The 40,397-nt window shown below is 55.6% G+C and carries 33 protein-coding genes, 7 tRNA genes and 1 pseudogene; 22 read left to right on the top strand and 19 right to left on the bottom strand.

All coding sequences use genetic code 11. The features are described from left to right. The first annotated feature begins 110 nt into the window (after positions 1–110). The 4 genes from D5270_RS14770 (at position 111) to D5270_RS14785 (ending at position 967) form a co-directional block, all read left to right on the top strand. Positions 111–186, top strand: a tRNA-Lys gene (locus D5270_RS14770). A 3-nt stretch (positions 187–189) separates the two neighbouring features. Further along, a tRNA-Glu gene (locus D5270_RS14775) sits at positions 190–264 on the top strand. A 41-nt stretch (positions 265–305) separates the two neighbouring features. Then, a tRNA-Asn gene (locus tag D5270_RS14780) sits at positions 306–381 on the top strand. Positions 382–487: 106 nt separating this feature from the next. Then, positions 488–967, top strand: coding sequence for a GNAT family N-acetyltransferase (locus D5270_RS14785; RefSeq protein WP_166544815.1), 480 nt, complete (start codon positions 488–490; stop codon positions 965–967). 43 nt (positions 968–1,010) lie between these two features. Here the strand turns inward: D5270_RS14785 and D5270_RS14790 are convergent, their stop codons facing one another. Continuing rightward, positions 1,011–2,132 carry an aldo/keto reductase gene (locus D5270_RS14790; RefSeq protein ID WP_166544816.1) on the bottom strand — a complete coding sequence of 374 codons (1,122 nt, stop codon included), beginning with the start codon at positions 2,130–2,132 and terminating at the stop codon, positions 1,011–1,013. A 219-nt stretch (positions 2,133–2,351) separates the two neighbouring features. On the opposite strand from D5270_RS14790, the gene D5270_RS14795 reads away from it, so the two are divergent. After that, the gene (locus D5270_RS14795) at positions 2,352–3,128 is read left to right on the top strand and encodes a class I SAM-dependent methyltransferase (RefSeq protein ID WP_166544817.1); all 777 of its coding nucleotides are present in this window, start codon (positions 2,352–2,354) and stop codon (positions 3,126–3,128) included. A gap of 56 nt (positions 3,129–3,184) precedes the next feature. Here D5270_RS14795 and D5270_RS14800 read toward each other — a convergent pair whose 3' ends face one another. The 10 genes from D5270_RS14800 to D5270_RS14845 are packed head-to-tail and all read right to left on the bottom strand — an operon-like array spanning position 3,185 to position 14,898. Then, a complete protein-coding gene (locus tag D5270_RS14800) occupies positions 3,185–4,393 on the bottom strand; it encodes a DUF4129 domain-containing protein (protein WP_166544818.1) in 1,209 nt (402 codons plus the stop codon). A 9-nt stretch (positions 4,394–4,402) separates the two neighbouring features. Beyond that, on the bottom strand, positions 4,403–5,500 hold the full coding sequence (locus tag D5270_RS14805) for a DUF58 domain-containing protein (RefSeq protein WP_166544819.1): 1,098 nt from the start codon (positions 5,498–5,500) through the stop codon (positions 4,403–4,405). Between the two features lie 2 nt (positions 5,501–5,502). Beyond that, entirely contained in the window at positions 5,503–6,441 is a 939-nt protein-coding gene (locus D5270_RS14810; protein WP_166544820.1) for an AAA family ATPase, read from the bottom strand. A gap of 28 nt (positions 6,442–6,469) precedes the next feature. Further along, positions 6,470–8,716: a polysaccharide pyruvyl transferase family protein gene (locus tag D5270_RS14815; RefSeq protein WP_243150395.1), complete on the bottom strand. Its 2,247-nt coding sequence runs from the start codon at positions 8,714–8,716 to the stop codon at positions 6,470–6,472. Beyond that, a complete protein-coding gene (locus D5270_RS14820) occupies positions 8,713–9,156 on the bottom strand; it encodes a GNAT family N-acetyltransferase (protein WP_243150396.1) in 444 nt (147 codons plus the stop codon). The genes D5270_RS14815 and D5270_RS14820 overlap by 4 nt, the downstream gene beginning before the upstream one ends. Beyond that, complete coding sequence (locus tag D5270_RS14825; protein ID WP_166544821.1) at positions 9,143–10,126, bottom strand: RluA family pseudouridine synthase; 984 nt, start codon at positions 10,124–10,126, stop codon at positions 9,143–9,145. The genes D5270_RS14820 and D5270_RS14825 overlap by 14 nt, the downstream gene beginning before the upstream one ends. A 4-nt stretch (positions 10,127–10,130) precedes the next feature. After that, complete coding sequence (locus D5270_RS14830; RefSeq protein ID WP_243150397.1) at positions 10,131–10,586, bottom strand: threonine/serine exporter family protein; 456 nt, start codon at positions 10,584–10,586, stop codon at positions 10,131–10,133. Then, a complete protein-coding gene (locus D5270_RS14835; RefSeq protein ID WP_166544822.1) occupies positions 10,583–11,353 on the bottom strand; it encodes a threonine/serine exporter family protein in 771 nt (256 codons plus the stop codon). Before D5270_RS14835 ends, D5270_RS14830 begins: the two co-directional genes overlap by 4 nt. Positions 11,354–11,374: 21 nt before the next feature. Further along, complete coding sequence (locus D5270_RS14840) at positions 11,375–13,201, bottom strand: HD domain-containing protein (protein ID WP_166544823.1); 1,827 nt, start codon at positions 13,199–13,201, stop codon at positions 11,375–11,377. Then, positions 13,198–14,898 (bottom strand): hybrid sensor histidine kinase/response regulator, encoded by a 1,701-nt coding sequence (locus D5270_RS14845; RefSeq protein ID WP_166544824.1) that lies wholly within the window; start codon positions 14,896–14,898, stop codon positions 13,198–13,200. The genes D5270_RS14840 and D5270_RS14845 overlap by 4 nt, the downstream gene beginning before the upstream one ends. 118 nt (positions 14,899–15,016) lie before the next feature. Between D5270_RS14845 and D5270_RS14850 the strand changes: the two genes are divergently transcribed. The 7 genes from D5270_RS14850 to D5270_RS14880 all read left to right on the top strand — a co-directional run bounded on the left by D5270_RS14850 (position 15,017) and on the right by D5270_RS14880 (position 24,758). After that, on the top strand, positions 15,017–15,406 hold the full coding sequence (locus D5270_RS14850; protein ID WP_166544825.1) for a hypothetical protein: 390 nt from the start codon (positions 15,017–15,019) through the stop codon (positions 15,404–15,406). Between the two features lie 40 nt (positions 15,407–15,446). Beyond that, the gene (locus tag D5270_RS14855; RefSeq protein WP_161474533.1) at positions 15,447–17,723 is read left to right on the top strand and encodes an ABC transporter substrate-binding protein; all 2,277 of its coding nucleotides are present in this window, start codon (positions 15,447–15,449) and stop codon (positions 17,721–17,723) included. Positions 17,724–18,057: 334 nt separating this feature from the next. Then, positions 18,058–19,632, top strand: coding sequence for an ABC transporter permease (locus D5270_RS14860; RefSeq protein ID WP_166544826.1), 1,575 nt, complete (start codon positions 18,058–18,060; stop codon positions 19,630–19,632). Between the two features lie 15 nt (positions 19,633–19,647). Further along, positions 19,648–20,625, top strand: a complete 978-nt coding sequence (locus tag D5270_RS14865) for an ABC transporter permease (RefSeq protein ID WP_166544827.1) — start codon at positions 19,648–19,650, stop codon at positions 20,623–20,625. 12 nt (positions 20,626–20,637) lie between these two features. Continuing rightward, positions 20,638–22,380, top strand: coding sequence for an oligopeptide/dipeptide ABC transporter ATP-binding protein (locus D5270_RS17170; RefSeq protein WP_330587542.1), 1,743 nt, complete (start codon positions 20,638–20,640; stop codon positions 22,378–22,380). A 12-nt stretch (positions 22,381–22,392) separates the two neighbouring features. Then, on the top strand, positions 22,393–23,697 hold the full coding sequence (locus D5270_RS14875; RefSeq protein ID WP_166544828.1) for an ATP-binding cassette domain-containing protein: 1,305 nt from the start codon (positions 22,393–22,395) through the stop codon (positions 23,695–23,697). Further along, positions 23,697–24,758 carry a hypothetical protein gene (locus tag D5270_RS14880; RefSeq protein ID WP_166544829.1) on the top strand — a complete coding sequence of 354 codons (1,062 nt, stop codon included), beginning with the start codon at positions 23,697–23,699 and terminating at the stop codon, positions 24,756–24,758. The genes D5270_RS14875 and D5270_RS14880 overlap by 1 nt, the downstream gene beginning before the upstream one ends. Before the next feature lie 76 nt (positions 24,759–24,834). On the opposite strand, the gene D5270_RS14885 is transcribed toward D5270_RS14880, so the two are convergent. Beyond that, positions 24,835–26,664: an S-layer homology domain-containing protein gene (locus tag D5270_RS14885; protein WP_166544830.1), complete on the bottom strand. Its 1,830-nt coding sequence runs from the start codon at positions 26,662–26,664 to the stop codon at positions 24,835–24,837. A 222-nt stretch (positions 26,665–26,886) separates the two neighbouring features. Between D5270_RS14885 and D5270_RS14890 the strand changes: the two genes are divergently transcribed. From D5270_RS14890 to D5270_RS14900, 3 genes are all read left to right on the top strand, one after another. Next, the gene (locus D5270_RS14890) at positions 26,887–28,551 is read left to right on the top strand and encodes an S-layer homology domain-containing protein (RefSeq protein ID WP_166544831.1); all 1,665 of its coding nucleotides are present in this window, start codon (positions 26,887–26,889) and stop codon (positions 28,549–28,551) included. A gap of 78 nt (positions 28,552–28,629) precedes the next feature. Further along, the gene (locus D5270_RS14895; RefSeq protein ID WP_166544832.1) at positions 28,630–31,251 is read left to right on the top strand and encodes a valine--tRNA ligase; all 2,622 of its coding nucleotides are present in this window, start codon (positions 28,630–28,632) and stop codon (positions 31,249–31,251) included. 13 nt (positions 31,252–31,264) lie between these two features. Continuing rightward, on the top strand, positions 31,265–32,527 hold the full coding sequence (locus D5270_RS14900; protein WP_166544833.1) for an O-acetylhomoserine aminocarboxypropyltransferase/cysteine synthase family protein: 1,263 nt from the start codon (positions 31,265–31,267) through the stop codon (positions 32,525–32,527). Positions 32,528–32,543: 16 nt separating this feature from the next. Here D5270_RS14900 and D5270_RS14905 read toward each other — a convergent pair whose 3' ends face one another. Next, on the bottom strand, positions 32,544–33,479 hold the full coding sequence (locus D5270_RS14905) for a radical SAM protein (RefSeq protein ID WP_166544834.1): 936 nt from the start codon (positions 33,477–33,479) through the stop codon (positions 32,544–32,546). Between the two features lie 131 nt (positions 33,480–33,610). Here D5270_RS14905 and D5270_RS14910 point away from each other — a divergent pair, with 131 nt between their 5' ends. The 5 genes from D5270_RS14910 (at position 33,611) to D5270_RS14930 (ending at position 34,516) form a co-directional block, all read left to right on the top strand. Next, positions 33,611–33,946: a winged helix-turn-helix transcriptional regulator gene (locus D5270_RS14910; RefSeq protein WP_166544835.1), complete on the top strand. Its 336-nt coding sequence runs from the start codon at positions 33,611–33,613 to the stop codon at positions 33,944–33,946. 160 nt (positions 33,947–34,106) lie between these two features. Next, positions 34,107–34,180 (top strand) — tRNA-Gly (locus D5270_RS14915). A gap of 50 nt (positions 34,181–34,230) precedes the next feature. After that, a tRNA-Arg gene (locus D5270_RS14920) sits at positions 34,231–34,307 on the top strand. 4 nt (positions 34,308–34,311) lie between these two features. Then, positions 34,312–34,388 (top strand) — tRNA-His (locus tag D5270_RS14925). Between the two features lie 52 nt (positions 34,389–34,440). Further along, positions 34,441–34,516, top strand: a tRNA-Gln gene (locus D5270_RS14930). Positions 34,517–34,722: 206 nt separating this feature from the next. Here D5270_RS14930 and D5270_RS16960 read toward each other — a convergent pair. The 6 genes from D5270_RS16960 to D5270_RS14945 all read right to left on the bottom strand — a co-directional run bounded on the left by D5270_RS16960 (position 34,723) and on the right by D5270_RS14945 (position 38,480). Then, positions 34,723–34,977 carry an integrase core domain-containing protein gene (locus tag D5270_RS16960; protein ID WP_243150398.1) on the bottom strand — a complete coding sequence of 85 codons (255 nt, stop codon included), beginning with the start codon at positions 34,975–34,977 and terminating at the stop codon, positions 34,723–34,725. Next, complete coding sequence (locus tag D5270_RS16965) at positions 34,881–35,489, bottom strand: IS3 family transposase (protein WP_330587543.1); 609 nt, start codon at positions 35,487–35,489, stop codon at positions 34,881–34,883. The genes D5270_RS16960 and D5270_RS16965 overlap by 97 nt, the downstream gene beginning before the upstream one ends. Positions 35,490–35,493: 4 nt before the next feature. Further along, positions 35,494–35,802: a helix-turn-helix domain-containing protein gene (locus D5270_RS16970; RefSeq protein WP_243150399.1), complete on the bottom strand. Its 309-nt coding sequence runs from the start codon at positions 35,800–35,802 to the stop codon at positions 35,494–35,496. Positions 35,803–35,945: 143 nt separating this feature from the next. After that, positions 35,946–37,091, bottom strand: coding sequence for a reverse transcriptase/maturase family protein (locus tag D5270_RS14940; protein WP_330587544.1), 1,146 nt, complete (start codon positions 37,089–37,091; stop codon positions 35,946–35,948). Continuing rightward, positions 37,034–37,288: a hypothetical protein gene (locus D5270_RS16975; protein ID WP_243150401.1), complete on the bottom strand. Its 255-nt coding sequence runs from the start codon at positions 37,286–37,288 to the stop codon at positions 37,034–37,036. Before D5270_RS16975 ends, D5270_RS14940 begins: the two co-directional genes overlap by 58 nt. A gap of 550 nt (positions 37,289–37,838) precedes the next feature. Beyond that, positions 37,839–38,480 carry a Crp/Fnr family transcriptional regulator gene (locus D5270_RS14945; RefSeq protein ID WP_166544836.1) on the bottom strand — a complete coding sequence of 214 codons (642 nt, stop codon included), beginning with the start codon at positions 38,478–38,480 and terminating at the stop codon, positions 37,839–37,841. Between the two features lie 88 nt (positions 38,481–38,568). Between D5270_RS14945 and D5270_RS14950 the strand changes: the two genes are divergently transcribed. Continuing rightward, positions 38,569–39,249 (top strand): 4Fe-4S dicluster domain-containing protein, encoded by a 681-nt coding sequence (locus D5270_RS14950; protein ID WP_166544837.1) that lies wholly within the window; start codon positions 38,569–38,571, stop codon positions 39,247–39,249. Positions 39,250–39,277: 28 nt separating this feature from the next. Continuing rightward, positions 39,278–39,610: pseudogene (locus tag D5270_RS14955) on the top strand (cupin domain-containing protein). Positions 39,611–40,397: the final 787 nt, after the last annotated feature.

The raw sequence follows: 40,397 nt of genomic DNA on the forward strand, positions 1-40,397 counted from the left end.
GGGCTTGACCATATTGTTCCTTCCCTTTCTCGTCTTCTCCTTTTACGCTTTATCCAGTTTTTAGGGTACATACCGCTGATTTGCGGTTATCCCAGGACTTAGTTTTTTATGCACCATTAGCTCAGTTGGTAGAGCACCTGACTCTTAATCAGGGTGTCCCGGGTTCGAGTCCCTGATGGTGCACCATACGGCCCGTTGGTCAAGCGGCTAAGACGAAGGCCTCTCACGCCTTAAACGTGGGTTCGATTCCCGCACGGGTCACCATGAGTTCAGTAAGCAGTAAGCTTACAATGTAACTCATATTTTCCTCCTTAGCTCAGTCGGTAGAGCATGCGGCTGTTAACCGCAGGGTCGTTGGTTCGAGTCCAACAGGGGGAGCCAAAGCTGTCTGTAAATTTTTGCAGACAGTTTTATTTTTATGTTGGGGGTGTATTTATGTGTGGCATATCGACCAATCGCAGATAATAAAACGATTGGAGGAGCTTAAATGAATATCAAAATCAACAGGCTTGAGACCGGGGAATGCGCAGTCCTGCGTCAGTTCCTGTATCATGCAATCTTTGTCCCAAAGGACGGACGCCCGCCGGACCCGGCAGTTCTTGATACGCCGGAGCTTCAGGTCTACCTGGATGGCTTCGGCAGCTCGCCGGATGATATAGCTGTGGCACTTCGCCAGAACGGCGATATCATAGGCGCCGCCTGGGCGCGGGTCATGGACGATTACGGCCATCTGTACGACGGAGTGCCCTCCCTGGCGATATCCCTTCTTCCGGAGTACCGCGGGATGGGCCTTGGAAAGCGCCTGCTCTCCGGACTCCTGGACGAGCTTCGCAAAACCGGCCACTCCATGGTGACCTTGGCGGTGCAGAAGGAGAACTATGCGGCCTATGGGCTCTACACCAGATTGGGCTTTAAGACCGTCGGGGAGAACGATGAAGAATATCTCATGCTGAAAGATATCATATAAATAAAGAAAGGACGGCTCAATGAGCAGTCCTTAAATTTTACCCTCAGCCCAGCTTCTCAGCCGCGTCCTTCAGCAGCTCGATTATCTCCAGATGCTGGGGGCAGTGGCCCTGGCAGGCGCCGCACTGGATGCAGTCCCCGGCCTTGCCGCCGTCCTTTGTGGCGTTATTATACTGACCTTTTGCGCGGCCCTCGTCCCCATACAGCGTCAGCTGGTTCACAGCGCCGAATACGCCGGGGATATTTATCTTCTGGGGGCAGCCGTCCACGCAGTATTTGCAGGAGGTGCAGGGGATAGTGGGCAGGCTGTTCAGCACCTCCACCACCTGTGCCACAACCTTTTGCTCACCCTCGTCCAGGGGCTTGAAGTTCTCCATATAGCTTAGGTTGTCGTTCATCTGGGCCTCGTCACTCATGCCTGAGAGCACTGTTACAAGGCCGTCAAGAGAGGCACAGTACCGTACCGCCCAGGAGGCTACAGAGGCCTCGGGGTCTGCCTTCTTGAATATCTCCTGGACCTCAGGGGTCATGGTAGCCAGGGCACCGCCCTTTACCGGCTCCATGATGATAACAGCCTTGCCGTACTTCCTGGCTATCTCATAGCACTTGCGGGACTGTACGCCCTCGCTCTCCCAGTCGGCGTAGTTAATCTGGAGCTGAACAAACTCAGCCTCAGGGTGCTTGGAGAGGATGTCCTCCAGCACCTCTGCGGAGTCGTGGAAGGAGAAGCCTATATGCTTGGCCTTCCCCTGCTCCTTGAGCTCCTTCAAAAACTCCCAGGCCCCCAGGTCCTCAGACTTCTGGGCGCTCTCCTTGCCAAGGGCGTGGAGCAGGTAGAAGTCGTAGTAGCTGAGATGGGCCCTGTCAAGGGACTCCTGGAAAATGCGCTCCATATCGGCCCTGTCCTTCAAGTCCCAGATAGGCAGCTTTGTGGCGCACTGGAAGCTCTCCCGGGGGTAGCGGTCCACCACGGCCTCGCCCAGAGCAACCTCGGACTTGCCGCCGATGTACACATAGGCGGTGTCAAAGTATGTAAAGCCTTTGGACATGAAATTGTCCACCATCTTCTTGGTCTGCTCCATGTCAATTTCCTCGCCGTTCATGGGCAGACGCATGAGGCCAAAGCCCAGCTTTTTGATAGACTCGCCTAAATATTTCTCAGACATTTTTAACCTCCTGAAATTGCAATATTTTTATAATTATAACATATGAAGCCCGCTCCATGTCAAGGACAATTTTTCTTGACAACCGCTGTAAGATATGATATACTGTGGCAAATTTAAACGAAGGGACGGATTACCATGAAAAATACAATTTATCCTAACGGCAAAGAACCCGGGAGGGCGACTATACTTTAACCCTCCCCTAAAAACGGAGGAAAAGCTTTGTATAACGAAAAATCAGCTATTGCAAAATGGAACGCCGATATGTATGACCGGAATGAGACCGGGACCAGGGATGTTGAGTTTGCCCTGTCGGTTATCGGCGGCACACCCAGGAATATCCTAGAGATTGCCTGTGGAAGCGGGCGCTTTCTGGTCCCCCTGGCAAGAGCCGGGCACATAGTCACAGGCCTCGACTTTGACGAGTATATGCTGGAGAAAATCAGCCAAAAGGCAGCGGGGCTCAGCAATATCACCTGGCGCAGGGCCGACGCGGTAAAGGACGAGTGGGGGACCGGCTTCGACGTTGTCATGCTGGCGGGAAACTTCCTCTTTAACCTGATTTCTGATATGGACTACGAAAAGGCCCAGGAGCTGCTTATAAGAAAGGCCGCAGACTCCCTAAAGCCCGGGGGCAGCGTCTACATCGACTACAGCTATACTATGCACCCTGAGGCCTGGTTTGATAACCCCGGCGAAGTCTTTATATGGGAGGGCGCCGACAGCGGCGGCAATACAGGCCATATGCTGCTGCTTGGCAGCAGCTTTGACAGGGAGAGCGGTATGACCTATTTCACCCGCAGATTTGAGCTCACGCTTGCCGGCGGCACTGAAATTAAAGAGGACATACCGCAGTCCAAGCATTTCGCCACCCTTGAGCAGATACATAGCTGGCTCTCCGCCAGCGGCTTTACCATAGAGGAGGAATACGGCGGCTACAGCCGCGAGCCGGTCAGCGAGAGCACGGACAGGGCCATTATATGGGCGCGTAAAAACTGATATAATAAGAGAGTCCAGAAGCGTGAGCTTTTGGACTCTCTCTGTCTTTCCTATAGTCAGCGCAGCTCCTTTAAATCCTCCCCTGTGCACTGCTCCCCGCTGTATCTGGCCTTCTCATACAGCCTGTGCAGGGCGGGGACATCCACCCCCACAGCCCGCTCGGCCTCGGCGGGGCTCATCCACCTCTCAGGAGGCTCCCCGGCCTTTAGGAGGGTCCGGCGGTACTTCCGGCGTATAACAGCCTCAGGAGACCGGTCCCAGAGCCTTGGGCGTCGCAGGGCCTCTGTAAGCTCCCGGGCCTGCTCCCGCTCGTCATGGCCCAGGTACTGCACCACGTCCCGGCTGTCGGTAAAGCTCCTTTTAAAGTCCCTGAAAAGGTGGACTATAGCCAGGAACATCCCGGCTAAAAGCAGGGCGGTTATGAGCCCGAAGAAGATATAGCCCACAATGGGGGGTATCTGGAGGGAGCTGCTTTCTCCCCCGGTAAGCTCTGAGAGGTCGAGCTCAGGCTGGGCGGGCGGGGGAGTAGGGGACGTGAAGTCAATGCCCGGGTCGCCGCCGCTTTTAAACTCGGGCAGCTTCAGGCGCACAAAGCCGGTATTTCCTATGGCCATAGGCAGGAGCAGCACGGCGGCAAGGAACACCCCTGCTAAAAGGGCCGAGCCGGCGATACGCTGGATACGCTTTGCGGGCAGGCCGTACATATCCCTGTTCAGCGTGAGGTAACTGTCCAGCCGGTCCAGGCCGTTATACCCAAGGCACACCAGCAGGTACAGAACCGCCCCCAGCACGCACAGCCACTGCAGCCGCGGAAGCCCATCCGAGACCCCGGCGCTGAACAGGAACAGCAGCACAAACACGCAGAGCCCAAAGTAGCTGGGGGTATCAAACAGGGAGCGCACCGGCCCCTGCTCCTCCTCCGCAATCCGGGAGCGCACCCGGATAAGGCACATTACAAACATAATCAGGGCCCCTCCGGGGTGGCCCGTCAACAGCCAGGAGAGCCCGCAGAGGGCTATATCCGCCAGGAAGAACTGCCAAAGGGTACGCAGCCGCTTTATGGCAAGGAAGCTCAGCCCGGTGGGTACGGCAAAAAGCAGCCACCGGAAGAAGGCTTCATAGGGGGACATGAACTCCAGCTCCGCAAAGCCATAGAGCATGTCGAAGAACATGGCAAAAATTATTCCCATGAGCAGCCCCCAGTGGAGCCATCCCAGCGCCAGCAGCGCGGCGCTCCGGGGCTTTGAGATACGTATTTTTTTCATATTCGCCCCCTAAAACTCTATCCAGACATTTTCAGTGTTTTTGAAGGCCTCCAGCTTGCCGCGCTGGCCCTCGCTGGTCCCAAGGCCGCAGGGGATTACCCTTATGCCCCGGCCCTTGCCCACAAGCTCCGAGAAGGCACGGCCCAGGTCGTCCCGGGTGTTCCGGGACAGCAGCACCGTCAAATCGTCTCCGGGAGGAGGCGCGCAGCTGCATACAGGCCCCTGGCCAGTCTGCAGGCAGGCCAGCTTTTTCTTTAAGGTGAGCAAGCTCCCGGAGCCGGAGACCCCCTCCAGCAGCCAGGGCTCACCGGTCTGGGTGTCCGTGCCGTTGCTGTAGAGGCTCAGCTCAATGCCCTCGGCAAGCAGCCTTTCCGCAAGGGAGCAGGCCAGGCGCACCGCGCACTCGTTGAGGAAATCCCCACCGGGCTCCATGTCAATAAGGAGTATGACCCGCTGGGAGAGGGTGGATTCATGTATGTTGATAAGCAGTCTCCCCGCCCTCGCGGTAGCCTTCCAGTTAATGTACTTCATCGGGTCCCCCCTGGAATACTCACGGAGCCCCCCAAACTCAAAGGGGTCGTCGCAGACTCTCCTGCGGCTGAGGACCTCGCCCATTATCCGGGCATAGGGTATCTGTACCTGGTAGGCGGGGATAGTGCGGGGAAGCACGTAAAACTCCGTGTTCTGGGGCATATGGGAGACATATTTCCTTGTGAGGAACAGGTCCTGGGCGATAAGCCCGGCCTCGTTTATCCGGAAGTACCCCCGCCCGGCGCACTTAAAGGGGAGGGTGCGGGTTATTTTCTGGCGGGGCCCGGCGGTGAACACATCCCGGCGGTAGGATTGGTCGCTTAGGGAGGAGTTTTCCTCGCTGGAAAAATGGAGCCGCCTATCCATATGGAAGCTTATCTCTAAAACAGGCAGGGGCAGGAGCTTCCGGTTTACTATGACCTCGGACAGGCTGGAGGTCTCGTCCTCCACGGCGTACTCCTGGGTAAAGGACAGGCGGCAGCCTAGTCCCTTATCCCAGAAGCGGTCATATAAGAGGCGCAGGGCTGTAAACAGAAGCAGCAGTACCGCCGCGGCTATGAGGATGGGGATAAGCATGGCTATCTGTTCCCCCAGTCCTCGGTGGGGACGGTGACAGAGCTAAGAAGGTCCTCTGCCGCCTTCTTCTGCCCGGCGGTGCCAGTGACGCCGCTTACACTGAGCCTATGGGCGATTACCGGCTCCGCCACAGCCTTCACGTCCTCGGGTGACACAAATTCCCGGCCCTGTACCAGTGCATAGGACTGGGAGGCTCTCAGCAGGGCAAGGGTGCCCCGGGGGCTTACCCCCAGCTCCACGCCCTTCATGCCCCGGGAGGCCTGGGAGAGGGAGGCGATATAGGAAAGCATGGCCTTGTGCACAAATATTTCCCTGGCCTGCTTCTGGAGGGACAGGATATCCTCCTGGGTGCAGACCGGCTGGAGCTCCATAAGTGGCTCAGAGGACCTGAAGCGCTCAAGTATTGCGACCTCCTGCTCCTGGGAGGGCGGGGCCATAGAGATGCGCATTAAAAAGCGGTCCAGCTGGGCCTCGGGCAGGGGATAGGTGCCAAGGGTCTCCACCGGGTTTTGGGTGGCGATAACGAAGAAGGGCGGAGGCAGCTCCCGGGTAACCCCGTCCACGGTGACGGTGCCCTCAGCCATGCACTCAAGCAGGCTGGACTGTGTGCGCGGGGTGGCGCGGTTTATCTCGTCTGCAAGGAGGATATTGCAGAACACCGGGCCGGGGCTGAACACAAACTCGGACCTCTGCTGGTCGAAAAAGTTTAGGCCGGTTACGTCCGAGGGCAGCAGGTCCGGTGTGAACTGTACCCGCCCAAACCCGGCGCTTATAGACCGGGCCAGGGCCCTTGCCATCACCGTCTTGCCCATGCCGGGCACATCCTCCACAAGAACATGCCCCCCGGACAGCAGGGCCGTGAGCAGCAGGTCGGTCACCGCCTCCTGCCCTACCAGGACCTTTTCGATATTCTGTTTTATGGCTGTGATTGGGGTTTGCATTGTATTTTGCTCCTTTCAAGTGCGGTTACTATAAAAGCTCCTTCACGGCCTGGGCGTTCACCTTCTCCACCTCTATGAGCCTGAGGGTCTTCTCCCTGAGCTCCTGGCGCTTGGGCAGCAGCTCTACTGCGCCGTCTATGGCGGTCCGCAGCCATTCCTCGGTTACAGCGCTTAAATCAATCCACTCTCCGTAGTCAAGATACCGGATAAAGGACCCTATCTTCGGGTCGTAGCTGACCCCCACCAGCGGCGCCCCCGAGAGGGAGGAGAATATCAGGCCGTGCAGGCGCATGGAGACCACGACGCTCATGCGGCCCAAGAGGGAGATGAGCAGCTCCGGGCTCTGAATGCCGTCAAGAAGTATGCCGGGCTTCTTCATCTTGTCCATGACCACCCTTGCCGCCGCGCCGTCCTGGAGGGAGTTGATGGAGAGGAAGACCGGGGTGAGCCCCAGCCTGTCCCTGGCGTACTCAGCCGCCGCCGCCAGCACCGGGGCCTTCCCGGAAAAGCCCCACCAGGTGCGAAGCAAAAAGCAGATATATTTTCCCTCAGGGTCCAGCCCGTGGTCCGTGAGCAGCTTGTCCGCCTGGGAGACAGGGGCGGGCTTCAGCACCAGCGCGGGGTCGCTGCCAAGGCGTATACTGGGCCTGTTGACGCCGTAGCGCCCAAGCTCGGAAACGGAGTCCGGCTCCCTAAGGGTGATGGAGTCCACAGAGCTGTTCAGCACCCAGCTTGCAAGCTTTATATTCCTTTTGCCCTTCACAGGGCCAATGCCGCAGCCGTACATTGCCACCTTGCACCCGCAGCGCTTGGCGGCCCAGAGGGTGAACAGATAGTACCAGAGGCTCCTATGGCTTGTGGCGTTCTGTATAAGTGTGCCGCCGCCGTTGATATAGAGCCGCGCCCCGCGCATATGCCAGAGTATCTTCGGTATATTGAAGGTGTAGACGGCGTTGACCCTGTAGCGCTCCTTTATGCTGAGGGTGTTCTTCGCCAGCACCGTGATGGGCACATACTCGTCCAGCTCCCGCACAGAGTGGAGGATGGACTTGAGTATGGCGTCGTCCCCGGCGTTGCCGTGCCCGTAGGCCCCGCAGACCACTACGCCGTCCCGGCGCTCCTTCCGGGTTTTGCACCGGCGCTCCTTTCTGGCCTCGCGCTCCAATATCCGGTTGTATATCTCCAGCTGCCGCCGGACCATGCTTTCAATGGAGTATTCCTCCCGGGCCTTTTCATACAACCGGTCCCCAAGCGCACGGCGGCGCTCCGGGTCCCTGGCAAGGTCCAGAAGGTGCCGCGAGAGGGCCTTCTCGTCCCGGGGGGTAAAGAGTATGCCGGTCTCGCCGTCCTTTATCAGCGCCGGTATGCCGCCCACGTCTGTGGAGATAGTGGCCTTGTGCATTCTCGCGCCCTCTGTGAGGGAGTAGGGGAAGCCTTCGCTCAGGGAGGTGAGCAGGGCAATGTCGATGGCGTTAAAGAAGGAGTTTACGTCCTTCACCCAGCCCGCAAAGCACACCCTATCCGAGAGCCCCAGCTCCTCCGTGAGCTGGGTGAGCTTGTCCTTGTCCTCGCCGTCGCCTGCTATGGCGAGCTTGAGCCGGGGCTCCTGTTCACAGGCCAGCTTCATAGCCCTCAGAAGGGTGGGGATGTCCTTTACAGGGGAGAGCCTGGCGACTATCCCGGCAACCACATCTCCGGGCTTCACTTCCATGCCAATGGAGTGCAGGAATTCCTCCCTTGGGACGCAGTTAATAGGGGTAGTGAAGTCTATGCCGTTGTGTATATTCTCAATGCGGTCAACATGGAAGTTGCGCTGTATGAGCAAGTCCGTGATATTGTCGGAGACCCCGATATAATAGTTCATCCGTCTCAGAGCCACAAGATTGGTGGTGCCGTAGCTGAGCCTTGCCACAGGACGGCCCAGATAGTCCAGCCTGTAGTCGCTGTGGACGGTGGTGACCACAGGGGCCTTGATAAAGTGCTTTAAAAGGTTTCCCATCAGGTTTCCCCTGGCCCCGTGGCAGTGGATGATATCTACCCTCTGGCCCTCCAGAAGCTTTCTCAGCTCCCGAAGGCCGATAAGGGGGTTGCCACTCTCTATCACATGGATGGGCACGCCCATGCGCTGGGCGTCGTCCGAGAACTCACCGCGCCGGAAGCATACAAGCTGGGCGTCGATAGAGCGGTTCAGCTCCCGCAGAAGGTGGAGCACATGGGTCTTGGCGCCGCCGGTGTCGCCGCCGCCGATAAGGTGGATAACTCGCATTTTGCTCATTCCTTTATACCCGCCGGGGTCTTGCCCAGCAGTTTCTCCATGTCCACATGGGGGCAGTGCTCGTCAAGGTACTCCTCCCCCACCTGGACATAGCCCAGCTTCCTGTAAAAGCCCGCGGCCTGTGCCTGGGCCGAGAGCACAGCCTTTTTAGCGCCCTTCAGGGACAGGGCGGCCTCGGCCTCCTCCATGACAGCCGCCCCAAGGCGCTGGCCCCGGCGGTCCTTTTTCACCGCCACCCGGCCTATATGCCAGGAGTCGGGCCCGTCGGGGAACATGCGGCAGCAGGCCACGGCCTCCCCGCCGTCAAAAAGCACCAGGTGCAGGGCGGCATTGTCTGTCTCGTCGAACTCATAGGAAAACCCCTGCTCCTCCATAAAGACCTCCTGCCGCAGGGCCTGGGCGGCGGGGGGCAGGGTGACGGACATTTCAAATCTCAGCATTTAATCGCTCCTTCCTGTAAAATTCATCCAAGAACCAGACCTTCGGCACAGTGAAGTCCCGGCCGTTAAGGTATTGGAGGCAGCCGGCGGGGCTGGTAAACCGGAAGCCCAGCTTATAGGAATACAGCGCCTGCCACTTGAGCCCGAGGCTTTTGTTTACGCTGTTCCTGCCATACTTGCCGTCCCCGGCCAGGGGATGCCCTATTGAAGCCATATGGGCCCGTATTTGGTGGGTGCGCCCGGTGAGCAGGCTGACCTCCAGCAGGGACAGCCCGCCCCGCTCCTCCAGCACCCGGTACTGGGTGCGTATAGTCTTTGCCCCCGGGGAGGGCTCCGGGTCTATATATACCCTGTTCTGTGCCTCGTTCTTTACAAGATAGCCTGTTAAGAGCGCGGACTTCTCTTTAAGACTGCCGCAGACTATGCAGAGGTACAGCTTCACAAGCTCCCTGTCCTTTACCTTCTGGTTCAGCACCCTGAGAGACTCGGCGTTCTTTGCCGCCATCACTATGCCGCCGGTGTTTCTGTCTATGCGGTTTACAAGGGCGGGGGCGAAGGAGCTCTCGTCCTCGGGATTATACTCTCCCTTATCGTAGAGGTAGTGCTGCACCCGGGCAATAAGGGAGTCGAAGTGGTAGTTTTCGTCCGGATGGACTATAAGCCCGGGCTGCTTGTCCAGAAGCATTATATTGCCGTCCTCGTAGACGACGGAGAGCTTCTTGGGGGCCTTGAGAAAGTCATAGTCCCGGGGCCCCACCTGGAAATACTCCTCCTGCCAGAAGACAGTGAGCAGGTCCCCCGGGATGAGCCGGGAATCCGGCTTGCAGCGCGCGCCGTTTAGCTTCACGTCTTTAGTCCGTATGCACTTATACAGCACCTTCTGGGGCAGGTTCGGGTAAGCCTTCAGGAGGAAGCGGTCAAGGCGCTGGCCCCCGTCGTTTTTTGTAATCTCTATTATCCTGCGGGGCAAGGTATCACCTCTTTTTACGGTGGAATAAAAACGGCGGCAGAGACTGGACTATGCCTGTGCCCAGGGCTATGGCGACGGCTATCTTGATAGTCTCAAGGCCCTTTTCAAGGGCCAGGGCGTCGTTACCCATAAAGAAATTATAGCCGGTATAATATATCCCCGCCCCGGGCACCAGCGGGAAGATGCCGCAGATAAGGAAGACTGTCACCGGGGCCCTGCGGGAGAAGGAGAAGGCCCTTGAGAGCCAGGCCAGGGCCAGGGTAGCCAGGAACGAGGAGGCGACAACGCCGCTGCCGAGGGCCCCCGCCAGAAGGTACACAAGCCAGCCGGTTCCCCCGGTAAGGCCGGTAAAGAACAGCTCCTTTCTTGGGGCATGGAAGATGACGGCGAAGGCGATGGTGGAGACAAAGGCCACCAGCACCTGCAGGGAGCCCCCTGCTATAGCCATAAGCCCGGTCATAGCAGCGCACCCCCTGTCAGCAAAGAGAGCACCCGGATTATAAAGCCCACCCCGACGGCTATGCAGCCGCCCACAAGCAGGGCGTCAAGCATCCTTATTGCCCCGGAGAGGTAGTCGCCGGAAAAGAAGTCCCGGATAGAGTTGGTGAGGGCAACCCCGGGCACCAGGCGGATGATTGAGCCGATTATTATTTTGTCCATATTATTCCCAAGTCCCAGGAGGAAAAATGCCGCGCCGCAGAGGGTCACAAGAGCACTTGCGGATAGGTTCGTCAGGAACTTTGAGAGCTTTTTCCTGGCCGTAAAGTCTAGGTACGCCTCCAGCACCAGCCCGCAGAAGAAGGCCACCACAGCGTCTACCCAGCTGCCCCCAAACAGGAAGCTGAAGGCGGCGCTGCCTACGGCGCAGCAGAGCATCCGGGAGAGGAAGGGGGAATAGGGGAGGGTGCGGATGTCAGAGAGCCGCTTCATGGCCTCACCGGGCGTGTGCAGGCCCTCGGCTATCTCCCTTGACAGCTGGTTCACAGCCATTATCCTCCCCAGGTGCACCGCCGTGCCGGGGACATACCTGAAGGTGGTGCTATGGCTCACGCCGTCCTCAGTAGCTGTGGCGAAGATGGAGTTTGTAAGCACATATACGTCAAAGCCCTCTATATCATAGGCCCGGGCCACACGCTCCATAGTCTCCTGGACCCGGGATATTTCAGCGCCGTTTTCCAAAAGGACCTGGCCCATCTGAAAGGGCAGCTCCAAAGGGGATGAAGGCATAAATCCACTCCTTTCATTTTTTCAGCCTCTCAAAAGCCGGAAGGCCGCCTGGAAGGCCTCGGCCTGGCCGCTGCGAAGGTACTCCCTGAGCTCCGGCTCCATCTCAATAAGCAGCCTGCACCAGACCGGGGAGAGCCGGGTGCCGGACTCGGATTTCAGCTTAGCCAGGGCCTCGTCCAAGGGCAGGGAACCGTCAGGGCCTGTATCTCTGGCGTCCATGAGGTGCACAAGATGTATGGCGGCGCTCACAAGGTCCGTGAGCATTACGTTCGGGTCCTCCGACCGGTGGTATTCCGCCGGATAGCCGCCGCTGCCGTCAAAAAAGCGGTGGTGCCCCAGGGCCGCGTATACATACGGCCTGGTGGACGGGCTCTGGCTGAGGAGCTTCGCCCCGGCGTACACATGGCAGCGGATTAAATTCTCGTCCTCCTCCAGAAGACTGCGGCCTATGCGCCGCCGGAAGTTGCTAAAGGCCATATCACCCACATTGTGCAGCAGGCAGGCCTCGTATACAAATTCCTCAAGGCTGCCCCTATGTGCCCTAAGGGACTCAGCGTCATTTAGACCCAGGGCCCCGAGCAGGGCCTCAGGACAGTCCTTCAGGGCCCTTTTCACCATCCTACGTGCTATCTGCGCCGCCATATAGGAGGCGGCGTAGCCGTCCGGGCTGCGGCAGACCACAAGGGTCAGGATAAAATCCTTCTCCTGTATGCCGTCGGGGTACTCCACAAAGCTCTGCAGGCAGGCTAGAAGATTGCTAAGGGTGGACTCGCTGAGCTGATGGTCCGGCATTCTGCGCACGTATTTCTCAAGGCGGCGGTACATGAAGCTTAACACGTACTTTTTGCTGTACAGGTCCTCCCGGCTATGGTCAAGGTATGAGGCATACAGGGCCGGGAGGAACATATTGCAGTAAAAGCCCTCGGGGGAGTAATCCTGTTCGTCCCGCTCCATATACACCCCCTCAAGCCAGTTGAGCAGGTATGACAGGGTGCGCACGCCGCAGTGGTACTGGGCGGCCTCATAGGCATAGCGCCAGCGCAGGGGCACCTGGCCTCCCGGACGGCGGCTGAATTCGTCCATAACATATTCGGCGGAGACCATGACCTCGTGCTGTATCTGAGGGTCAGCTACCCCGGCCCTCAGCACTCCCAGGGCGGTGGTGCGCTCCTGGTGGGACTTTGTGATGTACAGCTTCCAGGGGAGCTCCGGGGATTTCTCATGGTACACAGGGTCCTCAAGTATCTGAAGGGAGCGGCGTATGGCGGAGAGCTTGCGCCGGCCGTCGGCCTCGTCGAGCCCGGCATAGGCGAGTGCCAGATTGCCCATGGCCCGGTGGATATAGCCCCTTGTCTCCATATCCTCTATCTGGTCGTACTGCCTGATATAGGACGCCGCCTCCCCAAAGAGCAGGCTCATCTTCCGGCAGTAATCCGTGCGCTCGGCCCGGCGGAGTATCTCCTGCATATAGAACAGGGACATGGCCCCGTGGTACAGGTGCCTTATTAAAAGGTTGCGCTCACCCCAGTGGCGGGCGTAGGTTATTATGGCGTTGTGCAGATACCAGCAGAGCCCCAGGTCCAGGTACATCCCCCTGTCGTTCATACTGGCGGCAAACTCCTCCAGGTTCTGAATTTCCCCGGGCAGCGCGGTGATAATATTGTCAAGCAGAGGGAACAGCTCCCGGCGGAGCATGGCGGTATTCTCCTCCTTGAGCTTTTGGAGCTCCCGGAACCTGAGGGCACGCTCAGAGGCATACTCCCTGGGGTCCGGCAGACCGGCGGGGATGGCGTTGAGCTCATAGACCCTGCGGAGGTTTTTCAGGTACTTCTCCTGGTATTCCCTCATGTCTGCCGCCCCCTTGTGAGGCCGTCTATGGTGGAGAGGACCTTGTCAATGTCCAGGGGCTTTGACAGGTGGGCGTTCATGCCGGCCTCCAGGGACTTTTTCACGTCCTCTACAAAGGCGTTGGCGGTCATGGCGATTATTGGCACAGTCTTTGCGTCCGGCCTCTGAAGGGACCTGAGCCGGGCCGTGGCCTCAAGGCCGTTCATTACCGGCATCTGTACATCCATGAGTATTGCGTCATAGGTTCCGGGCAGGCTTTCTGTGAACATGTCAACAGCCTGCTGCCCGTCCTCGGCAAAGTCAATCTCGGCCCCCGCGTCCCCGATAAGCTCCCCGGCTATCTCCCGGTTCAGCTCGTTGTCCTCTGCAAGCAGCAGCCGAAGGCCGCTTAAATCACAGCGGGCGGGCTCGGCAATAGCCTGGCGGCTGCCGCCGCCAAGATGGGCTGCCAGGGACTGGGCAAGCTTGCTTTTAAAAAGCGGCAGGGGTATAAAGCCGTCAACACCGGAGCGGGTGAACACATACTCTATCTGGCTCCAGTCGCTGGCGGTGAGCAGCAGTATGGGGAGCTGAGGACCAAGCCTGCCCCGCAGCTCCGAGAGCAGTATGGTTATCTCCGCCCCCTGGAGCTTATCCGCCGTGAGCAGGAACTGGTACTCCGTGCCCATGATACCGCTGTCGTTTACAAGCATTACCGCGTCATCGGCGCTGGACGCCCGGTCGCAGCTAAGCCCCAGCTCCTCCAGCAGGGCCAGGGTGAGTCCCGCCTGCCGCTCGTCGCTGTCAAGGAGCAGGGCCCTGCAGCCCTTCAGGGAGCTGTCAGGCTCCGGGTCGGACCCTGCGGGGAAAGGGATATCCAGTGTAAAGCAGCTGCCCTTGTCAGTCTCGCTCTCCACCTGAATCTGCCCGCCCATAAGCTCCACCAGGTTCTTTGTAATTGTCATTCCAAGGCCTGTGCCCTGTATCCTGTGCACGGAGCTCTTTTCCTCCCGCTCAAAGGGGGTGAAGAGCTTCATAAGGAACTCCCGGCTCATGCCAATACCGTTGTCCTTTACCTGCACGTGCATGGTGACGGTATTATCCCCCGCCGGCAGCACGGCAAAGCTCAGCTCTACCCGGCCTCCCTTGGGGGTGTACTTCACGGCGTTTGACAAAAGGTTCAGGCAGACCTGTTTCAGGCGCACAGCGTCCAGGGTGAGGTTTTCACAGGCTATCCGGCCCATATCCAGCACAAACTGGAGCCCCCCGGAAGCTGCCTGGGGCTTTGCCACAATGAGTATCTCATGGAGGAGGTCAGCTATATTGGTGGGCTCGGCCTGTATCTGCACCCGCCCGCTCTCAATGCGGGACATATCCAGAACCTCGTTTAAAAGGGACATCATATGCCCCGAGGCGACCTTTATCTTCTCAAGGCACTCGCTGACCTTGGTGGGGGCTCCCTCCTGGGCCAGGGCTATGTCCGTAAGCCCCACTATGGCCCCCATAGGAGTCCTGATATCGTGGGACATCTCCGAGAGAAAGGTAGTCTTGGCCTGGCTGGCCATAATGGCCTGGTCCAGGGTGTCCCGGGTGCGGTTATAGTAGACGGTAACCTGCTGGAACAGGCAGCAGACTGCGCGGTCTCCCGGGACAGGCAGTAGGTTATACACCTCCTCACCCACGTGCAGAAAGACAGGGGCCTCGGGAGAGCCCTCCAAAGCGGCGGCAAAGGCCCCGGCTTCAGGGGCTGTCAGGCCCTCAAAAAAGGCTTCGGGGTTAAGGGGGGAGGCGGCGCTGTTATAATAGATAAGGGCGTGGGAGCCGCGGGCGAAGGCAATGACCGGCAGGGGGGAGGCGTCCCACTGGGCAAAGGGTTGGTTTTCGGGCGTCAGAGGGCATCAATCCTTAGTCTATAGTATACTAACCAACATTATAATACGTATCCCAAATAATTACAAGCCTAAAGTTGCCCGGGGAAGGTATTGCAGGAAAGACATGGCAAACTTTCAAAACTGTAAAAATGCACAAAAAAGCGCATACATTTTTGTATTTTGCGTTATTGTATCTCAATTTGGCCTATTCATGAGGAAAAAGCTTGACAGTGCCGCTATGTGGGTTTATAATTTGTTCATACAATATTTTGTACAGTCTTTTGGAACAGCCGCAAAAATGAAAGTTCCGGGAGAGAAATATGCGTGGTTGCAGGAGTTAAGGCCGGAGCCTTAACTCTCAACATATATTAGCAGAAGAAAGGACGACGATGAACATGAACAAGACAGTTAAGCGCGCTTTGGCGCTGATGCTGGCTATGCTGATGCTGGTCACCGTGTTTGCCGCCTGCGGCAACGACAGCGGCAATTCCTCCGGCTCATCATCAGAGGAAAGCAGCCAGAGCAGTGAAGCCAGCAGCACTGAGGAGAGCAGCGATGTAGGCGGGGAGGACGAGGAGCCCACCGACACCGGCTGGACCATCCCCAGCATTGACAGCGACGACTACGACGAGATTTCCGACTACTACTATGAGTTCAATCTGAGCGAGTTCCACGAGCTCTGCGAGGCTTACGCCGCAGAGATTGAGGACCAGAACCGCCGCTGGGCCCTGGAGGCTCTGGCTGAGGCGAAGCTGATGGCTTCCGGCGTTATGCAGCCCACCCGCTGCAACGGCGGACAGTACCAGATAAGCGCCGTTGCCCCCGGCTCAGTTACCTCCAACGGCTGGGGCTCTGACGACAGACGTTATCAGTACGCCCTTATCACCGACAAGGTTCTGAAGACCGAGGACCGCGACGCCCTGAAGAAGCTGCTCAACGAGAAGCGCGGCACCGGCGAGTACCGTGCGGCAGCTACCGAGTACCTGACCTCTCACGGCTATCAGCTCAAGGACAGCCTGAACCTGGCCTTCGGTGAGATGCCCACCACCTATGACATGGTGAACACCAGCCGCGCGGGCGACGCTACCTACTCAATCGGCAGCGTGGACAGCCTCCTGTACTACGACGGCGAGGACCGCGAGCTTCCCGCACTGGCCGAGAGCTATGATGTTTCCGAGGACGGCCTGACCTACACCTTCCACATCCGCAAGGGTGTGAAGTGGGTGGACAGCCAGGGCCGCGAGGTGGGCGACGTTATCGCTGACGACTGGGTTGCCGGTATGCAGCATATGCTGGACTCCCAGGCAGGCCTTGAGACCCTGTTCATCGGCTATGTTGTGGGCGTGGGCGACTACGTTGACGGTAAGTGCGATATTGACGGCGTAGGAATCAAGGCTATCGACGACTACACCCTGGAGTACACCCTGGAGAAGAAGACTCCTTACTTCACCTCCATGCTCCACTACGGCATCTCCCTGCCCCTGAGCCGCAGCTACTACACCGCCCAGGGCGGTAAGTTCGGCGACGACTTTGACGACGCCGACGAGAACTATATGTACGGTCGCGACCCCGACCATATCGCCTACTGCGGTCCCTTCCTTATCACCAATGTTACCGCGGACAACTCAATCACCTACAAGGCCAACCCCCTGTACTGGGATGCTGAGAATGTTACCATTAAGTCCATGTCCTACCTGTTCAACGATGGCTCCGACCCCACCAAGGGCTATAACGACGTGAAGGCCCGCACCATCGACAACTACGGCATTAACAGCTCCACCCTGGTTATGGCTAAGGAGGAGAAGATGGACGGCGACGAGAAGAGCGTGTTCGACACCTACGTATACGTTTCCGCCACCGGCTCCACCTCCTACTTCAACTTCCTGAACATCAACCGCGCAGCCTGGGCCAACAGCAACAACGCCTCTGACGCTGTCTCCAAGCAGACCGACGAGCAGAAGGAAGTTACCCATGCGGCCATGAACAACGTGCACTTCCGCCGCGCCCTTGCCTGCTCTGTTGACCGCGTGACCTGGAACGCTCAGAACGTGGGCGACGACATTGCGGAGCTCTGCCTGCGCAATACCTACACCCCCGCCACCTTCGTCACCCTCAGCGAGGACGTGACCGTGCCTGTGAACGGCGTGGACACCACCTTCCCCGCGGGCACCGACTACGGCAAGATTATGCAGGCCCAGCTGGACGCTGACGGCGTGAAGATTACCGTTTATAAGGACGACCCCAATGCTGAGAACGGACGCGGCACCGGCGACGGCTTCGACGGCTGGTTCAACGTGGAGTATGCCCAGTCCGAGCTGGAGATAGCTCTTGAGGAGCTGGCTGCCAACGGTATCACCGTTGACGAGAGCAACCCCGTACACCTGGATTTTGTGTACCCCTCTCAGAGCCCCACCAGGACCAACGCCGTGAACGCCTTCAAGCAGCAGGTTGAGAAGAACCTGGGCGGCAAGGTCATCATCGACCTGGTTGACTGCCCCGATAACAAGGTTTGGTACGCCACCGGCTACAACATCGAGCGCGGCTATGAGGCTAACTATGACCTGTTCGACCTCTCCGGCTGGTCTCCTGACTATCAGGACCCCTGCTCCTATGTTGACACCTTCCTGCCGAACTACAACGGTTATATGACCAAGTGCATTGGTATTTACTAATTGCAGAGCAATTAGTAAATACACACGGATTTGAACTTCGTTCAAATCCTAGGGATATACAAGAATTTGAACCACATTCAAATTCTAAGGATTTTATATGTCCCGGAGCTTTACTATATTAGTAAAGGCTAAGGCATGCTATCACAGATAGCATGATGGACTGCTGAGAAAGAAGCCGGGCTCGCCCGGCCGAGCATAACGATAGACTTAGAGGGTCTATCCGCTTATGAGAGTGGGCGATGGGGCCGTATGGCTCCATCCCCAATCTCTATATTTACAAGAAATATAAAAGAAAGCAAACCGCAGATGATAATATGAAAAAGTAGATGATAATATGGCAAAATATATTCTAAAAAGATTTTTACACGGCCTTATCTCTATCGTCATAGTGGTGGCGATAGTCATGATGCTGATATACTCTCTGCTGGACCGCACGACCATCTTTGCGGAGGACGAGGTCTACCGCAAGCTGCAGAACAACGCCCGCACCACCTATACCTACCGCCGCTGGCAGGACTACGGCTACCTCCACTATGTGAACTATAACGACTGGCTCAACGAGCAGGTCAGGGAGGGCAAGCTTGACCCCGAGACCAAGGACGAGGCTACGGACTTAGGCCGCAAGCCCGAGGATGACGAGGGCGTCGTGGCCCAGTATGTCAAGGAGTTCACAGACTACTACGAGAGCCAGGGCTATAAGGTGGAGCGCCTCAAGGCAGTAACCTCCCGGCGGAAGGTCGCCGCGGGGGGCCAGGCGGAGCTTTTCGCCCATAAGGACAGGCCCCTGGTCTCAAGGCTATGGAGCTATTTTTCCAGCATCGTCACTATCGACACCATCCACTATGTGGACGAGGACGTTGATATCGGCAAGCGCGAGCTTACCTTCACCACCCATGACCCGGTCTACGGCGGGGAGAAGTTCTCCCCGGCAATAATGGGCAACGGCACAAAGCATAAGTACCTGCTGTACTTTGACGACAAATTCCCGTACCTGCACCAGAACCTCATTACCATAAACCTGGGTACATCATACTCGGTGAACAAGGACCACGATGTTCTTGAGACCATGCTCCAGAGCCAGGGCTCCTATGTTACAAGGCCCACGGTATTCCCAAGCGGCCACGTGGAGGAGAGCGCCGACGACCTGCACACTGCAATCTATCTTGAGGGCTCCCTTGCAGGCTCCGAGCTGCTCCAGTCCCGCTTTGAAGACGACTATACCAACGTCCTTACAAGAAGGGGCGGGCGCTCCAAGGTCGCCTTCTCCTTCAGCATCGGCATTTTAGCCAGTATCATGGCATACGCCCTGGGCCTGCCCCTTGGCGTGTTCATGGCAAGGCATAAGGACGGCATTGTGGATAAGCTGGGCACCTTCTATATCGTGTTCATCATGGCGGTGCCGAGCCTTGCCTATATCTTCCTGTTCAAGGCCATAGGCGGCTCAATGGGCCTGCCCACCACCTTCGACGTGAACAACGGCACCGCGCTTATGTATGTGCTGCCCATTGTGTCCCTGGCGCTGCCCTCGGTGGCGAACCTGATGAAGTGGCTCAGAAGGTACATGATAGACCAGATGAACTCGGACTATGTGAAGTTCGCCCGGTCCGGAGGGCTCTCTGAGAATGAGATATTCGCAAAGCACATCCTGAAGAACGCGGCCATACCCATCGTCCACGGTATCCCCGGGACAATACTGGGCGCGCTCACCGGCGCCATCATCACCGAGCGCGTGTACGTGGTCCCCGGCACCGGCAACCTGCTGACCCAGGCCATCAACTTCTACGATAACGGCGTTATCGTAGGCGTGGCGATGTTCTACGGTATGCTGTCGGTGGTGGCCATCATCCTGGGCGACGTGCTCATGTCAATAGTCGACCCGCGTATCTCGTTCACGAGCAAGAGCCGCTAATGAGGAGGTAGAGAGATGAAATCTGAACTTACAAACCTTAAAGAGCTGGGCCTGCCCGAGGAGGAGCTCTTCTCCTTCGTGGAGCACAGCGACACGGAGGCCGAAAAAATAACCGCCCCCAGGTACTCCTACTGGCAGTCGGTGTTCCGGGTGTTCTTTAAAAAGAAGATAAACATTATCATGCTGGGGCTGTTGGTGCTGATAATTATTTTCGCCTATGTATACCCCACCCTGATAACCTATGACCGCTACGCAAATATAACCGATTCCACTACAAAGCACCTTATGCCAGGGGCGGCAATAGAGAAGTTCGGCTTCAGCCTGAGCTGGATACTGGGCTCCGGCGGCTCCGGCGAGCCCACCTTCGACACCGTCTGGGTGGGGTCCAGGATATCCATATCCTTGGCCCTTATGTGCGCGGTAATAAACCTCAGCATTGGCATTATGGTGGGGGCAGTGTGGGGCTTCTCCAAGAAGGTGGATGTTTTCATGATGGAGGTCTATAACACCATCGCCAACATCCCCTACGTGCTGCTGATTTCCGTGCTGGTGCTGACCCTCACCGCCAGCTTCTGGACAATGGTATTCGCCCTGACAGTCACCGGCTGGCTGGGAGTTGCATACTTTATCCGCACCCAGGTCATTATAATCCGGGACAGGGAGTATAACCTGGCCTCAAAGTGCCTTGGCACCCCTATAAGGCGCATTGCCTTCAGGAATATCCTGCCCTTCATGACCTCTGTTATCGTGACCCTGTCTGCGACCGAGATACCCTCATACATTTCCTACGAGGTGTTCCTGGCCTATATCGGCGTGGGCCTAAAGGATATGTCCCTGGGCCGGCTGATATTCGAGGCAGAGCCCGCCATGGTCACCAACGGCTGGCAGTTCGAGTTCTGGAGCCCGGTGGCGGTGGCTTCCATCGTCGCAGTGGTGTTGTACGTTGTCGGCCAGAACCTGGGCGACGCGTCCGACCCCAGGACCCATATGTAAGGAGGGCTTTTCATGGAAATGAATAACAGGAAAGTCCTGCTGTCTATAAAGGACCTGGAGGTAAAGTTCCGGGTGCGCGGGCGCATACTCACCGCCATCAGGGGCATAAACCTTGACATTTACGAGAACGAGTCCATCGCCATAGTGGGCGAATCCGGCTCTGGCAAGTCCGTCTTTACAAAGACCTTTGCGGGTATGCTGGACTCCAACGGCTTCATAGATAACGGCAAAATTATCTTCAACGACGAGGAACTTGCCGACACCCACGTAAGGCTCATGGGCACCGCCCGCAATACCATTGCCAGCACCCAGAAGAAGCTGGACGAGTACGCAAAGCTGGAGCACGGCTCCGCCACCTACAGGAGGATACTGGAGCTGGAAAGCGAGCGCAAGCAGAAGATGAGCGTCAGCGACCAGGAGGCCGGGGAGCATAGGGATCGCATAGAGGAGCTTCGCTTTAAGCGGGCTGAGGCCTTCAACCTGCGCCAGACCCTGGACGCCCGGACCGACAAGGAGCAGATAAAAAAGCTGGGCAACGAGATAAAGGGCCTTGACAACCAGATAAAGCGCCTGCAGCAGGAATACGAGGCGAAGGTAAAGAAGAACGCCGCCGACGTGAAGGCCGACAGCAGCTACCAGGCCGGCTTCAATAAGCGTATGGAGGAGCTGAAGGCCCAGTACGCTAAGGAGACCTCTGTGGAGATAAGCGCCGAGCAGAAGAAGCGCAACGAAATTCTCGCCAAGGAGATATACCTCTCCGTTGGGCGCTACCCTTTCCATAGGCGCATAAGCCTTATAAGGGGGCTCCTTAAAGAGATAAAGAAGGCCATGCAGCTGGGCGTTGACCCGATGGACGACGCTGTTTTCGACAAGGTGGTCTTTAGGGTGAGGTATATTGACGAGACTGCCGAAGCACTCCACGGTACCTGTACCCTAAACCTTGCCAACGTGAAGTTTGCCGGGGACTGGGCCCAGATTCGGGGCCGCAGGATTGCCACAGTTTTCCAGGACCCCATGACCTCCCTTAACCCGATTATCACCATCGGCAAGCAGATAACCTCCATTATCCTGAAGCACCAGAACTGCTCAGAGGTGGAGGCCAGGGCAAGGGCAATAGAGCTCATGCACAAGGTGGGCATACCCAACGCCGAGGCCCGATTCGACGACTACCCCTTCCAGTATTCCGGAGGCATGCGTCAGCGTATAGTTATAGCCATTGCCCTTTCGTGCCAGCCTAAGATACTCATATGCGACGAGCCCACAACGGCCCTGGACGTTACCATCCAGGCCCAGATAATCAAGCTCATCAAGGACCTGCAGAAGGAGTTCGGCTATACCATCGTGTTTATCACCCACGACCTGGGGGTCGTGGCGAATATAGCCGACCGCGTGGCGGTGCTGTACGCCGGGCAGATAGTGGAGCTGGGCCAGGTCGAGGAGGTCTTCTACGACCCCCGGCACCCCTACACCTGGGCGCTGCTCTCAAGCCTGCCACAGCTGGCCCAGCGCAATACCAAGCTTTACTCCATAACCGGCACGCCGCCCTCGCTCTATAACCAGATAGTGGGCGACCCCTTCGCCCCCAGGAACCCCTACTGCCTGAAGCTGGATACCCTCATGGAGCCCCCGATGTTCCCGGTGACGGAGACCCACTTCGCCAAGACCTGGCTCCTGGACCCCAGGGCCCCCAAGACGGAGAAGCCCGAGCTTATACAGGATATCCACGAGAAGCTCATGCGAGCGTTCAATATATAGGAGGGACAGCATATGGCAACCACAACTGTTGATACCGGCGCCAAAACGCGCCATCTGCCGGAGCATGGGCCCATAGACCCTGCCACCGGCCGGGAGGTGCTGCTGTCCATCCGCAACGTGGACATCACCTTCGGCAAGGGGGACAGCGCCGTTAAAGCGGTGCAGAACGCCTCCTTCGACATCTATAAGGGGGAGACCTTCTCCCTGGTGGGCGAGTCGGGCTCTGGCAAGACCACCATCGGTAGGGCAGTTATCAGGGTAAACCCCTGCGCGGCGGGACAGATACTCTATAAGGGCGTGCCCATCAACGGCAAAATCCCCCGCTCACTGGACCGTGAGGTAATCCGTAACATCCAGATGGTCTTCCAGGACCCGGCGGCCTCACTGAACGAGAGGGCCACCGTTGACTATATCGTTTCAGAGGGCTTATATAACTTCCATCTTTTTGAGAACGAGGCCGACCGCGTAGAGAAGGTCAAGAACATGATAACCGAGGTGGGCCTGCTTCCCGAGCACCTGACCCGCTATCCACACGAATTTTCCGGCGGCCAGCGCCAGCGCATAGGCCTGGCCCGGGCCATGGTAATGGAGCCGGAGCTGGTAGTGGCGGACGAGCCAATCTCCGCTCTGGACGTTTCAATACGCGCCCAGGTCTTAAACCTCCTGAAGAAATTCCAGCAGGAGCGGGACGTGACCTACCTGTTCATCGCCCACGACCTTTCAATAGTGCGCTTTATCTCAGACAGAATAGGCGTTATCTATAAGGGCAAGATTGTAGAGATAGCCGAGGCCGAGGAGCTTTTCAACTTCCCGATGCACCCCTACACCCGCTCCCTTATCTCGGCAATACCCATCCCGGACCCTATCCTGGAGAAAAACAAGGTGCTCTTTACCTACGACCCCTCCATACACGACTACAGCACCGACCAGCCGGAGCTTACGGACATAGGGAATAACCACTTTGTTTACGGCAATAAGAAGGAGCTGGAGGAGTATAAAACTATCCGGGAGAAGGGCGTGCCCATGAAGTCCATCACAATCCGGGACGGCAGCACGCCCCAGGAGCACGAGGAGGAGGACACAGTTGACGCCAGCAGCATTTTAGACACGCCCCTGCACGATACCGGCAATATCTGGTATATGATACTCTCCCTGCTGCTACCGATACTGGGCATAATTGCCGCAGTCATCTTTAAAAAGAAAAACTATATCAGAAACTATAAGGCCTGCAAAAAGGGAGCGGTCATCAGCTTCTGCATAATCGGAGCAGTGATAGCCCTGTTCCTGCTCGCCCTGCTGTTTGCAGTCATATTCTGATGGGGAACAGGGAAAAAAGGCCCCCTGCACTGCCTAAGGTAGAGCGGGTGGAGCTCAACGAGAACCATATAGGACGAAAGTTTATCGCCTTTGTCCTATGCCTTGCCCTGGGGCTTAGCGCCCTGGGGTTCGGCATTTACAGCCTGCTCACTACAGAGCCGGGCTGGGTGAAGATAGAGGCCAGCTCCACCGAGGCCCGCTGCGCCGCGGATTTCAACTTCCAGTATTACTTCCAAAAGGACGCCACAGCCCAGCGCAAGGCCCTCACAACCCTCTACACCCAGGAGTGCATGAGGTTCACAAAGCTTCTCGACACCACAGAATCATATGAGGACAGCCCGGGAAACCTTCACGACATCAACACCCATCCCAATGAGGAAATAGAGGCGGACCCATTGCTGTATAAGGTCCTGGAGTTCCTTATGGACCGGGGGGACGTGACTGTGTACCAGGGCCTGCTGAACGCCTACAGCCTGAACCTATACTACGACGGCGATGGGGAAGACCCTTTTGCAAGCCGCACAGAGCTGGCCGGCATAGCCTTGGACAGGACGGCCCTGAATCTCCGGCTGCTGGGGGAGAATACCCTAAAGCTGGAGGTTTCCGCCGGGTGCGAGGCTCTGGCAGCTGAGCTTGGCCTCGACTGCTACCTGGACCTGGGCTGGCTGAAAAACGCCTTTATCTTGGACAGCCTGGCGGAAACCCTCGGCTCCCGGGGCTTTACAGACGGCATTATATCCAGCCGGGACGGTTTTGTACGCTCGCTGGGCGGGGAAGTGGGGACAGTAGGCCTGAGCCTGTATAAGTGGGAGAAGGATACCGCCGTCGAGACCGGCAGGGAGGAGCTGAGCACCCCCATAAACACCGCCTCCCTCACCTGCTTCCCCCTTCCGGGGGACGACGGCAGGGCCTTTGTCTCACAGAACGCGCTCAGGGCCCAGCGCCCGGGAGAGTATGCCAGGGCCCCGGCAGAGACCCTGCTGCTCACTTCAGAGGACAAGGGCTGCCTTGAGCTGGCCCTTGAGTCCAAAGACCGCCTGCTGGACGGTGAACGGGAATAATTAAACCAAAACTAAAGCCATTGCAGGAAACTGCAATGGCTTTTACTATGATTACCCCAAGTTATCAGGAGGGATATCAGGTGTTGGGGACAATGGCGTTATCGTGGAAGAGCACAGCCACAACGCTTGCGGCGCACCGCTCAGAGGTGCCTTTGGGGTCGAAGCTGTTATTGCCGTTGCCGCTGACAATGCCCAGGGCGCGCATACGGTATACGGCCTCCTTTGCGTAGCCGCTAATTTTATTGTCGTCGGAGAACTTGTCCACCTGGGAGACGTCAATATCCGTGACACCAAGAACATTGGTGAGATACCTGTCCATCATGGAGCACATCTGCTCCCTGGGCAGCTCCTGGTTGGGGTTGAACTTGTCCCCTGAGGAGACTACACCGTTAGCCACGGCCCAGGCCAGGTGCTTTGCATAGTAGGCGCTGTTTGAAACATCGGAGAAGCCGGGGATATCTTCGCCAAAGCTATAGGAGCTGAGGTCCTCGCCGGAGAGATTTGCCAGCACTATGACGAACTGGGCCCTGGTGATGGAGCCGTAGGGGTCAAACTTGCCGTTGCCTATGCCGTTGAGGACGCCCATCTCAACAGCCCTGTCCACCTTATCGGCAAACCATGCCTTATAGGTGAAGTCGGTGAAAATCATGCCGTTGCTCATGACAGTGGCGGTGGTGACAGGCCCCATGAGCCCGTTCTTTATCACAGCGGCTTTATAGGTGCAGGAGACCTGGGCCACAGGGGAGACATAGGGGGTGGTGCTGATAGTCAGGTCGCCGTTCTCATCCAGGCCGGGGTCGGTATAGTCAACGGTGTAATATATGTCGTCAGAGGAGCCAGCGGCTGTCATGGTGACGGTCTCGCCGTCAGAGGTAACCTCCGGGGCGCTGAGGTGCAGCTCAACATAGGCCTCAGACACATACCCCTCAAGGCCGGTGACTGTAGTGACCGGGTACCACATGTGGTAGCTGTTTCCGTGAGCTGTAACCGGCTCGCCCTCGACAGGGCTGCCGGCCTGGAGCTTGGTGCCATTGGAGAGCAGGCCCACCACGCTGGAGCTGGTGTTAGGCTCAGAGCGCAGGTTTACGTTGGAGGCGCTGACGGTGGCGTTATAGTCGAAGGGGATATCATTGGGGTCGTCGCTGCCGGTCCAGCCCTGGCTCTCAAGATACCCCGCGACCTCTGTAGCGGAGACCCATACATTGCTTAAAAGCTCATTGTCAATGGGGGCGGGGGTGCCGTCCTCAAGATACGCAAAGCCGTCGCTGCCTATAAAATAGCCGTCTATCTCAGTGTCAATATCGTATTCGTAATTGGTATAGTGGACCATCCTGCCGTCGAACTCATACCAGCCGTCTTTGGGGTACATGGTGCCGATATCAAAGACATGCCAGCCGTCCCAGTGGCGTTCCTGCACAGAGGCCCGCACCATGTTCACGCCCTCCATGGAGTTGTCGCAGGACTCGTTATTGCCGATATAAATGCCGATATGGGAGTAGCCGCCGGGCTCGGAATTGGTGAGGGCAAGGCCGTGAATCCTGGGCAGCCCCAGGCTGACGGGCCCCGAGAAGACCGTGTTCTGGCGCACCTGGCTGGTAGCTCCCCCCGCGCAGCCGGACACGCCGCAGTCGGAGTAGTAGGAGTAGAGGAGCCCCGCGCAGTCCGTACCGCGGACGCCCCCGACCATACCGCCCTTGCCGCCGTACACATATATCCAGCCCTCGTTATAGGCCGTGATACCCTGCATAGCAAGGCCGAAGCTGGTGGGCGTAGTGGCGGCCCGGGCCCCGGGGCTCCAGGTTGGCAGGCTCACGCAGACGAGTAGAGCCGCCATCATCAGGCCCAGAAGCCCTATGCCCTTTTTGGTGACGCGCATATGCTTTGAACGGTAGTGACTATGTAACATAAAATGTACCTCTCAATCAAAATCAGTAAGTAATGGGACAAAAGCTATAATAGTTACAAAACGGTAACATTTTAACATACTTTGGGGGATTTTGCAAGCCCGGAGGAGGGATATTCACAGCTTATTAACATAGTGTTCATATTTAAGAATTTCCCATTGACAAGAAGCCCGGTTTGGAGGATAATATATAAGTAATATCGCAAGCTTCAGGAGGGATAAGTTATGAAAAAGATATCCAGAGAGTTATTGTCAGTTCTGCTAGCAGTCCTGCTTCTTGTAGCCCAGCCGGTGAGCGCCGGGGCACTGGAGGATGGGGGCGCAGTTACCCTTACCGACCAGCAGACGCTTGTAGACAGCTTCGAGAGCGTACAGCTGACAGTACAGAGCTACGAGAGCACCGCAAACGGCACCGGCTCGCTGTACAGCGGCCTGAGCACCCGGCAGAAGGCGGCTTATAAGGCCCTTGAGAATATATCCTGGAGCAGGATAATCAGCTCCGGCGGCAATACCGTGCCGGTAAGCGTGCAGGGCATAAACGGCACCGTGCTGAGCGGCATGAACAGCGGCGGCACCTTTGTGCCCACAGGCTCCTCTGTGACAGAGTACAGGAACATACAAAACGATGTAAACGTGGCGATAACAGCCCTTCGCTACGACAGGCCGGACCTTATATGGCTTGACGCCAGCGTGGGCAGCTACTATAACTTCCGGGGCACCGGCGGCAGGTACGTGATAACCCAGTTCAGCTTCTACTTCTCCCTGCCCTATGGCGGACAGGAGAACACAATGCGCGACAGGATGATGGAGGCGGCCAGGAGCATAGCAAATGAGGCCTCCCGCCAGCCGGACACCTACAGCAGGGTAAAGCGTGCCCACGACCTTATCGCCGCCCGCAGCACCTATAATAACGGAGCCGCCAGCCGCCCGGGCAGCAGCAGTATGGGCGACCGCCTGGCCCATAACGCCTACAGCGCCCTAATCGACGGGGACAGCTTCGAGCCAGTGTGCGACGGCTACTCCAAGGCCTTTAAGATAGTCCTGAACCTTATGGACATCCCATGCACGGTGGCTATAAGCCATAACCATATGTGGAACAATGTAAAGATGGACGACGGCCTCTGGTACAACGTGGACCTCACCTGGGACGACGGAGGCAATAACGGTAGCCTGGATTATTTCCTGGTGGGCTCGGGGACCGTAATTTGGGGCACAGCCTTCAGCGCCCAGCAGGACCATATCGAGAGGGACCCCTTTAACGAGAACACGGTAAGCGGCGCCAGGTACCCCAGGAAGAACACCGTGGCATATAAATATACAGGCGCGGACTACCCCAAGACCACCTATCCCGACGTGCCACGCTCGGACTATGCCTATGAGTACATTGAAAAGGTGTCGAAGCTGGGATACTTCTCCGGGGACAACGCCGGATATTTTAACCCGGGCAAGAATATAACCAGGGTTGAGTTCGCCACTGTTCTGGCGAAGGCCATGGGAGCGGATTTGGAGGCGTATAAGGGCATGTACAGCTTCTCCGACGTGGGGACCACAAAATGGTACTCCGGCGCGGCGTACTGGGCCAAGGAGAGCGGCCTGATGGTGGGCTCAGGTGACAGATTCAGGCCCGAGGCCCCCATATCCCGCCAGGAGATGTGCGCGGTGCTTGCCAGGGCCCTGGACCTTGACGGCGTGCAGTCTGGCATATTTGCCGACGACGAAAGCATAGACAGCTGGGCCAGGGAGGGCGTATACGCCTGCTATGCCGCCGGGCTTGTGACCGGGAACAACGGCAGCTTTAACCCCAAGAAAAATACGGTGCGCCGTGACGCGGCCATAGTCTTCTCGAAGTATGCCGAGAGGGTAGGCGCGGTCCCCTCCGGGGGACAATAAGCTGACCCTTAAACCATGCCATATATTTATAGTTTGAATTGTTTAAAATGTAAAGTATAAAAGAAGGGATGATACAAAATGAGCAAGGAGCTTGCAAAGGCCTATGAGCCCAAAGAGGTGGAGGGCCGGATATATGATTTCTGGCTGAAAAATAAATACTTCCACGCCGAGGCCGACCCTGATAAGAAACCCTATACCATTATGATGCCCCCGCCCAATGTCACCGACCAGCTGCACGTGGGCCACGCCATGAATATGACTACCCAGGACGTTCTGATACGCTGGAAGCGTATGCAGGGCTACAGCGCCCTCTGGCTCCCCGGCACCGACCACGCGGCCCTGGCCACCGAGGTGAAGATAGTTGAGGCTATGGCGAAGGAGGGCATAAAGAAGGAGGACCTGGGCCGGGACAAGTTCATGGAGCGGGCCTGGGCCTGGAATGAGAAGTACGGCGGCAGGATAACCGAACAGCTAAAGCTTCTGGGCAGCTCAGCCGACTGGGACCGTCAGCGCTTCACCCTGGACGAGGGCTGCTCAAGGGCAGTTCGCCATGTGTTTGTGAAGCTCTACGAAAAGGGCCTCATATACCGTGGGGAGCGCATGACAAACTACTGCGCCCACTGCGGCACGGCCCTCTCCGACGCGGAGGTGGAGTTTGAGGAGAAGGAGGGCAGCTTCTGGCACCTGAAGTACCCCCTTGCCGACGGCTCAGGCTATGTGGAGCTGGCTACCACCCGCCCCGAGACCATGCTGGGGGATACTGCCGTGGCGGTGCACCCCGAGGACGAGCGCTATAAGAATATTATTGGAAAGAAAGTCATTTTACCACTGGCGAATAAAGAGATTCCCGTGGTAGCCGACGAGTACGTGGAGATGGACTTCGGCACCGGCGTTGTGAAGATAACCCCCGCCCACGACCCCAACGACTTTTTAGTGGGCCAGCGCCACAGCCTGCCAGTCATCACCATTATGGACGAGGCAGGGAACATCAACGAGAACGGCGGCAAGTACCAGGGCCTCAGTATGCTTGAGGCTAGAAAGCAGATTGTGAAGGACCTTGAGGAGGCAGGCTATTTAATTAAGGTGGAGCCCATCAAGCACAATGTGGGCACCTGCCACCGCTGCCATACCCCTGTGGAGCCGAGAGTATCAACCCAGTGGTTTGTAAAGATGGAGTCCATGGCGAAGCCCGCTATTGAGGCCGTGCGTGAGAAGAAAATAAAGATTATCCCCGAGCGCATGGAGAAGGTCTATTATAACTGGATGGAGAACATCAAGGACTGGTGTATTTCCCGGCAGATATGGTGGGGGCACCAGATACCCGCCTGGTACTGCGACAGCTGCGGGGAGATATCCGTCAGCGAGGAGGACCTGACTGTCTGCCCCAAGTGCGGCAAGCCTTTAAGGCGCGACGAGGACACCCTGGACACCTGGTTCAGCTCCGCCCTCTGGCCCTTCTCCACCCTGGGCTGGCCTGAGGACACAGAGGACCTAAGGTACTTCTACCCCACCAACACCCTGGTGACCGCCTATGACATCATCTTCTTCTGGGTGGCCCGCATGATATTCTCCGGCATTGAGCAGATGGGGGAGATACCCTTTGACACCGTGCTGTTCCACGGCCTTGTGCGGGACTCCCAGGGCCGCAAAATGTCCAAGTCCCTTGGCAACGGCGTGGACCCGGTGCAGGTCATCGACAAATACGGCGCGGACGCCCTGCGCCTCACCATAATCACCGGCACCAGCCCCGGCAACGACACAAGGTATTCCGACGAGAAGGTTGCCGCCAGCCGGAACTTTGCCAACAAGATTTGGAATGCCGCCCGGTTTATCCATATGAACATCGACGGCTTTGAGGTGTCCCCGGAGCTCCCCGGTGAGCTGACCCTTGAGGACAAGTGGATAGTCAGCAAGTTCAACCGCATGGCAAGGGATATGACCGAGAACCTGGAACGCTTCGAGCTGGGAGTAGCCGTGCAGAAGGTGTACGACTTCATGTGGGGTGACTTCTGCGACTGGTATATCGAGCTTTCAAAAGGCCGCATGAGCGGCGGCAGCGAGAGCTCGGCCCAGGGCGCCAGGCAGGTGCTGGTATGGGTGCTAAGCAGCACGCTGAAGCTCCTGCACCCCTTCATGCCCTTCATCACTGAGGAGATTTGGCAGAGCCTGCCCCATAAGGGCGAGGCCCTGATGATATCCAAATGGCCGGAGTTTGAGGGGGGCCTGGACTTCCCCATAGAAGAGGCCGAAATGGAAAAGGTGATGGAGCTTATCACCGCTGTGCGCACCAGAAGGAGCGAGATGAACGTGCCCCCCAGCCGCCGGGCCCATCTGTATATCGAGACAGACAAACCGGAGGCCTTTGACACCGAGTGCGAGTCAATCGCGCGCCTGGCCTATTGCAGCGGCGTCGAGACCGGCGGCAGCTTCGACCTGCCGGGGGCCGTCACTGTGGTGACCTCAGGCTGCCGGGCCTATCTCCCCATGGACGACCTTATCGACCGGGAGGCCGAGAGCCTGCGCCTTTCAAAGGAGCTGGAGTCCGCAAGAAAGCAGCTGGCTACGGTTGAGAGCAAGCTCACCAACGAGACCTTCATGAGCAAGGCCCCCCAGAATGTTATAGACGGCGTGAGGGCAAACGGCGAGAAGCTCAGGGAGAAGGTACAGCGCATTGAGGAGTCCCTGGACTCACTAAAATAAAGGAGACAAGAATATGAGAGACGAGACCAAATGCCTGCACTCGGGCTATACCCCTAAAAACGGCGAGCCCCGGGTGCTGCCCATAGTCCAGAGCACCACCTATGTGTACGACTCTGCGGCGGAGGTAGCCGCCATATTTGACGACCCCACCAGGGGCCTCTGCTACTCCCGCTTCGGAAACCCCACTGTAATGGCTGTGGAGGCTAAGATAGCCGACCTGGAGGGGGGCGTTGGCGCCATGTGCACCACCTCGGGCCAGGCGGCAAGCCTGCTCTCCATACTGAATATCTGCAAGGCCGGGGACAGTATCGTGAGCCTGCCCACCATATATGGGGGCACAATAAACCTCTTTAGCTTCACCCTGAAAAAGCTCGGCATAGAGTGCATATATGTTGACGGCAATTCCAGCGACGAGGAGATAAAGGCCCAGTTTAAGGAGAACACAAAGCTTTTCTTTGGAGAAACTATAGCCAACCCCGCCCTGAAGGTCCTGGACATAGAGCGCTTTGCCAATATCGCCCACCAGATGGGCGTGCCCATGCTGGTTGACAACACCTTTGCCACCCCCATCCTCTGCAAGCCCTTTGATTTCGGCGCGGATATAGTTATCCACTCCACAACAAAGTATATGGACGGGCACGCCGTGCAGGTGGGCGGCGTTATTGTGGACAGCGGCAAATTCGACTGGACCAATGGGAAATTCCCAGAGCTCACCGAACCCGACGAGTCCTACCACGGCATTTCCTACACCGAGAGCTACGGCAGGATGGCCTATATAATCAAGGCCCGTATGCAGCTAATGCGCGACTTCGGCGTGTACCCTGCGGCCCACTCGGCCTTCCTTCTGAACTTAGGCCTTGAGACCCTCCCGGTGCGCATGAAGCAGTATTGTGAGAACGCCCAGGCCGTGGCTGAGTTCCTGGAGGGCTCGGACAAGGTTGAGAGCGTCATTTACCCCGGCCTCAAGTCCAGCCCGGACCATGAACTGGCAAAGAAATACCTGAAGGGCTCCAGCGGGGTCATCTCCTTTATCATAAAGGGCGGCAGGGAGGCCGCGGCCAAGTTCATGGACGCTGTGACCCTGGCCTCAAACCAGGTGCACGTGGCGGATATCCGTACCTGCGTGCTGCACCCCGCCAGCGAGACCCACCGCCAGCTCACAGACGAGCAGCTTATAGCGGCGGGTATCGACGGCGGCATGATACGCCTGTCGGTGGGCCTTGAGAATGTTGAGGACATTTTAGCCGACTTGAAAGCGGCCCTGGCGGCTGTTTAAGAACTTTTTAGAGCCATTACAGGTGCCGGAGGTTTTCCCGGTAATCCCGCAGCCGCTCCTCGCCAACAGTGTCAATAATACTGTCAATTCTTTCAAGCAATGCGTCCCTGTCCTCAGGCAGAGAGCCCTGGAGCTGGAACGCGTTGGAAGCGCCCAGGGCGGCAAACTCGGTGGGGATTTCCAGGCTCCCGACCAGCGCGCGGATTTCCCGGTATTTCTCCACTTCCCCCGCCTCATGCCAGCGGCCCTGCTGTATCTCCTGATAGAGCTCTGAGCCGGGATAGACAGTCAGCATATTGGCGCCAATGAGCCGCGGATGGAGCTTATTGCATATGGCGGCGGTGGCCTTCGCCCCGAGCTCCCCCCGACCGGCGCCAGATATGCCTGCCAGATAGAAAAAGCTGTAGCCAATGCCGGCCCGGTCAAGCCTGCCGCACTGCTCCAAAATGTCGGCGGCTGAGCAGCCCTTATTCATGAAGCTTAGGGCCTCGTCGTCCCCGGTCTCAATGCCGATAGTAAGGCCGTCATACCCGGCCCCAGCCAGCGCTGTGAGCTCGCTGTCCGATTTCATGGATATATCCGTTACCCTGGCAAAGCAGCCGATAGTCCTGACAGTGGGGATATATTCGCGGATAAGCCCGGCAATAGCCAGCAGGCGCGATGCTTTCAGTACAAAGGGGTTGGCCCCGGTGAGAAAGGCCCGCCGGAAGCCCTTGGGTTTAGACAGCCCCTGGAGGCGTGCAGCCATGGAGGCAAAGGGGTCCGTGTTCCATAGCTGAGCCTCCTGCAGGTCGCGCTCATTATCCTCAAGAGGGGACATCCTGAATTTAAAGGGCAGGCCGTCATATAGGGTGCAGAATTTGCACCGGTGATGTGTACAGCCGGCGGTGGCCTCCAGCAGCAGGCTGTCCGCCTCATAGGGCGGCCGCCATATAGTTCCTGTAAAATGCATAGTAAAAACCTCCTTCGTTTTCCCAATTATAACTCTGTGCCAGGATAATTCAAGTACGGTACTTTTTTGCAGTACCTTGATTATCCCAGCGCAAGGAGCTATAATGAGTGAAAGCGGGGGAGGTTTTGCATATGAGAAAAACAGAGCAGTCCATAGAGCGCTGTAAAACAATGTCGGCGCTACAGAGGATATTAGGGGGCAAGTGGAAGCTGGAAATACTCTACTACATAGCATTTCACGGCGTCAACAGGTTTGGGGCGCTGAGGCGGCAGCTGGGGGAGATAACGGAGTCCTCGCTGACAAAGCAGCTGCGGGAGCTGGAAGCGGACGGGTTTCTACACCGCCGCGACTTCCATGAGGTGCCGCCGAGAGTTGAGTACATATTAACTGGCCTTGGCAGGAGCTTTATGGACGTGATTGCCTACATGAAGGCGTGGGGTGACGAAAACCTGCCGGGGGAGAAATGACGGAACCGCGAAAGCTTATAAGAGGGTTTACAGAAAAAAAGCGGCGGGACGGAAATTATTCCGCGCCAGGGCAAAATTTTTCTTGACGAACAGGCGGGTTTATGCTATAATATCACGGTGGACAAGGGAAGCAGTCCGCGCGGCTTGCCTGCCGGTAGCTGCGGGTGTAGTTCAGTGGTAGAACTCCAGCCTTCCAAGCTGGTCGTGTGGGTTCGATTCCCATCACCCGCTCCAAAGCCCCAATAGGGCAAATATAATCGTGGGCCAAGGGGTGCCCCGAACATGCGCCAATAGCTCAGCTGGATAGAGCAACTGCCTTCTAAGCAGTAGGCCAGGGGTTCGAGTCCCTTTTGGCGCGCCATATGGTGGACGTAGCTTAGCTGGTCAAAGCGCCAGATTGTGGCTCTGGAGACCGTGGGTTCGAATCCCACCGCCCACCCCACACAAAAGGCACGGAGTTTAATTCTTGAAATTAGGCTCCGTGTCTGCCATATTGGGCTGTCGCCAAGCGGTAAGGCAACGGACTTTGACTCCGTCATCCCGTGGGTTCGAATCCCGCCAGCCCAGCCATGTGAATAGCCTGTTGACTTCCGAACCCCCATGGGTTGGACATCAACAGGCTGTTTTCATTTGCCTAGAGTTTATGCGGGATCAGGGCGCGACACTTTACCACGCTAATTTGGATATAAAAGTTCAAAAACTTCAAAACGAGATATGAAAAAGCAGAAAACCGTAAGATATGAACTCCTATGTCCAATATGAAGTTGCCCATATCCCTAGTGTTTGCTTAGAAATTCGCTTTCCTTCTGTAATGGTGTCTTGTATTGATTCGTAGCGTGAGGCCTTTGCTCGTTATAAAAGACTATGTACTTATCAACAGCTGCCCTAAATTCGTTTTCAGAGCGGTATTTTGCCCTATATAGCTCCTCACGTTTCAGATAGAAAAGAATGATTCCATAACTGAATTGTCGTAGGGTGTGTATGCTTTTGAAAAAGATTGCGTGACCCCAAGCGATTTCAAATAACTGCAAAATGCAGCAGCCCTGTAGTTCGTTCCACGGTCTGTGTGGAATATTAGCGGTTGTGTGGGGCAACGGTTTTCATATGCCGTACGAAAAGTACTCTTGACTAACTGTGTGCTGTTAGACTTGCCAATCCTATAAGCTATCACTCTCCTTGCGAACAGATCTATAACCGCACATATATAAAACTTTTTCTCGTGGAAACGGAAGTATGTAACATCACTTCCCCACACTTCATCGGGACAAGTAACATTAAACTGTTGATTCACATGGTTGGTAAATTTCCTTTGTTCCTTATTATAGGTATTTTTCGCGCCTTGCCGCGCACTGGTCAATCCCATTTCTCCCATGAGTTCTTGTACCATATCGGGTGAAGTGTGATAACCTTTTTCTTTCATGATGGCAAATATCTTTTTAGCGCCAAAAATTTGATTGCTCTCATCATATATTTGCTGAATGACATCACAAAGTTCTTTTCGGCGTTGAGCGTAAGATGTGTTCTCGCGCTTGTTGCGCAGGATATGGTTATAGAATGTGCCACGGGGAACATTCTAAAGCCTTCAATTTGGTATCAAGCGAATCGCTGGGAAGACAGCCTGCTGTCTTGAGGATCTCAATGATTCCTTCAAGGTGCTCAACTTTTCTCTCAAGCATACGGAAGTTCTTTAGGGAAAGCTCATTCGGGGTGTCTTGATTACGTGATTCTTCCTTGAGCCAGTTATAGATCGTGCTTCTGGGTACTCCTGTTTCCAGAGAGATATGGGCTACTGATTGGCCGTTTCTGTGGAGAGAAATGATGGCTTGCCTTTCATTGGGTGTGTGTTTATAGTTCATGATATCAACTCCTTTGGAGTTGATTATAACATGCTTTATTTAAAAATATATGTAACCTTGCTTGTGGTTTAGAAAGATTATCGAGATGGTGTAAAAATGTCAATCGGAATACATAGACTATTTTTGTGGAAGGGACTACAATGTTACCCACCCAATTGACGTTTTAATGCTTTTCGTATTTTTGACATATGCAGTCTGGTATCTCTGTCAATCGATTCCTTATATCCAATAATCTTTTTTGAACGTTGTATATATGTCAAAAAGTTGCCGGAACACTTTCTTGTGTGACCATCTCTCTTCTTGATCAGATAACCATTTGCACCCTTAATAGAATATAAATTGTACAAGTTTGAGGCAAGAATGCGTTTTCCTACAGAAATGTTTCCCGGTGATTTTGTTATACTTTTAACTTTCCTGTACATACGCTGATAATATTTTCCAGTCGTTTTAGCTCTGACCGTTATGGTTTTCCCATCAAAAGTAAAACCGAGAAAATTGATAAAGCGTTTTGACTTTTTATCGGATATGCCATACTGTGCGCTACAACTTACTAACGATTGGTTTTCAAATCGGTAATATTGTGTTTTTTCTGGTTCTAAAGTCAATCCATCAATTTTAAAAAATCCGCTCACATCTTTCATTGCTTGAGAGGATGTATCTCCGTTGTCTGGGATCACAATAATAAAGTCATCACTATAACGCATATAGAATCCGTTCAAATTACTTACAAAATAATGAACTTGCCTATCAACATCCATCATGTATATATTTGCAAGCATGCCGCTGATCGGAGAGCCCTGGGGGATGCCGTATTTGTTTGGGTTTGGTTTGATGTGTGTTCGGTTAGCTTTGAATTCCTTTATTGATAGTACACGCGAACGAGAATTCAGTTCCTTACGGCCTTTCAGATCATCCGGCAGATGGTTCAGAGCCAATAAATCAGACAGTTCCCAAACACTATACCTAGTTAAACTTTTGAAGACAGCATAATGATCGTCTGGGAGCCGCGATTCCCACAGCAGAGAACACCATTGACGCTTTAAATAGTTGTGATCCAGATTGTCGAAAAAGCCAGTGAAATCTCCAATCATAATATAGCACGGAGAATTATTTCGGATAAAGTCGATGGCGCGCTTTGCAAAGTTGATATTGCTTTGATGAAGGTCGCTCCTATAGGCTACAGCAACATGGGATATCCTATCTTGTTCTACACGCTGATTATATAACTCGCCTAAAATAAAGTTATAATACTGATATATACAGCGGTCAATGTGTGCAGCATAGCAAATATCCCGCTTTTTATCTGTCTTTCCGTCTGTTTTTGCTTATAATGAATAAACGGATAGAATCCATGCAGTTTTATATTTTTCGGATCTGATAAATAAACGCGTTGCTGCCCTATATTCGTTCTGTAATCAAAGTGAGCATAAAAGCGCATACTTTTTTCTTTTGCCTCATCTGATGCCAGCCATTCTTTATCAGTCATCTCAAAATCTCCTTACAAAATGCAATATCCGCCAACACGAGGGGCAGCATCCCTAAGTTGGCGGATATACAGTTTTGTTGATAGCTTCTCATTGTACAGCTATTAGGACATGCTAAGAAGCCAGCTGCCCGATTACGCAATATTCAACTATGATATAATTGAATGGGATGCCTGTGCCATCCTCTGGATATGTTTGATAACGGTGGCCGCCGTTCTGACAGCTTTCAACCAGTATCACCAAGTTCACAAACCCTATCAGGAGCTCCTGATAGAAATTACTACGAAAGGATTGACAACAATACATCTCCCTTACATCCTACGTGTAAGGCAATAATATTATAGATCATCTGCCATGAATTGTCAACTGCTGTTAGATTGAATAATTTGAAGTAGAGCTGCTTTTCAGACTTTTTTTCGAAAAGCAACTCTATCTTTTCTGTATCCCAATGAAATTACATGGATCTATCAAAATCTGGATAGTAGAGGTTATTTAGGTTCGCATTTTAGACGCAGGAGTTCTCAAAATTCCTGTGTTTTTTCTTTCCATATCTTACTTCAAAACAAAGTGATTTTTCCGAAAATCGATAAGCCCATCCCGCCGCATTTTCCCCAGCTCTTTGGAAAGCGCGCTGCGGTCCAGGTTCAGATAATCGGACATCTCCTGCCGGTCAAAGGGTATAGTGAACTCGGCTCTGCCTGCCCGCACAGACTGGTATGATAAAAAGGACAGCACTCGCCCCCGTGCGGATTTAGGAGTCGTGCAGAATAGGCGGTTGCTTAGGGCTAGATTTTTCTGGAAAGCTCCCATCAGCAAGTGGCGGTATAGCTTTGGGTGCCACGTTTTCTGCCGGTTTTCCTCCCGCAGCAGGGCGGTAATGTCCATCATCAGGACTTGAGCATCCTCCGCGCAGACCACGTCTACCATCAGCGGTTCCCGGCACATCACATAGGTCTCGGCGAACATCTGACCCGCTGGGACTGCCTGTAGGATGCTTCGGGTCCCCCACACGTTCACGTTTTCTATATGGACGCTCCCCGATAGCACAATGCCCATCTCCTGGGCTATATAGCCCGCGTGAAGGATCATCTCGCCCTTTTGGTAGCTGTGCCTGTGCATACCGTGGAGAGTTTGCATTTCATCCAGTTCCTTCGGGGTGATGTCGTGGAGCAGGGGTATAAAAGATAATTCCATAAATTTCCTCCATATTTGTGGTTGCAGCAACATAATATCTCTTTAAACTATACTATAATCAGAGCAAGAAAACAAGGGAGGAAAGAAAATGGTACGTAAAATCATTCATATAGACGAGGAAAAATGCAACGGTTGCGGGGCCTGCGCCAGCGCCTGCCATGAGGGAGCTATCGGAATGGTGGGCGGCAAGGCAAAGCTCCTGCGGGACAACTACTGTGACGGCCTGGGGGACTGCCTGCCCGCCTGCCCTGCCGGGGCGATCTCGTTTGTGGAGCGGGAGGCGGCAGCGTATAACGAGCAGGCGGTCCAGAGCAATAAAGCGAAGCAGAACACCGGTTGTCCGGGCCAGCAGATGCGACGGTTTGACCGGACAGAAGAAGCGCCCGCATCTGCCGCCAAGCCTGTCTCCCAACTGGGCCAGTGGCCCTGCCAGATCAAGCTGACCCCGGTAGACGCGCCATATTTTGACGGTACAAAGCTGCTTATCGCCGCCGACTGCACCGCCTATGCCTACGCCAATTTTCACCAGGATTTCATGCGGGGCAAGATCACGCTGATCGGCTGCCCCAAGCTGGACGGAGTGGACTATAGCGAAAAGCTAACGGAAATTATCCGGCGGAACGATATCCAGAGTGTCACCATCGTGCGCATGGAAGTACCCTGCTGCGGGGGATTGGAGGCGGTGGCAAAGAAAGCCCTGCAAAGCAGTGGGAAATTCATTCCCTGGCAGGTGGTCACGATCTCCACAGACGGCAGGATCTTAGAATAAACAACAGTCACACAAAGGAGGATGCACCATGAATGGACCGATGAAAAATATTGCAAAGGCGGAAGTCCTGACCCTAAAGGAACAAGTGGCGTATCAGGAGGGCTAGGTGGTCAGCAAGACGCTGGCCCAGAACAGCGCGGTGAGCGTGACCCTGTTTTCCTTCGATCTGGGCGAGGAGATCAGCACCCATGAGTCCGGCGGCGACGCCTTCGTCACTTGCGTGGACGGCGTGGGAAGGATCACTATTGAGGGGCAGGAGTTTTTTCTCCATGAAGGGGAGTCTATCGTTATGCCCGCCGGGCACCCTCATGCGGTCTTCGGGCAGGAACGGTTCAAGATGCTGCTAGTCGTGGTGTTTTGAGGGGAGTACGTGCATCTTTTAAGTCAGAGTTGGTTTAACGGCTTTTCAAAAGGCCGGGAAGCCGCATAAATACTGCCTTTTTTGACCCCACAGCGGCCTCTGGCATCTGATAAGCATGGTAAGGCCATCTCCAAACCGGCTAAAACTCGTACCATTTAGAGTTTAGCCGGTTTTTTGCAAGGCAGTTTTCGGTCCTCAATACCGTTCGTGCCGCTTATTTCCGACTTAATGCCATCACAACGCACCCCAGTATGTTATGTTGGCCACGATATCCCCATTAGCAGCTCGCATGGGAACAATCGAAGGCATTTCATCCACACACTTCATAGTGGGCAGATAATCTGGCAGACTATGCAAACCCCCTCCAATATATACGCGTGTCCTCAACAAATGGTGTGGCCGGGCTAGAGCCGCTTTGTATATAGTTATACCAATTGTTTGATGGATAACCGGAGCCGCCCTCATATGTGCTCACATATTCTGTACACACTTGATTAAGCTGTTTAAAAAAGCTGATAAATCCATCCTTGTCAATCAGACTAGTTTCACTTTTGTAATCGCATATCTCCGAGAGAAGACTAAGACCATTATTTCCCAGCGTAAATCTGGCAGCCATTCGGGGGCCCCGACAAGGATTTAGGGCGCTTTCTCAAAATCAACATTTGGACGATTTGATATGGTAGTGTCAAGAATTTTTCGCAAATAAGATTGCAGGGTCTGGCTTGAATAAAGTCAGCCAGCGATGGAGGCGTCCTCCAGAGAGGCCTCCAGGTGCTTCATGTTCATG

This window comes from Acutalibacter sp. 1XD8-36, assembly GCF_009917525.1.
GTDB lineage: Bacteria > Bacillota > Clostridia > Oscillospirales > Acutalibacteraceae > Acutalibacter.

Coding starts and splice junctions, on each gene's coding strand:
- D5270_RS14785 (WP_166544815.1), top strand. CDS start 488: ATGAATATCAAAATCAACAGGCTTGAGACCGGGGAATGCGCAGTCCTG.
- D5270_RS14790 (WP_166544816.1), bottom strand. CDS start 2,132: ATGTCTGAGAAATATTTAGGCGAGTCTATCAAAAAGCTGGGCTTTGGC.
- D5270_RS14800 (WP_166544818.1), bottom strand. CDS start 4,393: ATGAAAAAAATACGTATCTCAAAGCCCCGGAGCGCCGCGCTGCTGGCG.
- D5270_RS14805 (WP_166544819.1), bottom strand. CDS start 5,500: ATGCTTATCCCCATCCTCATAGCCGCGGCGGTACTGCTGCTTCTGTTT.
- D5270_RS14810 (WP_166544820.1), bottom strand. CDS start 6,441: ATGCAAACCCCAATCACAGCCATAAAACAGAATATCGAAAAGGTCCTG.
- D5270_RS14815 (WP_243150395.1), bottom strand. CDS start 8,716: ATGAGCAAAATGCGAGTTATCCACCTTATCGGCGGCGGCGACACCGGC.
- D5270_RS14820 (WP_243150396.1), bottom strand. CDS start 9,156: ATGCTGAGATTTGAAATGTCCGTCACCCTGCCCCCCGCCGCCCAGGCC.
- D5270_RS14830 (WP_243150397.1), bottom strand. CDS start 10,586: ATGACCGGGCTTATGGCTATAGCAGGGGGCTCCCTGCAGGTGCTGGTG.
- D5270_RS14835 (WP_166544822.1), bottom strand. CDS start 11,353: ATGCCTTCATCCCCTTTGGAGCTGCCCTTTCAGATGGGCCAGGTCCTT.
- D5270_RS14840 (WP_166544823.1), bottom strand. CDS start 13,201: ATGAGGGAATACCAGGAGAAGTACCTGAAAAACCTCCGCAGGGTCTAT.
- D5270_RS14850 (WP_166544825.1), top strand. CDS start 15,017: ATGACCGGCAGGGGGGAGGCGTCCCACTGGGCAAAGGGTTGGTTTTCG.
- D5270_RS14855 (WP_161474533.1), top strand. CDS start 15,447: ATGAACAAGACAGTTAAGCGCGCTTTGGCGCTGATGCTGGCTATGCTG.
- D5270_RS14860 (WP_166544826.1), top strand. CDS start 18,058: ATGGCAAAATATATTCTAAAAAGATTTTTACACGGCCTTATCTCTATC.
- D5270_RS14865 (WP_166544827.1), top strand. CDS start 19,648: ATGAAATCTGAACTTACAAACCTTAAAGAGCTGGGCCTGCCCGAGGAG.
- D5270_RS17170 (WP_330587542.1), top strand. CDS start 20,638: ATGGAAATGAATAACAGGAAAGTCCTGCTGTCTATAAAGGACCTGGAG.
- D5270_RS14875 (WP_166544828.1), top strand. CDS start 22,393: ATGGCAACCACAACTGTTGATACCGGCGCCAAAACGCGCCATCTGCCG.
- D5270_RS14880 (WP_166544829.1), top strand. CDS start 23,697: ATGGGGAACAGGGAAAAAAGGCCCCCTGCACTGCCTAAGGTAGAGCGG.
- D5270_RS14885 (WP_166544830.1), bottom strand. CDS start 26,664: ATGTTACATAGTCACTACCGTTCAAAGCATATGCGCGTCACCAAAAAG.
- D5270_RS14890 (WP_166544831.1), top strand. CDS start 26,887: ATGAAAAAGATATCCAGAGAGTTATTGTCAGTTCTGCTAGCAGTCCTG.
- D5270_RS14895 (WP_166544832.1), top strand. CDS start 28,630: ATGAGCAAGGAGCTTGCAAAGGCCTATGAGCCCAAAGAGGTGGAGGGC.
- D5270_RS14900 (WP_166544833.1), top strand. CDS start 31,265: ATGAGAGACGAGACCAAATGCCTGCACTCGGGCTATACCCCTAAAAAC.
- D5270_RS14905 (WP_166544834.1), bottom strand. CDS start 33,479: ATGCATTTTACAGGAACTATATGGCGGCCGCCCTATGAGGCGGACAGC.
- D5270_RS14910 (WP_166544835.1), top strand. CDS start 33,611: ATGAGAAAAACAGAGCAGTCCATAGAGCGCTGTAAAACAATGTCGGCG.
- D5270_RS16970 (WP_243150399.1), bottom strand. CDS start 35,802: ATGAACTATAAACACACACCCAATGAAAGGCAAGCCATCATTTCTCTC.
- D5270_RS16975 (WP_243150401.1), bottom strand. CDS start 37,288: ATGACTGATAAAGAATGGCTGGCATCAGATGAGGCAAAAGAAAAAAGT.
- D5270_RS14945 (WP_166544836.1), bottom strand. CDS start 38,480: ATGGAATTATCTTTTATACCCCTGCTCCACGACATCACCCCGAAGGAA.
- D5270_RS14950 (WP_166544837.1), top strand. CDS start 38,569: ATGGTACGTAAAATCATTCATATAGACGAGGAAAAATGCAACGGTTGC.